At 72.0% G+C, this 54,885-nt stretch carries 57 protein-coding genes (1 of these 57 only partly in view); 32 read left to right on the top strand and 25 right to left on the bottom strand.

The genetic code is table 11. The annotated features are described in order from the left end of the window. Window positions 1–178: Flp family type IVb pilin (locus tag JJI54_RS22500; protein ID WP_203075349.1), on the bottom strand; the 178-nt coding region annotated here is incomplete at its 3' end. A gap of 70 nt (window positions 179–248) precedes the next feature. Further along, complete coding sequence (locus JJI54_RS22505) at window positions 249–431, bottom strand: Flp family type IVb pilin (RefSeq protein ID WP_203075351.1); 183 nt, start codon at window positions 429–431, stop codon at window positions 249–251. A gap of 407 nt (window positions 432–838) precedes the next feature. Here JJI54_RS22505 and JJI54_RS22510 point away from each other — a divergent pair, with 407 nt between their 5' ends. The 5 genes from JJI54_RS22510 to JJI54_RS22530 are packed head-to-tail and all read left to right on the top strand — an operon-like array spanning window position 839 to window position 5,904. After that, window positions 839–2,449 carry an ABC transporter substrate-binding protein gene (locus tag JJI54_RS22510; RefSeq protein ID WP_203075353.1) on the top strand — a complete coding sequence of 537 codons (1,611 nt, stop codon included), beginning with the start codon at window positions 839–841 and terminating at the stop codon, window positions 2,447–2,449. Next, window positions 2,446–3,453, top strand: coding sequence for an ABC transporter permease (locus tag JJI54_RS33010; RefSeq protein WP_203075354.1), 1,008 nt, complete (start codon window positions 2,446–2,448; stop codon window positions 3,451–3,453). The genes JJI54_RS22510 and JJI54_RS33010 overlap by 4 nt, the downstream gene beginning before the upstream one ends. Further along, window positions 3,450–4,343, top strand: coding sequence for a nickel transporter permease (nikC, locus tag JJI54_RS22520; RefSeq protein ID WP_203075356.1), 894 nt, complete (start codon window positions 3,450–3,452; stop codon window positions 4,341–4,343). Before JJI54_RS33010 ends, nikC begins: the two co-directional genes overlap by 4 nt. Next, complete coding sequence (locus JJI54_RS22525; RefSeq protein WP_203075358.1) at window positions 4,340–5,164, top strand: ABC transporter ATP-binding protein; 825 nt, start codon at window positions 4,340–4,342, stop codon at window positions 5,162–5,164. Before nikC ends, JJI54_RS22525 begins: the two co-directional genes overlap by 4 nt. Window positions 5,165–5,169: 5 nt before the next feature. Next, window positions 5,170–5,904 carry an ABC transporter ATP-binding protein gene (locus JJI54_RS22530; RefSeq protein ID WP_203075359.1) on the top strand — a complete coding sequence of 245 codons (735 nt, stop codon included), beginning with the start codon at window positions 5,170–5,172 and terminating at the stop codon, window positions 5,902–5,904. Here the strand turns inward: JJI54_RS22530 and JJI54_RS22535 are convergent. From JJI54_RS22535 to JJI54_RS22585, 11 genes are all read right to left on the bottom strand, one after another. Beyond that, complete coding sequence (locus JJI54_RS22535) at window positions 5,901–6,494, bottom strand: type 1 glutamine amidotransferase domain-containing protein (protein WP_203075361.1); 594 nt, start codon at window positions 6,492–6,494, stop codon at window positions 5,901–5,903. The two genes, JJI54_RS22530 and JJI54_RS22535, sit on opposite strands and share 4 nt — an antisense overlap. A gap of 60 nt (window positions 6,495–6,554) precedes the next feature. Then, entirely contained in the window at window positions 6,555–6,839 is a 285-nt protein-coding gene (locus JJI54_RS22540; RefSeq protein WP_203075363.1) for a hypothetical protein, read from the bottom strand. Continuing rightward, on the bottom strand, window positions 6,839–9,367 hold the full coding sequence (locus JJI54_RS22545; RefSeq protein WP_203075365.1) for a cbb3-type cytochrome c oxidase subunit I: 2,529 nt from the start codon (window positions 9,365–9,367) through the stop codon (window positions 6,839–6,841). The genes JJI54_RS22540 and JJI54_RS22545 overlap by 1 nt, the downstream gene beginning before the upstream one ends. Then, the gene (locus tag JJI54_RS22550; RefSeq protein ID WP_203075367.1) at window positions 9,364–10,287 is read right to left on the bottom strand and encodes a cytochrome c oxidase subunit II; all 924 of its coding nucleotides are present in this window, start codon (window positions 10,285–10,287) and stop codon (window positions 9,364–9,366) included. The genes JJI54_RS22545 and JJI54_RS22550 overlap by 4 nt, the downstream gene beginning before the upstream one ends. Beyond that, on the bottom strand, window positions 10,284–10,622 hold the full coding sequence (locus JJI54_RS22555; protein WP_203075369.1) for a c-type cytochrome: 339 nt from the start codon (window positions 10,620–10,622) through the stop codon (window positions 10,284–10,286). Before JJI54_RS22555 ends, JJI54_RS22550 begins: the two co-directional genes overlap by 4 nt. An 11-nt stretch (window positions 10,623–10,633) precedes the next feature. After that, window positions 10,634–11,332, bottom strand: coding sequence for a c-type cytochrome (locus tag JJI54_RS22560; protein WP_203075371.1), 699 nt, complete (start codon window positions 11,330–11,332; stop codon window positions 10,634–10,636). Next, the gene (locus JJI54_RS22565) at window positions 11,329–12,033 is read right to left on the bottom strand and encodes a c-type cytochrome (RefSeq protein ID WP_203075373.1); all 705 of its coding nucleotides are present in this window, start codon (window positions 12,031–12,033) and stop codon (window positions 11,329–11,331) included. Before JJI54_RS22565 ends, JJI54_RS22560 begins: the two co-directional genes overlap by 4 nt. Further along, window positions 12,030–13,808: a GMC family oxidoreductase gene (locus JJI54_RS22570; protein WP_203075375.1), complete on the bottom strand. Its 1,779-nt coding sequence runs from the start codon at window positions 13,806–13,808 to the stop codon at window positions 12,030–12,032. Before JJI54_RS22570 ends, JJI54_RS22565 begins: the two co-directional genes overlap by 4 nt. Window positions 13,809–13,819: 11 nt before the next feature. After that, window positions 13,820–14,551: a gluconate 2-dehydrogenase subunit 3 family protein gene (locus JJI54_RS22575; protein WP_203075377.1), complete on the bottom strand. Its 732-nt coding sequence runs from the start codon at window positions 14,549–14,551 to the stop codon at window positions 13,820–13,822. A 13-nt stretch (window positions 14,552–14,564) separates the two neighbouring features. Beyond that, window positions 14,565–15,527 carry a cytochrome c oxidase assembly protein gene (locus JJI54_RS22580; RefSeq protein WP_203075378.1) on the bottom strand — a complete coding sequence of 321 codons (963 nt, stop codon included), beginning with the start codon at window positions 15,525–15,527 and terminating at the stop codon, window positions 14,565–14,567. A 105-nt stretch (window positions 15,528–15,632) separates the two neighbouring features. Continuing rightward, window positions 15,633–16,673: an MBL fold metallo-hydrolase gene (locus tag JJI54_RS22585; RefSeq protein WP_203075380.1), complete on the bottom strand. Its 1,041-nt coding sequence runs from the start codon at window positions 16,671–16,673 to the stop codon at window positions 15,633–15,635. A gap of 273 nt (window positions 16,674–16,946) precedes the next feature. On the opposite strand from JJI54_RS22585, the gene JJI54_RS22590 reads away from it, so the two are divergent. From JJI54_RS22590 to JJI54_RS22655, 14 genes are all read left to right on the top strand, one after another. Then, entirely contained in the window at window positions 16,947–17,723 is a 777-nt protein-coding gene (locus tag JJI54_RS22590) for an ABC transporter ATP-binding protein (RefSeq protein ID WP_318987556.1), read from the top strand. After that, window positions 17,716–18,468, top strand: coding sequence for an ABC transporter ATP-binding protein (locus JJI54_RS22595; protein WP_456305610.1), 753 nt, complete (start codon window positions 17,716–17,718; stop codon window positions 18,466–18,468). The genes JJI54_RS22590 and JJI54_RS22595 overlap by 8 nt, the downstream gene beginning before the upstream one ends. Window positions 18,469–18,513: 45 nt before the next feature. After that, window positions 18,514–19,764 (top strand): ABC transporter substrate-binding protein, encoded by a 1,251-nt coding sequence (locus JJI54_RS22600; RefSeq protein WP_203075382.1) that lies wholly within the window; start codon window positions 18,514–18,516, stop codon window positions 19,762–19,764. A 71-nt stretch (window positions 19,765–19,835) separates the two neighbouring features. After that, complete coding sequence (locus tag JJI54_RS22605; RefSeq protein WP_203075383.1) at window positions 19,836–20,720, top strand: branched-chain amino acid ABC transporter permease; 885 nt, start codon at window positions 19,836–19,838, stop codon at window positions 20,718–20,720. A 2-nt stretch (window positions 20,721–20,722) separates the two neighbouring features. Next, window positions 20,723–21,718, top strand: coding sequence for a branched-chain amino acid ABC transporter permease (locus tag JJI54_RS22610; RefSeq protein WP_203075385.1), 996 nt, complete (start codon window positions 20,723–20,725; stop codon window positions 21,716–21,718). Window positions 21,719–21,790: 72 nt separating this feature from the next. After that, window positions 21,791–23,734, top strand: a complete 1,944-nt coding sequence (locus JJI54_RS22615; RefSeq protein ID WP_203075387.1) for a methyl-accepting chemotaxis protein — start codon at window positions 21,791–21,793, stop codon at window positions 23,732–23,734. Window positions 23,735–23,864: 130 nt separating this feature from the next. Beyond that, window positions 23,865–24,587, top strand: a complete 723-nt coding sequence (locus tag JJI54_RS22620; protein WP_203075389.1) for a DUF1028 domain-containing protein — start codon at window positions 23,865–23,867, stop codon at window positions 24,585–24,587. Continuing rightward, on the top strand, window positions 24,587–25,576 hold the full coding sequence (locus JJI54_RS22625) for an ABC transporter ATP-binding protein (RefSeq protein ID WP_203075391.1): 990 nt from the start codon (window positions 24,587–24,589) through the stop codon (window positions 25,574–25,576). Before JJI54_RS22620 ends, JJI54_RS22625 begins: the two co-directional genes overlap by 1 nt. A 114-nt stretch (window positions 25,577–25,690) precedes the next feature. Next, on the top strand, window positions 25,691–26,743 hold the full coding sequence (locus JJI54_RS22630; RefSeq protein WP_318987557.1) for an ABC transporter ATP-binding protein: 1,053 nt from the start codon (window positions 25,691–25,693) through the stop codon (window positions 26,741–26,743). After that, on the top strand, window positions 26,740–28,263 hold the full coding sequence (locus JJI54_RS22635; RefSeq protein WP_226382018.1) for an ABC transporter substrate-binding protein: 1,524 nt from the start codon (window positions 26,740–26,742) through the stop codon (window positions 28,261–28,263). Before JJI54_RS22630 ends, JJI54_RS22635 begins: the two co-directional genes overlap by 4 nt. An 11-nt stretch (window positions 28,264–28,274) precedes the next feature. After that, a complete protein-coding gene (locus JJI54_RS22640; protein ID WP_203075393.1) occupies window positions 28,275–29,777 on the top strand; it encodes an ABC transporter substrate-binding protein in 1,503 nt (500 codons plus the stop codon). A 15-nt stretch (window positions 29,778–29,792) separates the two neighbouring features. Continuing rightward, window positions 29,793–30,740 carry an ABC transporter permease gene (locus tag JJI54_RS22645; RefSeq protein WP_203075394.1) on the top strand — a complete coding sequence of 316 codons (948 nt, stop codon included), beginning with the start codon at window positions 29,793–29,795 and terminating at the stop codon, window positions 30,738–30,740. Next, window positions 30,737–31,624, top strand: coding sequence for an ABC transporter permease (locus JJI54_RS22650; protein ID WP_203075396.1), 888 nt, complete (start codon window positions 30,737–30,739; stop codon window positions 31,622–31,624). Before JJI54_RS22645 ends, JJI54_RS22650 begins: the two co-directional genes overlap by 4 nt. Before the next feature lie 49 nt (window positions 31,625–31,673). Then, window positions 31,674–31,853: a hypothetical protein gene (locus JJI54_RS22655; RefSeq protein WP_203075398.1), complete on the top strand. Its 180-nt coding sequence runs from the start codon at window positions 31,674–31,676 to the stop codon at window positions 31,851–31,853. Between the two features lie 103 nt (window positions 31,854–31,956). On the opposite strand, the gene JJI54_RS32835 is transcribed toward JJI54_RS22655, so the two are convergent. Further along, window positions 31,957–33,870, bottom strand: coding sequence for an ATP-binding protein (locus JJI54_RS32835; RefSeq protein ID WP_203075400.1), 1,914 nt, complete (start codon window positions 33,868–33,870; stop codon window positions 31,957–31,959). 28 nt (window positions 33,871–33,898) lie between these two features. After that, window positions 33,899–34,756: a phosphate/phosphite/phosphonate ABC transporter substrate-binding protein gene (locus JJI54_RS22665; RefSeq protein WP_203075402.1), complete on the bottom strand. Its 858-nt coding sequence runs from the start codon at window positions 34,754–34,756 to the stop codon at window positions 33,899–33,901. 279 nt (window positions 34,757–35,035) lie between these two features. Here JJI54_RS22665 and JJI54_RS22670 point away from each other — a divergent pair, with 279 nt between their 5' ends. The 5 genes from JJI54_RS22670 (at window position 35,036) to JJI54_RS22690 (ending at window position 39,271) form a co-directional block, all read left to right on the top strand. Continuing rightward, window positions 35,036–35,197, top strand: a complete 162-nt coding sequence (locus JJI54_RS22670; RefSeq protein WP_203075404.1) for a hypothetical protein — start codon at window positions 35,036–35,038, stop codon at window positions 35,195–35,197. Next, window positions 35,194–35,964, top strand: coding sequence for a hypothetical protein (locus JJI54_RS22675; RefSeq protein WP_203075406.1), 771 nt, complete (start codon window positions 35,194–35,196; stop codon window positions 35,962–35,964). The genes JJI54_RS22670 and JJI54_RS22675 overlap by 4 nt, the downstream gene beginning before the upstream one ends. Continuing rightward, complete coding sequence (locus JJI54_RS22680) at window positions 35,961–37,040, top strand: toxic anion resistance protein (RefSeq protein ID WP_203075408.1); 1,080 nt, start codon at window positions 35,961–35,963, stop codon at window positions 37,038–37,040. The genes JJI54_RS22675 and JJI54_RS22680 overlap by 4 nt, the downstream gene beginning before the upstream one ends. A gap of 99 nt (window positions 37,041–37,139) precedes the next feature. Continuing rightward, on the top strand, window positions 37,140–38,231 hold the full coding sequence (locus tag JJI54_RS22685; protein WP_203075410.1) for a hypothetical protein: 1,092 nt from the start codon (window positions 37,140–37,142) through the stop codon (window positions 38,229–38,231). A gap of 71 nt (window positions 38,232–38,302) precedes the next feature. Beyond that, a complete protein-coding gene (locus tag JJI54_RS22690; RefSeq protein WP_203075412.1) occupies window positions 38,303–39,271 on the top strand; it encodes a tripartite tricarboxylate transporter substrate-binding protein in 969 nt (322 codons plus the stop codon). On the opposite strand, the gene JJI54_RS22695 is transcribed toward JJI54_RS22690, so the two are convergent. Further along, window positions 39,268–39,954, bottom strand: coding sequence for a YidB family protein (locus JJI54_RS22695; protein WP_203075414.1), 687 nt, complete (start codon window positions 39,952–39,954; stop codon window positions 39,268–39,270). The two genes, JJI54_RS22690 and JJI54_RS22695, sit on opposite strands and share 4 nt — an antisense overlap. Window positions 39,955–40,099: 145 nt before the next feature. Between JJI54_RS22695 and JJI54_RS22700 the strand changes: the two genes are divergently transcribed. Continuing rightward, entirely contained in the window at window positions 40,100–40,585 is a 486-nt protein-coding gene (locus JJI54_RS22700) for a hypothetical protein (RefSeq protein ID WP_203075416.1), read from the top strand. 24 nt (window positions 40,586–40,609) lie between these two features. On the opposite strand, the gene JJI54_RS22705 is transcribed toward JJI54_RS22700, so the two are convergent. Next, window positions 40,610–41,899, bottom strand: coding sequence for an NtaA/DmoA family FMN-dependent monooxygenase (locus tag JJI54_RS22705; protein WP_203075418.1), 1,290 nt, complete (start codon window positions 41,897–41,899; stop codon window positions 40,610–40,612). 182 nt (window positions 41,900–42,081) lie between these two features. Here JJI54_RS22705 and JJI54_RS22710 point away from each other — a divergent pair, with 182 nt between their 5' ends. From JJI54_RS22710 to JJI54_RS22720, 3 genes are all read left to right on the top strand, one after another. Beyond that, a complete protein-coding gene (locus tag JJI54_RS22710) occupies window positions 42,082–43,149 on the top strand; it encodes an alcohol dehydrogenase (protein ID WP_203075420.1) in 1,068 nt (355 codons plus the stop codon). 78 nt (window positions 43,150–43,227) lie between these two features. Further along, window positions 43,228–44,604, top strand: coding sequence for a cytochrome P450 (locus tag JJI54_RS22715; protein ID WP_226382019.1), 1,377 nt, complete (start codon window positions 43,228–43,230; stop codon window positions 44,602–44,604). After that, complete coding sequence (locus JJI54_RS22720; RefSeq protein WP_203075422.1) at window positions 44,597–45,589, top strand: lysophospholipid acyltransferase family protein; 993 nt, start codon at window positions 44,597–44,599, stop codon at window positions 45,587–45,589. Before JJI54_RS22715 ends, JJI54_RS22720 begins: the two co-directional genes overlap by 8 nt. Window positions 45,590–45,599: 10 nt before the next feature. Here the strand turns inward: JJI54_RS22720 and JJI54_RS22725 are convergent, their stop codons facing one another. The 3 genes from JJI54_RS22725 to JJI54_RS22735 all read right to left on the bottom strand — a co-directional run bounded on the left by JJI54_RS22725 (window position 45,600) and on the right by JJI54_RS22735 (window position 47,840). Next, window positions 45,600–46,100: a cupin domain-containing protein gene (locus JJI54_RS22725; RefSeq protein ID WP_203075425.1), complete on the bottom strand. Its 501-nt coding sequence runs from the start codon at window positions 46,098–46,100 to the stop codon at window positions 45,600–45,602. A gap of 63 nt (window positions 46,101–46,163) precedes the next feature. Beyond that, window positions 46,164–47,111 carry a CHAP domain-containing protein gene (locus JJI54_RS22730; protein WP_226382021.1) on the bottom strand — a complete coding sequence of 316 codons (948 nt, stop codon included), beginning with the start codon at window positions 47,109–47,111 and terminating at the stop codon, window positions 46,164–46,166. A gap of 378 nt (window positions 47,112–47,489) precedes the next feature. Beyond that, entirely contained in the window at window positions 47,490–47,840 is a 351-nt protein-coding gene (locus JJI54_RS22735) for a RidA family protein (RefSeq protein ID WP_203075428.1), read from the bottom strand. Window positions 47,841–47,911: 71 nt separating this feature from the next. Here JJI54_RS22735 and JJI54_RS22740 point away from each other — a divergent pair, with 71 nt between their 5' ends. Beyond that, window positions 47,912–48,211, top strand: coding sequence for a hypothetical protein (locus JJI54_RS22740; protein WP_203075431.1), 300 nt, complete (start codon window positions 47,912–47,914; stop codon window positions 48,209–48,211). Here the strand turns inward: JJI54_RS22740 and JJI54_RS22745 are convergent. Continuing rightward, window positions 48,193–48,504 (bottom strand): hypothetical protein, encoded by a 312-nt coding sequence (locus tag JJI54_RS22745; protein ID WP_203075434.1) that lies wholly within the window; start codon window positions 48,502–48,504, stop codon window positions 48,193–48,195. The two genes, JJI54_RS22740 and JJI54_RS22745, sit on opposite strands and share 19 nt — an antisense overlap. A gap of 41 nt (window positions 48,505–48,545) precedes the next feature. Next, window positions 48,546–49,538: a Gfo/Idh/MocA family protein gene (locus JJI54_RS22750; protein WP_226382022.1), complete on the bottom strand. Its 993-nt coding sequence runs from the start codon at window positions 49,536–49,538 to the stop codon at window positions 48,546–48,548. Window positions 49,539–49,606: 68 nt separating this feature from the next. Here JJI54_RS22750 and JJI54_RS22755 point away from each other — a divergent pair, with 68 nt between their 5' ends. Next, window positions 49,607–50,005, top strand: a complete 399-nt coding sequence (locus JJI54_RS22755) for a hypothetical protein (protein WP_203075437.1) — start codon at window positions 49,607–49,609, stop codon at window positions 50,003–50,005. A 15-nt stretch (window positions 50,006–50,020) separates the two neighbouring features. Here the strand turns inward: JJI54_RS22755 and JJI54_RS22760 are convergent, their stop codons facing one another. The 3 genes from JJI54_RS22760 to JJI54_RS22770 are packed head-to-tail and all read right to left on the bottom strand — an operon-like array spanning window position 50,021 to window position 52,272. Then, on the bottom strand, window positions 50,021–51,274 hold the full coding sequence (locus JJI54_RS22760; RefSeq protein ID WP_318987558.1) for an MFS transporter: 1,254 nt from the start codon (window positions 51,272–51,274) through the stop codon (window positions 50,021–50,023). A 12-nt stretch (window positions 51,275–51,286) separates the two neighbouring features. Beyond that, a complete protein-coding gene (locus JJI54_RS22765) occupies window positions 51,287–51,754 on the bottom strand; it encodes a hypothetical protein (protein WP_203075440.1) in 468 nt (155 codons plus the stop codon). Between the two features lie 20 nt (window positions 51,755–51,774). After that, a complete protein-coding gene (locus tag JJI54_RS22770; protein ID WP_203075443.1) occupies window positions 51,775–52,272 on the bottom strand; it encodes a hypothetical protein in 498 nt (165 codons plus the stop codon). A gap of 75 nt (window positions 52,273–52,347) precedes the next feature. Here JJI54_RS22770 and JJI54_RS22775 point away from each other — a divergent pair, with 75 nt between their 5' ends. Both JJI54_RS22775 and JJI54_RS22780 read left to right on the top strand, forming a co-directional pair. Further along, entirely contained in the window at window positions 52,348–53,616 is a 1,269-nt protein-coding gene (locus JJI54_RS22775; protein ID WP_203075446.1) for an amidase, read from the top strand. A gap of 125 nt (window positions 53,617–53,741) precedes the next feature. Then, window positions 53,742–54,885, top strand: the 5' portion of a protein-coding gene (locus JJI54_RS22780) for a calcium-binding protein (RefSeq protein WP_203075449.1). It continues 929 nt past the right edge of the window; only the first 1,144 of its 2,073 coding nucleotides appear in the window; its start codon is at window positions 53,742–53,744; its stop codon lies beyond the right edge, outside the window.

Genomic DNA, 54,885 nt, shown 5'->3' on the forward strand with positions numbered 1-54,885 from the left:
GCGTCAGCTTGGCGACGACGCTGGTGAAGAAGGTGCCGAGGCCGGTGCCCAGCGTGGTGAAGGCGGTGATGACGGCGGCGCCGAGGATGGCGGCGATCAGGCCGTATTCGAGGGCGGTGACGCCCTTCTCATCCTGGCGGAGCGCGGCGACGAGGCGGCGGAAATCGGCGAGGGACATGGCGTGTTTCCTTTCTGGATCGCGGGTTGCGCCCGCCGCGGCGCAACCGCGGCAGGCGGGGCCTGTCAGGTCAGAGCGTCAGCTTGGCGACGACGCTGGTGAAGAAGGTGCCGAGGCCGGTGCCCAGCGTGGTGAAGGCGGTGATGACGGCGGCGCCGAGGATGGCGGCGATCAGGCCGTATTCGAGGGCGGTGACGCCCTTCTCATCCTGGCGGAGGGCGGCGACGAGGCGGCGGAAGTCGGCGAAGGACATGGGATGATCCCTTTCTGGCCTGTCCCACGGCCTTCGCCATGGGGTGGTTGGTTGCGTCACCGCGGCCCGGGCTTGGCTGCGGTGTGTAGCATTATTGAGCCCGTAACGGATTTATGATTTGTGCGCCCATTAGTTGCAAGACTTATTTTTGTCTTAATATTTGGACAAGCCCGAATGTGCATCCTGCGAACATTCGAAAACCCTAGTTCATTCCTCGCCCTACGAAAAACCCCCGCCGTCTCAACCTATGCGGATCATCGGGGCGTACCACCTGCCTCGCGATACCTACTCACGATTGCGTGATGTTAGGAAAAGAGAGAATAGTCCAAAAACACGATTCTTCCGCACAGGCTTCCCGCCAGCGCGAAGGTGCCGCTAGGCTCCCCTCCAGTCCCGGAGGATCCCCCATGCACCCCACCCTGACCCGCCGCGCCCTGCTCGCCGCCGGGACCACCGCCGGGGCCGCCGCGCTCGGCGCCGCCATGCCCGCCCCCGCCGCCGCGCAATCCCCGCCCGGCGTCATCGTCATGGCCAAGCAGATCGACGACATCACGAGCCTCGATCCTGCGGAGGCGTTCGAATATACCGGGACCGAAATCATCGGGAACGTGTACCGGAAGCTGGTGACCACGCCGAACGATGATCCGGCGCGGCTGGTCGGTGACCTGGCGGAAAGCTGGTCCACGACTGATAACAAGGTCTTTACCTTCGTCATCAAAGCGGGCGCGAAATTCGCGTCCGGCGCACCCGTGACGGCGGAGGACGCGGCCTTCTCCCTCCGCCGCGCCGCCATCCTCAACAAGTCGCCCGCCTTCATCATCAACCAGTTCGGCTTCACCAGGGAGAATGCGGACCAGCGCATCCGGGCCACCGATGCCCGCACCCTGGTCCTGGAATGCGCCGCGCCGACCTCGCCGAGCTTCCTCTACTACTGCCTCTCCGCCGCGGTCGGATCGATCGTGGAGAAGGCCGTCGTCATGGCCCGCGCCCAGGGGGATGACCTCGGCAATGGCTGGCTGAAGCAGAACTCCGCCGGCGGCGGCGCCTATGTGCTGCGCCAGTGGCGCGCCAGCGAGAGCGTGATGCTGGAGGCGAATCCGAACGCCGACCCCGCGCCCCGCACCCGGCGCATCATCATCCGCCACATGCTGGACAGCTCCGCCCAGCTGCTCGGCCTGCAGCGCGGCGACATCGACATCGCCCGCAACCTGGTGGCGGACCAGATCAACGGGCTCCGCAGCGACAGCCGCTTCCGCATCATGCCGCAGCGCAAGGCCAGCCTGATGTATCTCAGCCTGTCCCAGCGCCACCCCGGCCTGGCCCGGCCGGAGGTCCGCCAGGCCATCAAGCTGGCCATCGACTATGAGGGCATCCAGCGCAACATCGTCTCCACCACCTATGCCGTCCACCAGGCCTTCCTGCCGGAGGGCCTGCCCGGCGCGCTGACGGAAAAGCCCTTCGGCCAGCGGCAGGAGGAAGCGCGCGCCCTGCTGCGCCAGGCGGGCTTCCCGAACGGGCTGGAGATCGCCTTCGACTATTCCTCCGGCGCGCCCATCTCCGACATCGCCCAGGCCATCCAGGCCCAGCTCGGCGCCATCGGCATCCGGCTGCGCATGGTGGCCGGGGAGATGCGGCAGGTCATCACCAAGACCCGCGCCCGGCAGCATGAGATGGCGATCGTCCGCTGGGGGTCCGACTATTTCGACCCGCACAGCAATGCCGAGGCCTTCAGCATGAACCCGGACAATGGCGACAACGCCCGCAACCGGACGCTGGCCTGGCGCGCGAGCTGGGAGATCCCGGACCTCACCGCCCGCACCGCCGCCGCGGTGACGGATACCGACGGCGCCCGCCGCGTCGCCACCTACCAGGCGCTGCAGCGCGAACACCAGCAGGTCTCCCCCTTCGTCATCCTGCTGCAGGAGATCGAGGTGGCGGTGACGCGCGCCAACGTCGCCGGCCTCGAGCTCGGCCCGATGAGCGACCGCACCAACTTCGCGGGAATCGTGAAGGCGTGAAGCTCAGGGCCCTCGGGGCCACCCTCCTCACCGTGCCGATCACGCTGTTCGGCCTGGTGCTGGTGACCTTCCTGATCGGCCGGGTCGTCCCCATCGACCCGGTGCTGGCCATCGTCGGCGACCGCGCGCCGCAGGAGGTGGTGGAGCGCGCGCGACTCGAACTCGGCCTCGACCGCCCCCTGCCGGAGCAGTTTCTCCGCTTCGTCGGCCAGATCATGCAAGGCGACCTCGGCCGCTCGGTGATGACGGCGAACCCCGTCACGCAGGACATCGCCCGTTTCTTCCCCGCTACCTTCGAACTGGCGACGGTCGCCATCATCCTGGCGGCGCTGGTCGGCGTGCCGCTCGGCGTGCTGGCCGCCGTCCGGCAGGGCGGCTGGCTGGACCAGGCGGTGCGGCTTTTCTGCCTGGCCGGGCACAGCCTGCCGGTCTTCGTGCTCGGCCTGCTCTCCCTGCTGCTCTTCTACGCGAAGCTCGGCTGGGCGCCCGGGCCCGGCCGCCAGGGCATCGCCTATGAGGACATGGTGGAGGTGCGGACCGGCGTGCTGACGCTGGATGCCGCGCTGGCGAATGACTGGGGCGCCTTCTGGGACGCCCTGGCCCACCTGGCGCAGCCCGCGGGGGTGCTGGCCTTCTTCTCGCTGGCCTATATCGCCCGCATGGCGCGCGCCTTCATGCTGGCGGAGCTGTCCTCGGAATACGTCACCACCGCCCGCGCCAAGGGCCTGTCGGAGACGCGCATCATCTGGCGCCACGCCTTCCGCAACATCGCCGTCCCGCTGGTGACGGTGCTGGTCCTGACCTATGCGGGGCTGCTGGAGGGCGCGGTGCTGACCGAGACCATCTTCTCCTGGCCCGGCCTCGGCCAGTACCTCACGGTCTCGCTGCTCAACGCGGACATGAACGCGGTGCTGGGGGCGACGCTGGTGGTGGGGCTGATCTATGTGGGCCTCAACCTCCTCGCGGATCTGCTCTACCGCCTGCTGGACCCGAGGGTGCGATGATCTCCCGCGCCTGGCTGCTCTCCGACGAACCCGCCTCCCGCGCCCAGGCCGCCTGGGGGCGGCGCTACCAGGCCTGGCTGGCGTTCCGGCGCAATCCGCTGGCGGTGGCCGGGCTGGCGGTGGCGCTGGCCATGCTGCTGATGGCGGTCTTCGCGCCGCTGCTCGCCACCCATGATCCCGGCGCGCAGAACCTGGCCAACCGCCTGCAGCCGCCCTCCGCCGCGCATTGGTTCGGCACGGATGAACTGGGCCGCGATGTCTGGTCGCGCATCCTGCATGGCGCGCGCATCACCCTCGGCATGGTCGTCGCCGTGGTGGTGCTGGTGGCCCCGATCGGCCTGCTGGTGGGCTGCGCCGCCGGCTATGCGGGCGGCTGGCTGGACCGCGTGCTGATGCGCGCCACGGATGTCTTCCTGGCCTTCCCGCGCCTGATCCTCGCCCTCGCCTTCGTGGCCGCCATGAAGCCGGGGGTGGAAAGCGCGGTGGCCGCCATCGCGCTGACCGCCTGGCCGCCCTATGCCCGCCTCGCGCGGGCGGAGACGCTGCGCATCCGCGATGCCGATTTCATCGCCGCCGTCCGCATGGCGGGCGCATCGCCCTGGCGCATCGTGCTGCGCCATGTCGCGCCGGTCTGCATTCCCTCGCTCATCGTCCGCGTCACGCTCGACATGTCCTCCATCATCCTGACCGCCGCGGGTCTCGGCTTCCTCGGGCTCGGCGCGCAGCCGCCGCTGCCGGAATGGGGCACGATGATCGCGACGGCGCGGCGCTTCATCCTGGAGCAATGGTGGGTGCCGGTGATCCCGGGCATCGCGATCTTCCTCGCCTCGCTCGCCTTCAACCTGCTGGGCGACGGGCTGCGGGACGTGCTGGACCCGAAGCAGCGATGACGGGTCCGTTGGTCGAGATCCGTGACCTCCGCGTCGATTTCCCGGGCCCGAACGGCTTCGTGCCCGCCGTGCGCGGCGTGTCCCTGACGATGGGGCGGGAGAAGCTCGGCATCGTCGGCGAGTCGGGCTCCGGCAAATCCGTCACCGGCCGCGCGCTGATGCGCCTGCTGCCGCCGCAGGCGCGCGTGGCGGGGTCGCTGCGCTTCGATGGCATCGACATCGCCGCCGCCACGCCCCGCACCATGCGGCAGCTGCGCGGCGCCCGCATCGGCCTGGTGCTGCAGGACCCGAAATTCAGCCTGAACCCCATCATGACCGCCGGCGCGCAGATCGCGGAGGCCTGGGCCACCCACAAGCGTGGGCCGGCGCGGGAGGCGCGGGACGCCGCCATGGCCCTGCTCGAACAGGTGCTGATCCGCGACCCCCGCCGCGTCTTCGGCGCCTATCCGCACGAACTCTCCGGCGGCATGGGCCAGCGCGTGATGATCGCGATGATGCTGGCGCCGGAGCCCGATCTGCTGATCGCCGACGAACCCACCAGCGCGCTGGACGCGACGGTGCAGGCGGAGATCCTGCGCCTGATCGATCGCCTCGTCTCCGATCGCGGCATGGGGCTGATGCTCATCAGCCACGACCTCCCGCTCGTCTCCCGCTTCTGCGACCGCGTCGCCGTCATGTATGCCGGCCGCGTGGTGGAGGAGATCGCCGCGCGGGACCTGCACGCCGCGACGCATCCCTACACGCGCGGCCTGCTGGACTGCATGCCGCGCCTCGACGCACCCCGCGCGCGCCTGCCCGTGTTGGCGCGCGATCCGGCCTAGCGCGCATGATCGAGGTCCAGGACCTGCATGTCCGCTTCGGGGGCGTGCATGCCGTGCGCGGCGTCTCCTTCGCGATCGGGGCGGGCGAGACCTTCGGCCTGGTCGGCGAAAGCGGCTCCGGCAAATCGACGGTGCTGCGCGCGCTGGCCGGGCTGATCCCGGGCTGGACGGGCGCGATGGCCTTGCAGGGCAGGGCGCTCGGCCCCCGGCGGGACCGCACCTTCTTCCGCAGCGTGCAGATGGTCTTCCAGGATCCCTATGGATCGCTGCATCCCCGCCAGACCGTGGACCGGATCCTGGCGGAGCCGCTGGCGATCCATGGCCTGGATGGCGCGGAGGCCCGCATCCGCCGCGCGCTGGAGGAAGTCTCCCTCTCCCCCATCGTCCGCTTCCGCTACCCGCACCAGTTGAGCGGCGGCCAGCGCCAGCGCGTCGCCATCGCCCGCGCGCTGATCGCCGATCCCTCCGTGCTGCTGCTGGACGAACCGACCAGCGCGCTGGATGTGTCGGTGCAGGCGGAGGTGCTGAACTTGCTGGCGGACCTGCGCGCCGCGCGGCAGCTCACCTGCATCCTGGTCAGCCACAACCTCGCGGTGGTGGCGCATCTCTGCGGCCGGCTGGCGGTGATGCAGCAGGGCCAGGTGGTGGAGGCGCTGGACGTCGCCGCCCTGCGGGCCGGCGAGGCCCAGCACCCCCACACGCGTGACCTGGTCGCGCTGTCGCGCGACCTGGAGGTTTAGCCCGCCGCGCGCGACGCGCCCTGGTCGTTCGCGCCGCGGCGCTCATGCCGGCCCTCGCGGAACTCTTCGATCATCTTGCGGCAGAAGGCCGGGATGTCGCCGGGGTTGCGGCTGGTGACGAGGCCCTGGTCGGTGACCACCTCCGAATCCTCCCACTGCGCGCCGGCGTTGCGGAGGTCCGTCTTCAGCGATGGCCAGGACGTCATCCGCCGGCCACGCACACCCTCGGCATCAATCAGCGTCCAGGGGCCGTGGCAGATGGCCGCGATCGGCTTGCCGCTGGTCACGAAATGCCGCGTGAAGGCCACCGCCTTCTCCGTCATGCGCAGCGTGTCCGGGTTCATCACGCCGCCCGGCAGCACCAGCGCGTCGAAGCTGTCGGGCTTCGCCTCCTCCAGCGTCTGGTCCACCGCAACGCTGTCGCCCTTCTCGTCATGCTGGAAGCCCTGGATGGTGCCCGCCTTGATGGAGACGATGGTCACGGCCGCACCCGCTTCCTTCAGCGCGCGCACCGGCTCCGTCAGCTCCACCTGCTCATACCCATCGGTCGCCAGCACCGCGACCTTCCTGCCGCTCAGTTCGTTCGCCATGCTCAAATCCTCCGTCGAATGTCCCGGCGGGAAGCGCACCGCGCACCCCGATGGTTCCATTCAGCAGGGGGGCAGGGCGAGCGCCGGCGCCGCTTCCCACACCACCGCGAGGGCCGAGAGCGCCGCGATGCCGATCGCCATCGTCCCCATGAAGCCGTGGCGATGCCGGCGCGCCGCCAGCGCCACCACCAGCAGCAGCGCCAGCGCCACCAGGCTGGCCCCGATGACGAGCGGCGTGACCAGCCCCGGCCGGTCCGCCGCGCAGGCCACGGCCTGCCCGCCATAGACCAGCAGGAAATGCACGCTCCAGATGACGATGCCGAGGATGGAGGCCGCGACGCCCATCACGCCACCCCCGCGCCGCGCGGGAACAGGTGGCTGAGCGCCAGCCCCGCCAGCGCCTGGCCGACGACGTAGAACCAGAACAGCCTCACGACATCGAAGGTGACGCGCCGCACCGCCCCCACCATCCCCGCCGCGATGCGCGCCACCAGGTACAGCGCCATGACCAGCATGATGCCGAGGTGGAAGAGCTGCCAGAACTGGTTCAGGTAGATCGCCGCCCCGAAGGCATGCGCGGTGGGGCGTACGCCGGCCTCCCACGTCGCCTGCAGGTCGAGCCCCATGCCCGCGCCGAGCAGCCCCAGCGCCACCAGCACCAGCGCCGCCACGCCCCATCGCCCGCCGCGCCTCAGCACGGCATCGGACAGCATCACCACCAGCGCGCTGGCCACCACCAGCGCGGCGCTCAGCAGCGGCGCATCGAGCCCCGGCAGCGCGGTGCCGGCGGGCGGCCAGGCTTCCGCGCCATTCGACAGCCACAGGAAGACATGCGTGAAGGCGACGCAGCCGAAGACCGTGCCATCCACCAGCATCAGCACGACCACGGCCCACCAGCCGAGATTGTCCTTCCCCGTGACATAGACCGGCAGCGTATAGCCGCCGCCGACATCGACGGGTTCATGCACCGGCCCGAGATCCGTGCCGTTCCACAGCCAGTAGAGCACCGCCGCCAGGCCCACCGCGCCGAAGCTCGCGCTGATCACCACCCATTGCACCGTCAGCGCCAGGAAGAAGCCCGCCGTGCCGACCGCCGCGATCACATGCGCCCAGGCGGGGCCTGGCACGATGGCCACGTATTGCGGCGCGGCATCCACCGCGCTGGTCACCAGCGTCTCCCGCCGCCCCGTCATGGTGCCGGGCAGGAAGTGCTGCCCCGCCGCCACCTGCTCCGCCAGGCCCGGCTGGTCCCAGAGCGGATCGCGCGACGTGATGAGGGGAATGCTCCGCGTGTTGTAGTTGCCCTGCGGCAGCCACTCCAGCGATCCCGCCTTGTGCGGGTTGGAATCCGTGCCGCCGGAGGACATGCGGAAGTTCTTCGCGAGATCGGCGATCAGCAGGATGATGCCGATCGCGGAGACGGCGGCGCCGACGGAGGAGAGGATGTTCCACAGCTCCAGCCCCATCCCCTCCGGATAGGTCCAGACGCGCCGCGGCATGCCCATCAGCCCCGCGACATGCATGGGGAAGAAGGTCAGGTTCACGCCGCCGAAGAGCAGCCAGAACACGGATCGCCCGTATCGCAGCCCGCCTCCCGACGCCAACGGCGCCCAGTAGTAGAGGCCCGCCAGCAGCGGAAACACCATGCCGCCGATGAGCACGTAGTGCAGATGCGCCACGATGAAGTAGGTGTCGTGCGCCTGCCAGTCAAAGGGCACCACGGCTACCATCACGCCCGTCAGCCCGCCGAGCACGAAGATGAAGAGGAAGCCGAGCACGAAGAGCATCGGCACCTCCATCCGCGGCCGGCCCGACGCCAAGGTCGCGATCCAGGCGAAGACCTGGATGCCGGTCGGGATGGCCACCGCGAAGGAGGCGGCGCTGAAGAAGGCGAGCGAGAGGGAAGGGATGCCCGTCGCATACATGTGGTGGACCCAGAGCCCGAAGCTCAGGAACCCCGTCGCCACCAGCGCCGTCGCCACCAGCCCGTAGCCGACGAGGCGCGTCCCCGCCATGGCCGGCACGATCATCGAAACGGCGCCCGCCGCGGGCAGGAAGATGATGTAGACCTCCGGGTGGCCGAAGAACCAGAACAGGTGCTGCCACAGCAGCGGATCGCCGCCGCGCGCCGTCAGGAAGAAGGGCCAGTCGAAGGCGCGCTCCAGCTCCAGCAGCACGGTGGCCAGGATCACGGCCGGGAAGGCGAAGACGATCATCACCGCGAAGACCAGCATGGCCCAGGCGAAGATCGGCATGCGCGCCAGCGTCATCCCCGGCGGGCGGTTGCGCAGCACGCCGACGATGATCTCGATGGCGCCGGCGATGGCGCTGATCTCGATGAAGCCGATGCCGAGCAGCCAGAAATCCGCGTTGATCCCGGGCGAGTATTCCTTGTTCGTCAGCGGCGGGTACATGAACCAGCCGCCATCGGGGGCCACGCCCCAGAACAGCGACAGGAAGAAGAAGAAGCCGCCGATGGCATAGGCCCAGAAGGCATAGGCCGAAAGCCGCGGGAAGGGCAGGTCCCGCGCCGCCAGCATGGCCGGCAGCAGATAGACGCCCAGCGCCTCCACCGCCGGCACGGCGAAGAGGAACATCATCGCCGTGCCATGCACGGTGAAGACCTGGTTGTAGGTCCCCGCATCCAGGAAGTCGTTGCCCCCCACCGTCAGCTGCGCGCGCATCAGCAGGGAGAGGATGACGGCGAAGACGCAGAACAGCCCGGCGGTGCCGAGGTAGAGCACCCCGACCCAGTTGTTGTTGACGACGGTGACGAAGCGCCAGCCGCGGGGGCGCTTCCAGACTTCCTCCAGCGCCTCCAGCTCCCCCTCCGGCCGGGGCAGGGGGTTGGGCAGCGCGTGGGGTGGGATCACTTCAGGCTCTCCAGCCAGGCGGACAGCGCGCGAAGTTCCGGGCCATCCAGGGCATTCGCGTAGCTCGGCATGCGGTTGCCGGGCTTGAGGTCCTGCGCGCCCGCGATCCAGCCCGCGATGGTGCCCGCATTCATCGGCAGGATGCCGGCGCCGATGGTCATCCGCCCGCCAAGCGTGGTCAGGTCCGGCCCGATCCGCGCATCCCATTCCGTGCCGCGCACCGCATGGCAGCCGCCGCAGCCGGCGGCGGCGAAGACCGCGCGGCCTGTCTCATGCTCCGGCGGCGTCGCGGCGGGCAGGCGCTGGCGGTCCAGCCAGGCCTGGTGCGCCTCCGGCGTCTCCGCCACCACCATGAAGGCCATCATCGCGTGCTGCGTGCCGCAGAATTCCGTGCATTGCCCGCGCATCGCGCCGGGCCGGTCGGCGCGGATGGTGCGGCGATTCACCAGGCCCGGGATCATGTCGATCTTGCCGTGCAGCGCGGGAATCCAGAGGCTGTGGATCACGTCGCTGGCCGTCACCTCCAGCACCACGTCGCGCCCCGTGGGGATGCGGATCTCGTTGGCCGTGGTGATGCGCGCCTCGGGGTAGCGGACCTCCCACCAGAATTGGTGGCCGATCACCTCGATCCGCAGCGGCGGCGTATCGCCGGGCAGCGGCAGGCCGAGGGCGCGCGCCAGCCCCAGCGTGTGCAGCAGCAGCGCCGTCAGCACCACCACCGGCATGAGGATGCCGCCCGCCACGATGAAGCGGGGATTCCCCAGCGTGCGCCGTGCCCGGGCCGCGCCGAACAGCGCGATCAGGAGAAAACCGAGCACCGCCACGAACAGCACCAGCCCCCCGCCGAACAGCAGCCAGGCCAGTGTCGCCAGCCTCTCCCCATCCGGCCCGGCGGTGTCGAAGACATTCTGGCTGTTCATCGCAGCGTCACCAGGAAGGCGGCGAGGTGCCGCAGCTCCGCCTCGTCCAGCGGCGGCGCGGGCATGGCCGTGCGGGGCGCGATGGCGGCGGGGTCGCGCAGGAAGCGCAGCAGGTTGTCCGGCGTGTTCGGCAGCACGCCCGCGACGTAGCCGCGCCGCCCGAAGCCGTTCAGCGAGGGCCCCGCATGGCCCTGCGGCAGCCCGAAGCCCGGCACCACATGGCAGGCGGTGCAGCCCTGCGCGGCCAGGATGCGCCGGCCCTCCGCCGCATCGCCACCGGCCACGCGCGGCGGCGCGTCCTCGCCACAGGCCATCAGCAGCAGCGCCGCCGCCATCCCGAACCGCCTCACGGCGTGCGCAGCGAGGCGAACCAGAGCGCGACGGCGTCGATCTCCTCCTCGCTCATCCCCTTCGCGATGGCGGGCATCACGGCCAGCGCGCCGGGCCCGCGGGCATCATGCCTCCACAGGCGCAGCTGCAGCGCGGTGTAGCCCGCATACTGCCCGGCCAGGGCCGGCACGCCGGGCGGCCCGCCCTCCCCACGCGCCCCATGGCATTGCGCGCAGGCCACCACGCCGCGATCCGGCGCGCCCACCGCGTGCAGGGAGGCACCCATCTGCGTCACGCGCGCCGGTGGCGCCGGCGCGGCCGGGATGGGCGCGGTCTGCGCCGCGTACCAGGCCGCCACATCCTGCATCTGCCGGTCGGTCAGCCCGCGCGCGATGGGCGTCATCGCCCCGTTCGGCCGCTGCCCCGCCGCGTAATCCTGGAGCGCGCGATAGAGGTACCAGGCCGGCTGCCCGCCAAGGCGCGGGAAGGCGCCGCTGCCATCCCCCGCGCCATCGATGCCGTGGCAGGACACGCAGCTCCAGCCCGCCTCGCGCTCCCCGCCCACGGCCACCGCGCGGCCCGCCGCCGCATCGCCGGCCCAGGGCTGCGCCTGCTGCGGCGCGGGCCAGAGCGGCGCCATGCCGAAGCGTGGCGCCTGCTGCGCGGCCGCGCCGCCCGCGAGCAGCAGCGCCGCGGCGACCAGCCAGCGCCTCATCGCAGCACCCCCGTGCCCGGCGTCGCCGGCGCCTGGCGGACGCTGGCGAAGTAGAGCGAGACGGCATTGATGTCGTCATCCGACAGCCGCTTCGCGATCGCCGCCATGGCCTGGTGGGAGGCACCCTCCGCCGGGGCCTCTCCCTCCCGCCAGGCGCGCAGCCGCGCCGCCAGGTATTCCGCCGGCTGCCCCGCCAGGCGCGGATAGAGCGGCTGGATGCCGATCCCCGCCGGCCCGTGGCAGTTCTGGCAGGCCTGCACGCCGACATCCGCACCACCGGCCGCGGAGAGCACGCCGCCGCGCTGCAACAGCATGACATTGCCAAGCGGGCTTGCCTCCGCGGCCTTTACGGGCTGCGCGGCGTAATAGACGGAAACGTCGCGCCGCTGCTCCGGCGTCATCGCCGCCGCGATCGGGGACATCACCTCGTTCCGCCGCGCCCCGCTGGCATAGCGGTCGAGCTGCAGCAGCAGGTATTCCGCGCTCTGGCCCGCCAGCGCCGGGAACAGCGCCGCCTGCTGCCCCGCGCCATCGAAGCCGTGGCAGGAGAAGCAGGCCCCCTGCTGCCCCTGGCCGCCCGCGCCCGCCGCCACGGCGCGGCCGCTGGCCACCTGCTGCGGCGTGGCGTTGCTGCCCAGCAGCTCCTGCGCCGCCACGCCGCCCGCCAGCGCCAGCGCCAGCAACCCGACCGCGGCCCTCATGCCTGCACCAGCGGGCGCGGGTCGCGCATGTAGTCGTCGCGGATCGCCTTCGCGGCCCAGAGCGTCAGCGCCCCCACCGTGCCGGTCGGGTTGTAGCCGGGGTTGTGCGCGAAGACGGAGGACCCCATGACGAAGACGTTGTGCGCGTCCCAGCATTGCAGGTAGCGGTTCACCGCGCTGTCGCGGGGATTGGTGCCCATGATGGCGCCGCCCGTGTTGTGCGTGGTCTGGTAGGGCACGATGCTGTAGCGCCCGCTCCGCCGGCTGGCCTCCACCGTGCCGTTGCGGGGTGCGGCGATGACGCGCCCGATCTCCAGCGCCTTGTCCGTGACGAAATCCGCCATCAGCCGGTCATTCGCCGGGAAGTCGAAGGTCATGCGCAGCAGCGGATTGCCCAGGCTGTCCTTGTAGGTGGGGTCGAGGTCCAGGTAGTTGCCGCGATGCGGCATGGACGATCCGTGGACGGACAGCGACAGCGTCGAATTGTAGTGCCGCTTCACCGCCTGCTTCCACGCGGCACCCCAGCGCGGCGTGTCGGAGGGCACCGGGTGATGCTCGATCGGCCGCCCGCCGGTGGTATAGGCCGCGATGTAGCCGCCGCCGACGAAGCCGAGCCCGGCGTGGTCGAAATTCTCGCCGTTCCAGTCATTGACCGCGGCACCCAACGCGCCCGCGCCCATGTAGGGGTTGAGGCGCGTGCCCTCATCCATGAAGACCGAGACGCCGGCCATGGTCTGGTAGGTGTAGTTCTTGCCGACGCTGCCTTCGCCCGTCGCGGGATCATAGGGCTGGCCGATGCCGGACAGCAGCAGCAGCCGCGCATTGTGGTAGGCGAAGGCGCAGAGGATGACGAGGCCCGCGGGCTGGAACACCTCCCGCCCCCGCGCATCGATATAGGTCACGCCCGTCGCGCGCTTCGCCTGCGCGTCGTATTCCACCTTCGTCACGGTGCAGAGCGTGCGCAGCTCGAACTCGGGCTTGCCCATCAGCGCGGGGAAGACGCAGACCTGCGGGCTCGCCTTGGCGAAATGCTCGCAGCCGAAGCGTTCGCAGAAGCCGCAGGCGTTGCAGGGCTGCAGCTCGCAGCCATAGGGGTTGCGATAGGCGCGGCTGAGATTGGCCGTCGGCACGGGGAAGGGATGCGCGCCCACCTCCGCCGCCGCGCAGCTGAACAGCGCCGCCGCGTGCGGCTGCGGCATGGGCGGGTTCGGGAATTCGTCGCTGCGCGGCGCCTCGAAGGGGTCGCCGCCCGCCTGGATGGTGCCGCGCAGATTGCCGGCCTTGCCGCCGATGCCGCAGATCTTCTCGAAGCGGTCGTAATGCGGCTCCAGCTCCGCATAGGTGACGCCCCAATCCTGGATCGTCAGCCCATCCTGGATGATGTCGCGGCCGTAGCGCTGTTCCAGATGCGACTTCAGCACGAAGTCGCTTTCCTGGAAGCGCCAGGTCTGCCCGTTCCAATGCACGCCCGCGCCGCCCAGGTGATTGCCCGGCAGGAAGGAGCCGAGCTGCCGCACCGGCAGCGCCACCTCCGCGCCGTAGTTGCGGAAGGTCACCGTCTCCGTCGCCGGGTCCAGCATCAAGCCGTGCCGCACGGCGTAGCGCAGCTCGTCATGCATGGTGGGGGACTGGAAGTCCGGCACGGTCTGGCGCGGATGGCCGCGTTCCAGGCCGACGACGCGGTGGCCCGCATCCGTCAGCTCCTTCGCCAGCAGCGCGCCGGTCCAGCCCATGCCGACAAGGACGACATCAACCTCGGGAAGCCTGGTTGCCATGCTGCGTGCCCTCAGTGATGCGACATCGGCGTGGCGTTGTGCGCGTGCTCCGCGATGGCCTGCGCGATGCCGCGCGGCTGGCGGTCGAAGCGGAGGTTGTGGCGCCCCACCAGCTCCACATACCCCGCGAAGGGCCCGGGAAAGCCCACCAGCTTCCAGCCGATCATGCCGCGGTTGCCGCCATGGATCGGGTCGCTGAAGAAGCCCTCGATGGTGTTGGCCAGCAGCGTCTCGAAGAAGACGGCGGAGGGCACGGCCTCGAACGCCGCCTCGCCGGTCTCGATCTTCCGCAGCGCCTCGTCCTGCAGCCGGTGGTCGAGGTCCTGGAAGGCGCGGCCATAGCCCTGCCGCGTCCAGGCCGCGAAGGCGGGCAGGGCGGCGCGGTACAGCGCGGCCGGCGTGAAGGGCAGCTGGTAGCCCTGTTCCGGCGTGCCTTCCCGGAAGGGCCCCTGGCGGTACAGCCGGCTGCCCGTGCCGTAGCTGCCCGCCAGCTGCCGGTCGATGAATTCCGGCACGCCGGCCGCGATGGCGCCGGGGCTTTCGGGATCCGCCGGGATCAGCCGCTCCACCGCGGCCGAGACCATGGCGGCCTCGTCGCCCGTGAAGAACTCCCAGACATGCGGCGCCGGCGCGGGGGCGTGGGGTGCCGCCGGCTGCGCCTGCGCGGGCGCGACGAGCGGCGTCGCCGCCGCCGTGCCGCCCGCCAGCAGCAGGCCGCGGCGCGAAAGGTCGGGCTGGCTCATCGTGGCAGGTTCCTCACAGGCCGCTCTTGGAGCGGCATTCGGCCAGGGCGGGTTCGCGCAGGCCGGCGCAGACGGGGCCGAGCACGCGCTCCCGCCGGTCCGCGCCCTCGCGCACCGCGGGGGAGGGCGTGCGCGGGCCGCTGGCGCCGGTCGTGACCTCGTTGGTGGTCAGCACGCCGACGCTGACCGGGGCGCGGGAGGAGGCGCCCGGCGTCGCCGTCGTGTCGTCATTGCCCTGCGCCAGCGCCAGGCCCGGCGCCATCAGCAGCGCGAGGGCGAGCGTCGCGGGCTTCAGCAGCCGCGCCATGCCGGCGGCCAGCACCACGCCCAGCAGCAGCCCGCCCGGCACCCACATCAGCAACCCGCCGAGCTGCTGGTCCTCCAGCGCCGTCAGCCCCCAGGGCAGCGTCACCCCATCCGCATGCGCGGCGTAGAGCGCGCGGGGCGCGAAAGTCAGCAGCGCGCCCAGCACGCCCATCTGGATGGCGGTGACCAGCCCCGCCAGCGCCGCGCCCTCCGGCCGCCCGCGCAGCAGCGCGGCCCAGAGCCAGGTGGCGCTGCCGAGCAGCGTGGCATGCATGGCCCAATAGGCGATGCCATCGGGCGCGAAGGTGGCGGCATAGGCGATGGGCGCGTGCCAGAACCACAGCGCGGCGGCGAAGGCGAAGGCCGGCAGCGCGGTGCCGATCGGCCCGCCGCGCGCGAAGGCCGTGGCCAGCAGCGGCGCCGCCACCAGCGCCACCAGCAGGTGCTGGCCCGACCGCGCGGCGAAGAGCGCGACGGACAGGTTGCAGAGCGGCGAGACCAGCGCCGCCGCCAGCACCGCCCAGCCCAGCAGCGGCAGCGCCGCGCGCCGGGGCGAAGCGGCCAGCGTGCCGAGCGCCCCCGCCGCCAGCAGCGTGATCAGCACGGGGTCGAGGTTCCAGCCGGCCGCGCCGGGCAGCGGCGCCGTGCCGCAATAGGGTATGCCCGCCATGCCTCGCCCCTTGTCGCCTCAGGGGGGCAACGGGGGCGACGCGGCATGGTTGCGACGGTTTCGGCGCGGCGCGATCACGCCGCGTTCAGTGGTGAAGAGTCTTGTTCAGCCCGGTGGACCGTAGAGCGCCATGCCATCCGCGCCGCGCATCCTCACCAGCCGCCCGCGCGCCACCAGCCAGTTGAGATGCGCGAGCCCCTCGCCGATGACGAAGAGCATCTGGTCCATGTCGTAGTCCCGCTGGAACATGAGGCGGGAGGCCTCATAGGCCGTGCGCGGCGTGGCGCAGATCGCCTCCAGCAGCGCCAGGCGTTCCGCGTGATGCGCGGCCAGAACCCGGATGCGGTCATGCAGCCCGAGGAAGGGATCGCCATGCGATGGCAGCACCAGCGTATCCGCGGGCAGCGCCAGCAGGTGATGGTTGCTGTCCAGGAAATCGGCCAGCGGATCGGCCTCCGGCTCCGGCGGGAAGACGCCGACATAGGGGGAGATGCGCGGCAGCACCTGGTCCGCCGCGATCAGCACGCCGCCGGCGGGATCATGCAGCAGCATCATCTCCGGCGCATGCCCGCCGCCGCGATGCAGCGTCCAGTCCCCATCGCCCACGCGCAGCGCCTGGCCGGCGGCGATGCGGCGGTGATGCAGCGGCAAGGGCACCACATCCGGCCGGTAGAAGGGCCGCCGCGCCAGCAGGTGGCGCAGGTAGTCGGCCGGCGCGCCCGCGGCCTCCCCCAGCGCCGCCTGCTCGGCCAGCAGCGTCGCCGGCGCCTCCAGCAGCAGCAGGCGCGCCTGCAGGTATTCGGTGCGGGCCATCAGCAGGGGCGCGCCGAAGCGTTCGCACACCCAGCCCGCCAGGCCCACATGGTCGGCGTGGAAATGCGTGATGAGCACGCGGGTGACGGGCAGGCCCCCCAGCGCCGTGGCGAAGACGGAATCCCAGGCCAGCCGCGTGCCCGGACGGTCGATCCCCGCATCCACCAGCAGCCATCCCGCGCCATCGCGCAGCAGCCAGCAGTTCACATGCCAGGGCGGGCCATCCAGCGGCATGCGCACCCACAGCAGGCCGGGCCGGATCGCCGCCACCTGCCCGGGGCCGGGGGGCGCGGGCAAGGGGGTCGCGTGGTCGTCGCTGCGGGGATCGGTCATGGGTCGCCGATGCCTAACGCCCCGCGGCGGCGGCGGCCATCCCGCCCGCGCCGGCGCGCGGGCGCGGCGCCGCCTTCAACACCGCCCGGTAGCCCCATGCCTTCCCACTGTTTCAGCCACATGCGCCCTTGCGTCCCGCGCCGCGCCCCTCCATGAATGCAGGCAGCGCACGGCGGGCATGCGCCGGGGGCATCCCGATCGGGGAACCGATCGACGCCTCCCGGGGCCTCACGACCTCGTCCGGCGCACAGGGGCAATGGGAGGCGTTCGAGGGTGTCCGACACGATCCTCGAGACCGAGGGAATGACGAAGGAGTTCCGCGGCTTCGTCGCGGTCAGCGACGTGCGCCTGCAGGTGAAGCGGGGCACGATCCACGGACTCATCGGCCCCAACGGCGCGGGCAAGACCACCTGCTTCAACCTGCTGACGAAGTTCCTGCCGGTGACGCGCGGGAAGATCAGCTATGAGGGGCGGGACATCACCAACCTGAAGCCGGCGGATATCGCGCGCCTCGGCCTGGTGCGCTCCTTCCAGATCTCGGCGGTCTTCCCCCACCTGACGGTGCTGGAGAATGTGCGCCTCGCGCTGCAGCGCGCGCGGGGCAATTCCTTCGATTTCTGGCGGCCCGAATCCCTGCTGAAGCGCTACGACAACCGCGCGCTGGAACTGCTGGAGGATGTCGGCCTGACCGCCTATGCCCGCCACAATGCGGGCGAGCTGCCCTATGGCCGCAAGCGCGCGCTGGAGATCGCGACCACGCTCGCGCTCGAGCCCACCATGATGCTGCTCGATGAACCGACCGCCGGCATGACGCATGACGACGTGGACCGCATCGTGGCGCTGGTGAAGCGCGTGGCCGCCGGGCGCACCGTGCTGCTGGTGGAGCACAACCTGAAGGTCGTCGAGGGTCTCTGCGACACCATCACCGTGCTGGCGCGCGGCAGCGTGCTGGCGCAGGGCGACTACGCGACGGTGTCGCGCAACCCGGAAGTCCAGGCCGCCTATCTCGGCACCGATCCCGGCATCGCGGGGGGCACCGCCCATGGCTGAGGCCACCACCATCGACCGCCCCGCCGCCAATGGCGGCCCCTCTGGCACCGCCATGCTGGAGGTGCGCAACCTCGAGGCCTGGTACGGCGAAAGCCATGTCCTGCACGGCATGTCGATCGACATCCGGCAGGGGGAGGTCGTGACGCTGCTCGGCCGCAACGGCGCGGGCAAGACCTCCACGCTGCGCGCCATCATGGGCCTCACCGGCCGCCGCGCGGGCTCCATCAGGTTCGAGGGGCAGGAGACGATCGGCCTGCGCCCCGACCTCATCGCCCGCGCCGGCATCGCCTATTGCCCGGAGGAGCGCGGCATCTTCGCCTCCCTCGACGTGACGGAGAACCTGATGCTGCCGCCGGTGATCGCGCCGGGCGGGCTGAGCATCGAGGAGATCTACACCCTCTTCCCCAACCTCAAGGAACGCGCGCGCAGCCAGGGCACCAAGCTCTCGGGTGGCGAACAGCAGATGCTCGCCATCGCGCGCATCCTGCGCACCGGCGCGCGGCTGCTGCTGCTGGACGAGCCCTCGGAGGGCCTGGCCCCCGTCATCGTCCAGCAGATCGGCGCCATGATCCGCAACATCAAGCAGCGCGGCTTCACCGTGCTGCTGGTGGAACAGAACTTCCGTTTCGCGCAGACCGTCGCGGACCGGCACTATGTCGTCGAACACGGGCGCGTCGTGGACGAGGTCGCGAACCATGAGCTGACCGCCAGCCTCGACCGCCTGCACGAATACCTGGGCGTTTGAACCCCGGGCCGCCGGACCATCAGGACACCAACGGAGGAAGCAGCAATGAGCCTTGACCGTCGTTCCATCATCAAGGGCGCCGTGGGCGCCGCCACCCTGCCGGCGCTGGGTGGCCTGCCCTATCGCAGCGCCCGCGCGCAGGCGGCCAACACCATCCGCATCGGCGTGCTGAACGACCAGTCCGCCCTGTATCGCGACATCTCCGGCCCGGGCTCCACCCATGCCGTGCAGATGGCGGTGCGCGAATCCGGCATCACGCAGCGCGGCATCAACGTGGAAGTCGTGCAGGCGGACCACCAGAACCGCCCCGATGTCGGCTCCACCGTCGCCCGCCAGTGGTACGACCAGAACGGCGTCGACGTGATCGTCGATGTGCCGACCTCCTCCGTGGCGCTGGCCGTCAGCACCATCACGCGGGAGAAGAACAAGCTCTTCATCAACTCCGGTGCCGCCACCTCGGACCTCACGGGCCCGGCCTGCTCCCCCAACACCATCCACTGGACCTACGACACCTACATGCTCGGCAAGGGCACGGGTGGCGCCATGGTGGCCGCGGGCGGCCGCACCTGGTTCTTCATCACGGCGGACTACGCCTTCGGCCATGCGCTGGAGCGTGACACGACCGCCTTCGTCAACGCCGCCGGCGGCCGCGTGCTGGGCGGCGTGCGCACGCCCTTCCCGGGCACCACGGACTTCTCCTCCTTCCTCCAGCAGGCGCAGCGCTCCCGCGCCAACGTCATCGGCCTGGCCAATGCGGGCGGCGATACGATCAACTCCATCAAGCAGGCGGCGGAATTCCGCATCACCCGCGGCGGCACCAAGCTCGCGGGCCTGCTGGTCTTCGTGACCGACGTGCATTCGCTCGGCCTCGAAGTGGCGCAGGGCCTGGTGGTGACGGAAAGCTTCTACTGGGACCTGAACGACCGCACCCGCGCCTTCACCCAGCGCCTCGGCCAGATGCCGGGCAACCTCCGCCCCTCCATGGTGCAGGCCGGCTGCTATTCCGGCGTGCTGCACTACCTGAAGGCGGTGGCGGACATGGGCGTCGCGGCCGCCAAGGCCAGCGGCGCGGAAGCCGCCAACCGCATGAAGGCGATGCCCACCAGCGACGACGCCTTCGGCGAGGGCACGATCCGCGCCGATGGCCGCAAGATCCACCCGGCCTACCTGTTCGAGGTGAAGACCCCGGCCGAGAGCCGCGGCGCCTGGGACTACTACAAGCTGATCTCGACGATCCCGGCGAACGAGGCCTTCCGCCCGCTGACGGAAGCCGCCTGCCCGCTGGTCCGTTCCTGATCCTGCCCGCCCCGGGGGCCGCAACCCCCGGGGCTTCCTGACCGACCACGAAGCGGGGCGCGCGCCGAGGCATGGAAGACCTGCTGTTCGAGATCCAACTGGCCATGCCGCAGGTCATCCTCGGCGTGATCAACGGCGCCTTCTACGCGCTGCTGTCGCTTGGCCTTGCCGTCATCTTCGGCATGCTCAACGTCATCAACTTCGCGCATGGCGCGCAGTTCACGCTCGGCGCCTTCGTCGCCTGGATGCTGCTGTCCTGGCTCGGCATCGGCTACTGGCCGGCGCTGATCATCGCGCCGCTCATCGTGGGCGCCATCGGCGTCGCGATGGAACGGGCGATGATCTCCCGATTGTATCGCATCGACCATCTCTACGGCCTGCTGCTGACCTTCGGCTGCGCGCTCGTCATCGAAGGGGTGCTGCGCAACAATTTCGGCTCCTCCGGCCAGCGCTACGCGCCGCCGCGGGAATTCGGCGCGCTCGACCTCGAACTCGGCGACTTCTTCCTGCCGGGCTATCGCGTCTGGGTGCTGATCGCCGCCACCACCGTCTGCCTGGCCACCTGGCTGGTCATCGAGAAGACCAAGGTCGGCAGCTACCTGCGCGCCGCCACGGAACGCCCGCAGCTGGTCCAGGCCTTCGGCATCAACGTCCCCCTGATGATGACGCTGACCTATGGCGCGGGCGTCGCGCTGGCCGCCTTCGCGGGCGTGCTGGCCGCGCCGATCTATTCGGTCAGCCCCGCCATGGGCGCCAACTTCATCATCACCGTCTTCGCCGTCGTCGTCATCGGCGGCATGGGCTCCATCGCGGGCTCCATCGTCACGGGCTTCATGCTCGGCCTCATCCAGGGCATCACGGAGGTGTTCTGGCCCGAGGCCTCGCAGACCGTCGTCTTCGTCATCATGGCCGTGGTGCTGCTGACGCGCCCCGCCGGCCTGTTCGGGAGGGCCTGACCATGGCCGAGGGCAGCATCGCCACCGCGTCCCCCGGCGCGCCCCCTGCCGTGGACCAGGAAGTCTTCTTCGGCTTCACCCGCCCGCAGGCGGCGGCCTTCCTGGCGCTGGTCGTCATCGTCCTGGCCAGCCCCTTCGTGGTCTATCCCTTCTTCCTGATGAAGCTGCTCTGCTTCGCGCTCTTCGCCTGCGCCTTCAACCTGCTGATCGGCTATGTCGGGCTGCTGAGCTTCGGCCACGCCGCCTATTTCGGCATGGGCGCCTATGTCAGCGGCTATGCCGCCAAGGCCTGGGGCGTCACGCCGGAAGTGGCCATCCTGCTGGGCGGCGCCACCGGCGCGCTGCTCGGCATTCCCTTCGGCTGGCTCGCCATCCGCCGCACCGGCATCTACTTCGCCATGATCACGCTGGCCCTGGCGCAGATGGTCTATTTCTTCTGCGTCCAGGCCCCCTTCACCGGCGGCGAGGACGGCATCCAGGCCATCCCGCGCGGCCACCTCTTCGGCATCTTCGACCTGAACAGCGACTTCGCCATGTACTGGGTGGTGGCCGGCGTCTTCCTCGGCGGCTTCCTCCTCATCCACCGCGTCGTCCATTCGCCCTTCGGCCAGGTGCTGAAGGCGATCCGGGACAATGAACCGCGCGCCATCTCGCTGGGCTACCGCACGGATGACTACAAGCTGATGGCCTTCGTGCTCTCCGCCGGCATCGCCGGCCTGGCCGGCGCGGTGAAGGCGCTGGCCATGAAGATCGCGACCTTGACCGATGTCCTCTGGACGATGTCGGGAGAGGTCGTGCTGATGTCCCTCGTCGGCGGCCTCGGCACCATCTTCGGCCCGGTCGCGGGCGCGGCCGTCATCGTCACCATGCAGACCTACCTGGCGGAATTCGGCGCCTGGGTGCTGGTGATCCAGGGCGTCATCTTCATCGCCGCCGTGCTGGCCTTTCGCCGCGGCCTGGTGGGGGAGATCGGCAACCTCCTCAAGGTCAAGCTGTAGGTCCCGTCACTTTACAGTGATGGTTAAGGGTTTCGGCATGATCGTGCATCCCGCTTCACTGGGGTGCACGTCATGTCGCGACTGTTCCGGGGTCTCGCCGCGCGGATCCAGATCGTCCTGGTCCTGCTGTCGCTCTGCGGCGTCGGCGGCGGCTTCACCGCCCTCTACATCGTCAACGACTACAACGACGATGTGGAGGAGATGGCCGTCGCGCTCGCCCGCGCGCGCCTGACCGCGCAGCTGGACGGCCAGGTCTTCGCCGCGGTGATGGAAAGCCGCGGCCTCTACCTCAGCAAGGACATGGCGGAGGTCAACCGCTTCGCCGCCGGCCTGCGCCGCCACCTCGCCAACCTCGACCGCCACCTGCGGGAGCTGGAGGCGAAGACCCCGCCCGGCGATCCCACCGTCACGCCCGTCGCCGCCTCGCTCCGCGAATTCATGCGCTTCCGGGAGGAGATGGTGAGGGTCGCGCTGGTGGAAGGCGCGGCCGGGGCCGATCGCCTCGGCAACAACGAAGCCAACCGCACCGCCGTGAACCGCGCGCTGGATGCCGCGACCCAGCGCTTCATGGCGGAAGCGGATGCGCTGACGGCGGGCATCAAGGCGCATGGCAGCACGCTCGGCCTGACGGCGCTGCTCGTCATCGGCGGGCTCTCCGCCCTGGCCGGCATCCTCGCCACCCTGCTGCTGCGCCGCCAGGTCATCCGCCCGCTCTCCCGCCTCACCGGCGCGATGGGGGAGATCGCGGAAGGCCGGCTCGACATCGCCGTGCCGGAAGCCGCGCGGCGCGACGAGATCGGCGCCATGGCCGCGGCGCTGGAGGTGCTGAAGCGCCGCAGCCAGGACGCCGTCCGCCTGCGCGCGGAACAGGACGCCATGCGCGAAGCCGCCCATGCCGCGGAAACCCGCTCCCTCCGCGCCATGGCGGACCGGGTGGAGGCCGAGGCCCGCACGGCGGCGGAGGCGATGAGCCACCAGGTCACGCTGGTTGCCGCGGATGCGGAAGCGATGAGCACCCGCGCCGCCGTCGCCGCCACCGCCACCGCGGAACTCGGCGCCGCCGCCCGCGCCGTGCTGCAGGATGCCGAGAACGGCGCCGCCGCGACCGGGCAGATGACCGCCAGCATCCGCAGCATCGCCGGCCAGGTGGAAGCCGCCGCCGCCGCCACCGGCCGCGCGGTGCGGGAGACGGAGGAAGGCACGAAGGCCATCGCCGGCCTGCAGCAGGCGGTGGCGCGCATCGGCGACGTGGCGCGGCTGATCGGCGACATCGCCGGCCAGACCAACCTCCTCGCCCTCAACGCCACCATCGAGGCCGCCCGCGCCGGAGAGGCCGGCAAGGGCTTCGCCGTGGTGGCGTCGGAGGTGAAGTCGCTCGCGACCCAGACCGCCCGCAGCACGGAGGAGATCGCCCGCCACATCCAGGATGTCGGCGCCGCGACGGAAGCCGCGGTCGGCGCCGTGCGGGCCACGCTCGGCACCATCGCGGAGCTGGACGGCATCGCGGGCAGCATCGCCGCCGCCATGACGCAGCAGCAGGCCGCCACCACCGGCATCGCCCGCACCGTCTCCGCCACCGCCGATGCCGCGCGGGACATGGCCGGGCGCATCGCCTCGATCGGGGAGGCGAGCCGGGAGCTCGGCGACCGCGCCGCCACGGTGAACGGCGCCGCGGCCAGCGTGGCGGATGGCATGGGCGCGCTGCGCCGCGCACTGGTGGAAGCGGTGCGCGGATCGGGCGATGCGGTGGACCGGCGCGACGCGCCACGCTTCGCCACCGGCCTGCCGGCCGTGCTGCGCGCCGCCGGCCGCGTGCATGCCGTGCGGGTGGACAACGTCGCCACCGGCGGCGCCGCGCTGCGGGGCGCGCCGCCGCTGCCCGCGGGCATGGCGGTGGAGCTGGACATGCCCGCCATCGGCCGCGCCATGCCCGCCCGCGTGCTGGGGGCGGAGGACGGGGTGCTGCGCCTGGCCTTCGCCACCCCGCTGGAGGATGCCGGAAGCCTCGCCGCCTGACCGCGGGCGTTGGTGGATGCCGACGCCTGGGGCAGCTTGTCCGGTCCTTGGGCAGATTCCTGCCCCGTGACGCGCCAAGGTCCTGGGATACAGGCTTGCGTCCCCGCAAGTCTGTGTCACATGACCGGGCATGACCTGGTCCATCCTTGCGCGAGACGCGGCGACGGGCGAACTCGGCGTCGCCGTGGCCAGCCGCTTCCTGGCCGTGGGGGCGCTCTGTCCCCGGGTGGAAGGCGGCGTCGGCGCCGCCGCCACCCAGGCACTGGTGAACCCCTGGATCGCGCCCCGCGCCCTGGCCGGCTTCAAGGCGGGGCAGGGGGCGGAGCAGGCGCTGGCCTCCCTGATCGAGGCCGATGCCGGCCGCGCCACCCGCCAGGCCCATCTGCTCTCCGCCGATGGCCGCAGCGCGCAACACACCGGCGCCGATTGCATCGGCTGGTGCGGCCATGTCGCGGCGCCCGATGTCTCCGTCGCCGGCAACATGCTGGCCGGCCCGCAGGTGATCGCGGCGACGCGCGACGCCTTCCTGGGCAGCGCGGGCCTGCCCCTGGCCGAGCGCCTGATGCTGGCCATGGAAGCCGGGGAGGCAGCGGGCGGCGACAAGCGCGGCCGGCAATCCGTCGCGCTGCAGGTCGCCTCCGATGGCCCGATCCCGGACCTCGACCTGCGCGTCGATGACCATGCGGATCCGCTGGCGGAGCTTCGCCGGATCTACCGCGTCTGGCACGGCTATACGCGCCATTTCCGGCGCTTCCTGCCCAGCGTAGACCAGTGGGGCGCCGACCACCCCGGCGTCTTCGACCGCGCCGTGATCCAGGCCGCCATCGCGGCCGCGCAGGCGGAGCAGGAATAGTGGCCGACCCCGTCCTCGAACTCCGCGACGTCACCGTCAGCTTCCCGACCGATCGTGGGCTGCTGCGCCCGGTCGATGGCGTCAGCTTCGCCGTGGCGCCCGGCCGCACCACCGCCGTGGTCGGCGAAAGCGGCTGCGGCAAATCCGTCACCGCGCTCGCCATCATGGGCCTGCTGCCCGGCGGCGGCCGCATCGGCGGCTCCATCCGCCTGGCGGGGCGGGAGGTCTCGACCCTGACGCCGGAGGAATGGCGCGGCAAGCGCGGCGGCGAGATGGCGATGGTGTTCCAGGAGCCGATGACGAGCCTGAACCCCGCCTTCACCGCCGGCGAACAGGTGGCGGAGGCGCTGCGCATCCACCAGAAGCTGGACCCCAAGGCCGCCTTCGACCGCGCGGTGGAGATGCTGGCCCGCGTCCGCATCCCCGATGCCGCGCGCCGCGCCCGCCAGTATCCGCACCAGCTTTCCGGCGGCATGCGCCAGCGCGTGATGATCGCCATGGCGCTGGCCTGCAAGCCGCGGCTGCTCATCGCCGATGAGCCCACCACCGCGCTCGACGTCACGGTGCAGGCGCAGATCCTCGCTTTGATCGACGAGCTGAAGCGGGAGACGGGAACGGCTGTCGTGCTCATCACCCATGACCTCGGCGTGGTCGCGGACCATGCGGATGATGTCGTGGTGATGTATGCCGGCCGCGTCGCCGAACGCGCGCCGGCGGAGCAGCTCTTCGCCGCCCCCCAGCACCCCTACACCATCGGCCTGCTCGGCGCCGCGCCGAAGCTGGAAGGCGGCGCCGCCCGCCTGGCCAGCATCGAGGGCACGGTCCCGGACCTGCTGCATCCCCCGCCCGGCTGCCGCTTCGCCGCCCGCTGCCCCTTCGCGCTGGAGAAGTGCCGGCAGGAGGCACCGCCCATCGCCGCCGTGCTGCCGGGGCATGAGGTCGCCTGCTGGCGCGCCCCGCTCGACACGCTGCTGGAGAACGCCGCGTGAGCGCGGCGATGCTGGAGAACGCCGCGTGACCGCGGCGATATTGGCGAAACGCCGCGTGAGCGCGGCGATATTGGCGAAACGCCGCGTGAGCGCGGCGATGCTGGAGAACGCCGCGTGACCGCGCCGATGCTCGAACTCCGCGACGTCGCCCGCGCCTTCCCGGTGCGGGACGCGCTCGGCCGCTCCAGGGGCGCGGTGCGCGCCGTGGATGGCGTCTCGCTCAGCGTGCCGCGCGGCAGCGTGCTCGCCATCGTGGGCGAGTCGGGCTGCGGAAAGTCCACCCTCGGCCGCCTGGCCCTGCGGCTGATCGAGCCCGACTCAGGAAACATCCTGTTCGAGGGCGAGGACCTTCGCGGCCTTTCCGCCGCCGCGCTGCGCGCCCGGCGCCGCGACATGCAGCTGATCTTCCAGGACCCCTTCGCCAGCCTCGATCCGCGCATGACGGTGGAGCAGGCGGTGGCGGAGCCGCTCCGCCTGCACGGCATCGTCCCGCGCGCGAAGGAGCGTGACCGGGTGGCGGAACTGCTCTCCCGCGTCGGGCTCCGGCCCGAACTCGCGCGGCGCTGGCCGCATGAATTCTCCGGCGGCCAGCGCCAGCGCATCGCCATCGCGCGCGCGCTCGCCTCCGGCCCCAAGCTGATCGTCGGTGACGAACCCGTCTCCGCGCTCGACGTCTCCGTGCAGGCGCAGGTCATCAACCTGCTGCAGGACCTCATCCGCGAACTCGGCCTGACCTTCGTGCTGATCAGCCACGACCTCGGCGTGGTGCGCCACATCGCGGATCGTGTCGCCGTCATGTATCTCGGCCGCATCGTGGAGGAAGGGCCCGCCGCCGAGGTATTCTCGAATCCGAAGCACCCCTACACCCGCGCGCTGCTGGCCGCCGTGCCGGGCCAGGGGCACAGCAGGGGCGCCGCCGCGCTGCTGGAAGGCGATGCGCCGAGCCCGATCAACCCGCCCTCCGGCTGCCGCTTCCGCACGCGCTGCCCGCATGCCGAGGCGATCTGCGCGGCGGAAATCCCGCCCCTGGCGGATCACGGACACCGCGCCGCCTGCCACCTGCAGGCGCAACTGCCCTCCGCCATCGCGCGCCATGAACGCGATGCCGGGGGCGAACGCCTGAAGCGCCTGCAAGCCTTCTTCAGCGACCAGAAAACGGGAGAATGACGGCAATGATCCGCAAGACCCTCGCCATGGGCTTCCTCGCCCTGGCCGCGCTGTCCGCCGCGCCGGCGGCGCAGGCGCAGAACATCCGCATCGGCCTGCGGGAAGACCCCGACATCCTCGACCCGACGCTGGCCCGCACCTTCGTCGGCCGCATCGTCTTCGCCGGCCTCTGCGACAAGCTCTTCGACATCAACGACAAGCTGGAAATCGTCCCCCAGCTCGCCACCGGCTACCGGTGGGAGGATCCGCTCAGCCTGCTGATCACCATCCGCCAGGGCGTGAAGTTCCACGATGGCGATCCGATGACGGCGGAGTCCGTCGTCTATTCGCTGAACCGCCACCTGACGATGCAGGGCAGCTTCCGCCGCGGCGAGATCAATTCCATGACGGGGGCGGAGGTCGTGGACCCGCAGACCGTCCGCATCCGCCTGCGCGAGCCCTTCGCGCCCTTCGTCTCCCAGCTCACCGACCGCGCCGGCATGATCGTGAGCCCCCGCGCGGCGGAGGCCGCCGGCCGCAACTTCGGCAACCGCCCCGTCTGCGCCGGCCCCATGCGCTTCGTGGAACGCGTGGCGCAGGACCGCATCGTGCTGGAGCGTTTCCCGGACTACTGGGACGCCGGCCGCATCCACCTCAACCGCGTGACCTACCTGCCCATCCCGGACAACACGGTCCGCCTCGCCAACCTGCAATCCGGCTCGCTGGAGCTGGTGCAGACGATCGAGCCCGATGACCTCCGCCAGGTGAACCGCAACCCGCGGCTCCGCGTCAGCGTGTCCGACGAACTCGGCTACCAGGGCATCACCATCAACATCGGCAACGGCGCCCGCGCGCAGACGCCGATGGGCCAGAACCCGCGGGTGCGGGAGGCCTTCGAACTCGCCATCGACCGCGCCGCCATCAACCAGGTGGTCTATGAGGGCCAGTACACGCCGACCGCCCAGGCCGTGCCCCCCTCCAACCCCTTCCACGCCCGCTCCATCCAGCCGGAGGCCCGCAACGTCGCCCGCGCCCGCCAGCTGCTGGCGGAGGCCGGCATCCGCACGCCCGTGCCGGTGGAGATGACGGTCCCGAACAACCCCGATCTCCGCCAGGTGGCGGAGGTGATCCAGGCCATGGTGCGCGAGGCCGGCTTCGAACTCCGCATCAACGCGATGGAGTTCGCCTCCTCCCTCCAGGCCGCGACGCGGGGCGACTTCGAGACCTATCTCCTCGCCTGGTCCGGCCGCGCCGACCCCGATGGCAATACCTGGACCTTCATCCACACCCAGGGCCCGCAGAATGACGGCAAGTATTCCAACCCCGAGGTGGATCGCCTGCTGAACGAGGCGCGGGTGGAGACCGACACGGCGAAGCGCCTCGCCCTCTATGAACGCATGTGGCAGATCAGCCTGCGGCAGGACCGCCACCGCATCTATCTCTGGCACCGCAAGAACATCGTCGGCCACTCCACGCGCCTGACGGGCTTCGTGCCGGTGCCGGACGGGCTGATCCGCCTGCAGGGCCTGCGCTTCAACTGAGGAGACGGCCGATGCGCGGCGTCCTCGCCTTCCTCGCGATGCTGGCGGCGGCGCAGGCCGCCGTCGCGCAGCCGCTGCGCATCGGCCTGAAGGACGATCCCGATATCCTGGACCCGACGCTGGCGCGCACCTTCGCCAGCCGCACGGTCTTCATCGGGCTCTGCGACAAGCTCTTCGACGTGAACGACAGGCTGGAACTCGTCCCCCAGCTCGCCACCGGCTGGTCCTGGCAGGACCAACGCACGCTCCGCATCACGCTCCGCCCCGGCGTCACCTTCCATGACGGCAGGCCGATGGATGCGGAGGCCGTTCGCCAGTCGCTCCATCGCCACCTGACCATGCAGGGCAGCTTCCGCCGCGGCGAACTCACCAACCTCCAGGCGATCGAGGTGGTGGATGCGCAGACCGTGCTGCTCCGCCTCGACGCCCCCTCCGGCGCCTTCCTCTCGCAGCTCTCCGACCGCGCCGGCATGATCCTGAGCCCCGCGGCCATCGAGGCCTCGGGCCGCGATTTCGGCCGCGCCCCGGTCTGCGCCGGCCCCTTCCGCTTCGTGGAGCGGATCGCGCAGGACCGCATCGTCCTCGACCGTTTCCCGGGCTACTGGGACGCCGGCCGCATCCACATCCCGCGCGTGACCTTCCAGGCCATCCCGGACAACACCGCGCGCCGCGCGAACCTCCAGGCCGGCGCGCTGGATGTGGCGATGCAGATCGAGCCGGACGACGTCCCCGCGCTCCGCCGCAATGCGCGCCTCCGCATCGCCCAGGCCGAGGAACTCGGCTACCAGGTCATCACCTTCAACCTCGGCAACGGCCCGCGTTCCCGCACGCCGCTCGGCCAGGATGCGCGGGTGAGGGCGGCCTTCGAGGCCGCGATCGACCGCCAGGCCATCAACCAGGTGGTCTATGGCGGGCAATACACGCCGACGGTCCAGGCCGTGCCGCCCGCCTCCGCCTACCACCTCCGCAGCATCGGCCCTGTGCCGGGGCGCGACCTCGACCGCGCCCGCGCCCTGCTGCGCGAAGCCGGCGCCACCACGCCCATCCCCGTCGCGCTGACCGTGCCGAACAGCCCCGACCTCCGCCAGGTCGGGGAGATGATCCAGGCCATGGTGCGCGACGCCGGCTTCGACCTGCGCCTGAATGCGATGGAATACGCCTCCGGCCTCGCCGCCTCGAACCGCGGCGACTTCGAGGCGTCCCTGACGGCCTGGTCCGGCCGCCCCGACCCCGATGGCAACATCTACCACGGCGCCCATAGCCGCGGCGCCACCAACGAGGGCAAGTACGCCGACCCCGAGGTGGACCGCCTGCTGGACGAAGCGCGGGCGGAGACCGACCCGCCGAAGCGCCTCGCGCTCTACGACGCCGCCTGGCGCATCGCCATCGGGCGCGACCGCAGCCGCATGTATCTCTGGCACCGCATGAACATCACCGCCTATGCCGCGCGCCTGCGCGGGTTGCAGGCGCATCCCGACGGCCTGGTCCGCTTCCAGGATGTCCGCCTTGACTGAAAGGAACGCCTGACGATGTGGGCCTGGCTCCTGCGACGCCTCGGGCAGATCATCCCGACGCTCATCATCCTCTCCTTCATGATCTTCGGCCTGCAGCAGCTGATGCCCGGCGACCCCGCGCTGATCCTGGCGGGCGAGGAGCGCGGCGACCCGCTGGTGCTGCAGCAGATCCGGGAGGAGCTGAAGCTCGATCGCCCGATCATCGAGCAGTACCTCTACTGGGTCGGCAATGTGGTGCAGGGGGATTTCGGCTTCTCCTGGCGCATCCGCATGCCGGTGACGGACCTCATCCTCCAGAAGCTGCCGGTGACGATCCAGCTCGCCACCATGTCCTTCCTCATCGCCATCGTCATCGGCGTGCCGCTCGGCATCCTCTCCGCCGTGAAGCGCGACACCGCCACGGACTGGGCGGCCAACGGCATCGCGCTGTTCGGCATCTCCACGCCGAATTTCTGGCTCGGCATCATGATGATCCTGCTGTTCAGCGTGGAGCTGGGCTGGCTGCCGCCCTCGGGCTACGTGCCGTTGTGGGAGGACCCGATCCAGTCGCTGGCCACCACCATCATGCCCGCCTTCGTGCTCGGCACCGGCGTCGCCAGCGTGCTGATGCGCCACACCCGCGCCGCGATGCTGACGGCACTGAGCCAGGACTACATCCGCACCGCCCGCGCCAAGGGCGTGGCGGAAAAGACCGTCGTGCGCCGCCACGCGCTGCGCAACGCGCTGATCCCGGTCGTCACCCTCGGCACCATCGAATTCGGCCGGCTGCTGGCGGGTGCCGTGCTGACGGAGCAGATCTTCACCATCCCGGGCTTCGGCAAGCTGGTCGTCGATGCCGTCTTCAACCGGGACTATCCGGTGGTGCAGGGTGTGGTGCTGGCCACCGCGCTGATCTTCGTCCTCCTCTCCCTCATCGCCGACATCCTCTACATGGCGATCAACCCGCGCCTGAGGCAGGCATGAGCACCACCACCGCCACCGGCGCGCCGGCGCTGGAGAAGGGCCAGTCCCCCGCCCGCCGCGCCATCCGCCGCTTCTTCCGCCACAAGCTCGCGGTGGCGGGCCTCATCGTCGTGGTCGCCTTCGTGCTGATCGCGGCGCTCGCCCCCTGGATCGCGCCCTATGACCCCATCGCGACCAGCTGGTCCCGCATCCGCAAGCCGCCCTCCGAACTCCACTGGTTCGGCACGGATGAGAATGGGCGGGACGTGCTGTCGCGCATGATCTGGGGCGCGCGCGCCTCCCTCATGGCCGGCGTCATCTCCGTGCTCGGCGCGGTGCTGATCGGCGTGCCCATCGGCCTGCTGGCGGGCCTCGCGGGCGGCTGGGTGGATGCGACGATCTCCCGCATCGCGGACGCCATGCTCTCCGTCCCCTTCCTGATCCTGGCGATCGCGCTGGCCGCCTTCCTCGGCCCGGCGCTGGAGAATGCGATGATCGCCATCGCCATCACCGCCAGCCCCGTCTTCGTCCGCCTGGCGCGCGGTATGGCGCTGGATGCGAAGAGCACGGATTGGGTGGAGGCCGCGCGCTCGCTCGGCAACCCGCCCTGGCGCACCGCCTTCGTCCATGTCCTGCCCAACATCATCCCGCCGCTGCTGGTGCAGGCGACGCTCGCGATCGCGGAGGCGATCATCGCGGAAGCCTCCCTCAGCTTCCTCGGCCTCGGCCAGCAGCCACCCGCGCCCTCCTGGGGCTCCATGCTGAACAGCGCCCAGCGCTTCCTGGATGGCGCGCCCTGGCTCGCCATCGCGCCGGGGGCCGCCATCTTCATCGTCGTCCTCGCCTTCAACCTGGTCGGCGACGGGCTGCGGGATGCCTTGGATCCGCGCGCGGATCGGCGCTGAACGGCCCGGCCTCCCCCGCGTTGCCGCCATCCCCAGGGGAGGATGGCGCATGGCTTCGCAGGACGGCGACAAACCCGCGACGAACCCCGGCGACGTCGCGCCCCCCGGCACCCCCGGCACCGGGGAGGATCTCTGCCCCGCCTGCCAGGGGAAGGGCACCATCGGGGCCGCGCGCTGCGAATCCTGCGGCGGCACCGGCAAGGTCGTGGCCGGGATCGGCGGCGGCTGACGCCTCGGCCGAGCCGCGCGGCGCAATCCGCCTCCAGCCGCCGCCAGCCCGCCGGGATGCGCGTGCCGGCCCGCGCCGCCATCCGGCAGCACGCGGCCGGATGTCAGGGCGCCGGCGCCGTCACCGCCGCCTGGATCGCGGGGTACAGGTCCCGCAGCCGCATCGGCTTGGCCAGCAGCCCCGCCAGCCCCGCCGCGCCGCACCGCTCGCGCAGCGCCGCATCCGGCGCCGCCGCCGTGCCGATGATGGGCAGCTTCTCCCGCCGCTGCCCCATCCCCCGCAGCCGCGATGCCGTCTCCCAGGCCTCCGGCGCATCCAGGTCCAGCATCACCACGTCGAAATCCTGATCCGCCAGCGCCGCCGCCGCGCCCTCTCCATCCGCGACGGTGGTCACGGCGTGGTCCAGCTGGCGCAACAGCGCGGCGGCCGCGGTGCGGTGGCTCGGCAGCGTCTCCACCACCAGCACGCGCCGTCCCGGCACCACCTCCAGCCGCGGGGTCGCCGGCACGCCGAGCGGCAGTTCGAACCAGAAGGTGCTGCCCTGGCCGGGCCGGCTGTCGAAGCCGATCCGCCCGCCCATCAGCTCCACCAGCTGGCGGGAGATGGCGAGCCCGAGGCCCGATCCGCCATAGCGCCGGGTCGTGGACATCTCCGCCTGGGCGAAGCGCTCGAACAGCATCGGCCAGGCCTCGCGCGGGATGCCGATGCCGGTATCGGCCACCTCCACCCGCAGCTGCCCGCCGCTGCCCAGCGCCTGCCAGCGGGCGCGGATGCGGATCTCCCCGCTTTCCGTGAACTTCACCGCATTGCCCGCCAGGTTCACCAGCACCTGCGCCACCCGCATGCGGTCCGCCAGCACCAGCCGCGGCAGGTCGGGCGCCATCTCCACCGACCAGCCCAGCCCCTTGCGCACCGCCGTCGCCGCCAGCGCCGTCAGCGGCTGGGACAGCATCGGCACCGTCTCCACCACCGCGGGCTCGATCGTCACGCGCCCCGATTCCAGGCGGGAGATGTCGAGGATGTCGTTGATGATGCCGAGCAGCAGGTTCCCGCTGTCCAGGATCACCTGCACCGATTCCCGGTCCGCCTCCTCCAGCTCGGAGGTCGCGAGGATCTGCGCCATGCCGAGGATGCCGTTCAGCGGCGTGCGCACCTCGTGGCTCATATTGGCCAGGAACTCGCTCTTCGCCCGGGTCGCGACCTCCGCCTGTTCCTTGGCGTTGCGCAGCAGCACCTCGCGCAGCCGCGCCTCCTCCAGCAGCGCGCGCTGCCGCGCCTCGCTGGCCGACAGCGCCTCCAGCCTCTCCCGCATCGCCTTCGCCATGGCGATGAAGGTGCTGCCCAGCCGCGCGATCTCGTCCCCGCCCGGCTCCCCCCCCGTGGCGCGGAAGGCGCGGGGGTCGAGCGGCGTGTCGTAATCCCCCGCCCGGATCGCCGCCGCCGCCGCTTCCAGCCGCCGCAGCGGCCGGAACAGCCAGCGCGACCCCAGCTCCACCAGCGGCACCAGCAGCGCCACGCACAGCACCGCGGCCACCACGCCGCCGGTCACCAGCGCGGCGTGCGCGGCCTCGATCGGCGCCAGGGACATGCCGAAATGCACCGTGCCCAGCCGCTGCCCGGCCATGGCGACGGGCGCCTCATACACCATGCGCGTATCGCCATCGGGCATGGGCAGCGGGGTGGCCTGGTGGCGGGGCATGCCATCCCGCGCCACGTCCCAGCCCGCCGCGGCCACCGGCTGCCCGCCGGCATCCAGCAGCATCAGGTGGGCGAAGCTGCCGGCATTGACGGATTCCGTCAGGATGGCCTGCACCGTGGCGAAGTCGCGTTCCGCCAGCGGCGCCGCCAGCGCCGCCTGCAGGATCGGCCGCGCCGCCACCGCGCGGCTCTCGAACTGCGCCTCCAGCACCTTCAGCACCAGGCGGTCCTGGATCATGGTCAGCGCCGAGGCCAGCGCCACCAGCGCGCAGGCGGCCAGCGCGAACAGCTTCAGGCGGAACGGCAGTTTCCGCAGCATGCCGGGCGCCGCCTGGACAGCGCCGCGGTCAGGCGCCGCGCAGGAGGCTGCGCGTCTCCTCCACCACGTCATCCACCTCCGCCAGGTCGGGCGGCGCCACGGGGCGGATGCCGCGGAAGCCGGTCAGCTCGAAGAACTGGCGCCCGGCCTCGCTGCCGGGGAAGCGGCCGACGCAGGTGGCGATGCGCCGCGCCTCCTCCGGGGCCATGCCCGCGCCCAGCAGCACCAGGAAGCCGGGCACGGTGGCGAATTGCTGCCAGACCACCAGCGTGTCCCGCACCGCGGGGCCGATGGCGTTGAACTCGCCCCGGCTCATCACCGCCAGCGGCGTGGCCGGGCCGGTGAGGAGCTGGGCCAGGCTGTCCTCGTTGCGCGCATGCACGGCCGTCGCGTCCTGGCCGATCCGCACCCCGGCCGCGCGCGCCCAATGGACGAATTTCAGCGCCACCAGCGATTGCGGGTTGGTCATCGCCACCTGCCGCCCGCGGATGGCCGCGATGTCGCTGACCGGGCGGTCCCGGTGCGTCACCAGCAGCCCGGGGATCCGCGGCTCATAGATCGCGAAGGGTTGCAGCCCGGCATCCAGCTGCGCCACGCGCCCCAGATTGGCGGCCGTCACCACCAGGCCATAGGCGCCGGCCACGGTGCGTTCATGGAAGGGGGCCAGGCCCGGCGCCGTCACCACTTCCACCGGCCGGCCCAGATCGGCCTCCAGGAAGGCGCGGAAGGGCTGGTACTGCGCCAGCAGCACGCGCGGGCTGACATTCGGCATGACGCCGAATTGCAGCGGCGCCGCCTGCGCCCGGATGGCGGGGGCCGGCAGCGTGGCGGCGAGGACCAGCGCGGCCCCGGTCGCCCGTCTCGTCAGCAGATGGGTCACCACCATGCGCCTCCTTCCGCCGGGCCGCGCCGCCCTTGCCCGCGGCGGCGCGTGGCCCGGAAGCCATTGAATCGAACGCGCCCCCGGACGAGTCCCCCCGGTTGCAGGCGGCGCCAGCACGCCACGCCGGGCGCCGGCGCGGTCATCATTCTGCCACGAGATCGGCCCCGGCGCAGCCATTCTCATGGCGTTTCCTTTCCGAGCCGGCAACAGCCTGCCCCACCCCGCGCCCGCCGGCCCGCGGGCCTTGATGCCGGCCCGGGGAGGGCCGATCTTCCCGCCGACATGCGCCATGACGATCGCCGTACCCCGGAAGCCCGCGCCGCCCGCCTCGCGCGGCCGCGCATCCTGCTGCCTTCCATCCCCTGGCCGGTGCGCCGCGTGGCCGGGATGTGGCTGATGGGCCTGACGCTCTGGATGGCCTGCATCCTGGCCCTGTTCCGATGAACGGCCCGGGCCCCGGCTGGCGCCACCCCGATGCCTGGCGGGATGCCAGGGCGAAGCTGGAGGAAGGGGCGGGCCGCTTCCGCGCCGGCACGCGCGGCCTGCTGCTGCCGCTCTTCACCTGGCCGCTGCTGCCCGATGCGGTGATCGAGATCGCGCGCGGCAACACGCGGGGCGTGGTGGCCGCGGCCCTCGGCCTCGGCCTGCCGCTGCTCGCGCTGCGCACGCTGCGGCGGGGCAGGGCAGGGGATACCCGCCGCGCCGCCGTGCTGATGGCCGTGGCCACCGGCCTCGTCGCCGGCCTCGGCGCGCAGATGGGCGCGCCGCTCGCCGTGCTGCTGGCCGCCGGCGCCTGGGCCGGCACCCGCCTGATGTATGATGGCGCGGTGCCGGAGGTGGAGGCCCCCCCGCCGCCCGCCGCCCCCGGCCCGCTGGACGAAGCCCGCGCCCGCCTGTCCCGCATCGCCGCCGCGCCCGCGCTCACCGGCGTCACCGGCGCCATGGCCGCGGTGCTGGATGACCTCGATGCCCGGCCGGACCGCCTGCCGCTGGCCCGCCGCTTCCTCGCGGTCCATCTCGATGGCCTGGAACGCATCGCGGACCGGCTGCATGCGGGGGCGGAGCCGCCGCCCGGCATGCCGAAGCTGCTCGAGGACCTGCAATCCGCCGCCGAGGAACTCCGCGCCCGCCTGCGCGCCGAGGAGAGTGCCGCCCTCGACATCCAGGTGAAGGTGCTGGCCGAGAGGCTGCGCCAGGAAGGATACGCATGAGCACGTCCCAGCCGACGACGACCACCCCCGGCACCCCCGTCCCGGCCATCGAGGAACTGGCCCGCCAGATCGACCTCTCCGACCCCGGCTCCATCCTGCGCTTCGGCCAGCAGACCCAGACCCGCGCCCAGGCCGCGGCGGATGCCATGCTGGAAGGGGCCAGGAACCAGGAGACGGGGGAGGCCGGGCGCACCCTCTCCTCCCTGCTCGCCACGCTGCGCGGCTTCGACGTGACGAAGCTGGATGAACGTCCTGGCTTCTTCGCCCGGGTCTTCACCAAGGCGGGCGCCGAGGTTACCGGCATCATCCAGAAATACGAGACGGTGAAGGGCCAGATCGAGGGTATCGGCGACAAGCTCGACACTCATCGCACGCGGCTGCTGGAAGACGTGGAGCGGCTGGAGCGCCTGTATCAGGCGACGCTCGAATGGTTCCACGCGCTGGGCGACCACGTCCAGGCCGGCGAATCCGTTCTCGCCCGCACCGACCGGGAAGCGATCCCGGCGATGGAGGCTGCCGTCGCCGCCAACCCCGGCGACGACCTGGCGCCGCAGCGGCTGCGCGACCTGCGCGGCGCGCGGGATGAGCTGGACCGCCGCGTCCATGATTTGCGCCTGACGCGCCAGGTGGCGATGCAGGCGCTGCCTTCCATCCGGCTGATCCAGGAGAACGACAAGGCGCTGGCCAGCAAGATCCACTCCGTGTTGGCCAACACCGTGCCGCTCTGGCGCCAGCAGCTCGCCCAGGCGCTGGCCATCCACCGGATGCGCGAAGCCGGCTCCGCCGTGAAGCAGGCGACCGACCTGACCAACCAGCTGCTGACCGCGAATGCGGAGACGCTGCGCCGCGGCAACATGGAAGCGCGGACGGAGCTGGAACGCGGCATCTTCGACCTCGCCGCCGTGCAGAAGGCCAATGCCGCCCTGGTCTCCACCATCGAGGACAGCCTCCGCATCGCCGACGAGGCCCGCGGCCAGCGCGCCCGCGCGGCGGAGGAACTGGCGAAGCTGGAAGGCGACATCCGCCGCGCCCTGGTCCAGGCCAAGGCCGGCGCGCCTGTGACACGGCCGGTGTAGCGCCGGGGCGCGGGGCGAAACACGCGAAACCAAACCGCGCTGGTTCGCCCGCCCCCAGGCCCTAGCCTTGCCTCCGGTCCCTGATGCCGGAGCCGCCGCATGCCTGCCCCCGCCGCCAAGGCGCGTTTCGAATCCCGCCACTTCACGGGGCATCCGGCGGCGACGCAGTCGAAGCTGGATGCCTGCCTGGCCAGCGACCCCGCCCATCTCGTGCCCAACAGCCGCGGCCCGGCGGTGGAGGTGGTGCAATCCGCCCTGGCCAAGGTCGCCGCGCAGATCGACCCCCGCATCCCCGTCATCCGCGACCCCGCCGGGGAGTTCAAGGGCAGCACGCGGGATGCGGTGCTGGCCTACAAGACGCTGCGCGACATCCGCATCCCGCCCCGCCAGGTGGACGACATCGTCGGCCGCCGCACCATCTCCCTGCTGGATACGGAGATGCTGGCGCTGGAAGGCAAGGGCGTCACCCCGCCCGCCCCGGCGCCGCCTTCCACGGTCAAGGACGTGGTGGTGCAGATCCTGGGCTTCGGCGGGCGCAACTCCTCCCACCAGGGGGAACAGCAGGGCGGCAACCTGCTGCGGCAGGACATCATGTCCGATGCCTACCGCGCCAAGAAGAACCGCAGCCTGGAGACGATCGTCTTCACCGGCGGCCAATCCCCCAACCCCGTCGCCCGCATCGCCAGCATGGTGCGCGGCGCCATCATGGGCAGCGGCTCCGCCGTCGGCCTGGTCTGCCTGACCGGGGAGAGTGCCGGCGGCAAGAACGTGGTGGAGCTGGCGAACCTGCTGGCCAATTTCCCGCCCGTCATCCCGCTCGCCTATGTCGGGCTGTCCGACGCCGCCTTCTTCGACGCCGATGCGATCTTCCCGCCGAACGCCGATGGCTCGAACCTGGAGATCCGCGCCCCCTTCTTCGCCGCCGGGGAGACGGTGAACATCTTCCAATCCGCGGGGAACGGGACGGAGATCAGCTTCCGCCTGGCGCGGCGCATCTGGTCCGGCCGCATGCCGAACAAGGAGGTGCACGGCAAGGTCCGGAACTTCCGGCAGAACCGCGACCTGACGGCGGAGGGCCTGGCCGTCGCGCGCGGCGACCGCACGGATTTCGAAAGCCTGCACGCCAGCGCGGCCTCGCTGGCGAATGAGGTGCACAAGGCCCGCATCCGCGCGCTGCTCGCCACCGCCTGAACCTTCCCGGTTGCGCCGCCGCCCCGTCCCGGGCCAGATGGCGGGCAAGAAGACCAGGGAGGATTTCCGTCATGCCGCGTTCCACGCGCCGTGCGCTGCTGGCCGCCGCCGGCGCCACGCTGGCCCTGCCGGCGCTCGCGCAATCCTGGCCCTCGGGCCCCATCCGCATCGTCGTGCCCTTCCCGCCGGGGGGATCGACCGATGCGCTCTCCCGCCTGCTGCAGCCGCATCTCCAGGCCGCACTCGGCCAGCCCATCGTGGTGGAGAACCGGGCCGGGGCCTCCGGCGCGCTCGGCACCGCGCTCGTCGCCCGCAGCCAGCCCGATGGCAACAACTGGGTGCTGGTCTTCGACACCCATGCGGTGAACCCGGCGCTGATCCCGACCATGGGCTTCGACACGGAAAAGGACCTGACGCCGCTGCTGCTGTTCGGCACCGCGCCCATGGTGCTGACCGCGCACCGCACCCGCCCCTGGCGCAGCTTCGCCGCCATGGCGGAAGCCGCGAAGGCCCGGCCGGACACGCTGACCTACGGCACCATCGGCAACGGGTCGCTCGCCCACCTGACCATGGCGCTGGTCGGCCGGGCGGCGGGGCTGCAACTCGTCCATGTGCCCTATCGCGGCGGCGGCCCGCTGGCCGTGGCGGCCGTGGCCGGGGAGGTGGACATGCCCATCGCGACCCGCCCCGCCATCGGCGTGCATATCGACAGCGGCGCCCTGCTGCCGCTCGCCCAGACCGGCGCCACGCGCTCCCCCTCCATGCCCGATATCCCGACCCTGGTGGAATCCGGCGTCCCCGGCATCGATGCCCGCGCCTTCTGGGGCTTCCTCGGCCCCGCCGGCCTGCCGGCCGCGATCCGGGGCCGGATGGAAGCCGCGCTGCGCGGCGCGCTCGCCATCCCGGAGGTCCGCGCCCGCGTCCTCGCCCTCGGCATCGACCTCGACCCGCAGGGCGAGGCCGTCTTCGGCCCCTTCCTCTCCGCCCAGATCGCCACCTGGGGCCGCGTGGTGCGGGAGAACGGGATCCGCCCGGACTAGGTCCGGCGCCCCAGGCCGAAGGGGCGCAGCAGCTCATCCGGCTCCGCCTCCGGCAGCTCCTCGTCCCGCTCCGGCAGGCGCCCCCGCGGCGTCAGCCGGTCCACCATGCCCGGCAGGCCCCGGCTGAGCTGGGACAGGATCTCGTCCTGCCCCTCGCCGGTCGCGGCCGAGAGCTGGTCCAGCGCCTGGGGCGGGATGGCGCGGCGCAGCTCCTCCGGCGAGACATCGCCATTCGGCCCGTCCTGCACCCAGCTATCCACGCGGTCGCCGAGCCCCGCGCCGCGCAGCTGGTCCGCCAGGCTGGTCAGCCCCCGCGCGCCGCCCTGGCCGCGCATGAGGTAGGCAAGCAGCGCCAGCAGCGCCATGCCCTTCATGCCGCCGAGCCCGCTCGCCAGCCCGCCCAGCCCGCCGCCGGAGGGCATGGGGGAGGATGCGCCACCCCGCCCGCCGCCCAGCAGCCCGCCCAGGATGCTGCCGAGCCCGCCGCCCATCTGGCCGCCGTCCCGGCCCATCGGGCCGTCCCGCATCATGCCGCCGTCACGCCCCGCCTCCTCCGCCGGCAGCCGCGGCCGGCCGAGCGGGGAGGGCGCCTCGCCGCCCGGCTGGTTCATCGGGCCCGGCATCGCGCGCCCGCCGCCATCGCCCAGCACCCCCGCCAGGATGCGGGACAGGATATCGCTCATGGTCGTCTACTCCCTGTTGGCGGGCACAACGCCCCCCGCCGCGCGGGGTTCGGCGCCGCCTGTGCGCGGGCAAACGCCCGATTCAGCTTTTGCGGGCATCCTCTCCCCGCCCGCCGGCCGCGGCGGCGGGGGCAGGAGGCTCGGCGTGAAAGGGATCGTGCTGCTCGCCATCGCGATGGCGCTGGCCAGCGCCGCGCCGGCGGTGGCGCAGACCTACCGCCAGCAGCTGGTCGGCCGCGCCGGCCACGCCGCCATCATCCGCGTGTTCGAGAACGGGGTCTTCCAGCGCTGCGCCGCCACCAACGGCCAGGCGGGCGCGCTGCTGCGCATCGCCTTCACCCGCGACCGCGCCTTCTCGCTCAGCGTCCCGGCCTCCGCCAGCGCGCAGGCGCCCCATGTGCTGACCCTGGTGCTGGCCGCCGGCGGCAGGCGGGACCTGGCCGGCGCCGCCAGCAATGACCGCGCCTGGGCCGAGATCGATGCCCGCACGGTGGAGGCGCTGGTCGCCTCCAGTGGGCCGCTCGTCATCCAGTACGGGCGGCACCGCTACAGCTGGGACACCGGCGCGCCGATGCGCGACATCCTGCTGGCGCTGCAGGCCTGCACCAACCGCGCGCTCGGCCAGCGCTGAAGGGCCGCCGCGCGCGCCCGCCGGTCAGAAGGCCAGCAGGTTCTCCCGGAAGGTCGCGTGCTCGTAGCGCCGGCGGGTCAGGCCACGGCGCTGCAATTCGGGCACCAGCCCGTCGCAGATCTCCGCGATGTAGCGGCGGGTGAAATCGGCATGGACGATCAGGAAGCCGTCGCCGCCGGCCTCCCGCATCGCCTCCGCCATCATCCCCGCCACCATGTCCACCGTGCCGGTGAAGCGGATGCCGAGTTCCGCCCGCCCCGCCACCTGCCGCGGCGTCAGCCCCGCGAAGCGGTCCACCACCGATTGGTGCCCGTTGCTCACCAGCCGGGGCAGAGGCTCGTCCAGCGGAAACCGGGAGAAATCGATCCCGCTGAGGCGGGAGGCGGAGGCCAGGTGCTGGTCCACATGCAGCGCCACATCGGCCTCCAGGATGCGCCGGCGATGCTCCGCCGCCTCCAGGCTGTGGTCCACCAGCGGGTCGATCAGGAACAGCACCTTGATGCCATCGGAGTCGCGCCCCATCGCCACCGCATCGGCGCGGATGCGATCCCGCGTCGCGCGCATGGAGGCGACATCCTTCGCCGAGGTGATGATCGTGTCCGACCATCGCGCCGCGAATTGCCGCCCGCGCGGCGACCCGCCCGCCTGGCACAGCACCGGCCGCACCTGCGGCGATCGCGGCGCGCTGAGCGGCCCGCGCACCTGGTGGAAGCGCCCCTTGTAGTGCAGGGGATGGACCTTGCCGCCATCCGCGAACAGCGGCGCGTCGCGGTCCATCACCACCGCATCCGGCGCCCAGCTCTCCCAGAGCCGCGTGACGATCTCCACGAATTCATCGGCGCGGTCGTAGCGCTCGTCATGCTCGAACTGCCGGTCCATGCCGTAGTTCTGCGCGCCGCCATCATTGCTGCCCGTCACCATGTTCCAGCCGACGCGGCCCTCGGTGACGTGGTCCAGCGTGTTCACCAGCCGCGCCAGCAGGAAGGGCGGGTATTCGGTGGTGGACATCGTCGTCACCAGCCCGATCCGCTTCGTCGCCATGGCCATGTAGGGAACGAGCACAGCGGGATCGAGCTTCGGCGTCGCCATCGCGTATTTCAGGTAGTCGTCATGGCTTCCCTTGTGCGTGTAGGGGACGTTGGAGCTGTCCTCCATCATCACGTAGTCGAAGCCCGCGCGCTCCATCGAGACGGCGAGATCGACGAAGAGGTCCGGCATCATCCAGCGGGACTGGTCGCCGCCCCATTCATACCGCCAGGCCTTGGGGCCATAGCCGCGGGAGAGGAACCAGGCGAGGTGGAAGGGGCGGTCCATGCGGCAGCCTTTCGCGAATGACGCGACCGGCGATTCCCTGGCCCCTCGCGGCGCTTCTTGCCCGCGCGCCGCCGCCCGCATGGGGCCAAGCCCTTGCCCCGCCTGTCAAGCGCGCCCCCGCCGCCTTGACCCCGCCGCGCCCCGGTGCTGGCGTGGCCGCGAAGCGTGAGGAGGGAATGCGCATGCGGGCCTGGGCCGTGGTCGAGACGGGAAAGCCGTTGCAGGAGATCGAGCTGCCGACGCCGGTGCCGACCGGCAGGCAGGTGCTGCTGGAAGTCACCCATGCCGGCGTCTGCCATTCCGACCTGCATATCTGGGAAGGCGAATACGACCTCGGCAGCCGGGGCAAGATGAAGCTCTCCGACCGCGGCGTGAAGCTGCCGCTCGCCATGGGGCATGAAACCGTGGGCCGCGTCGTCTCCTGGGGCCCTGAAGCCGAAGGGCAGGGGCTCGAGGTCGGCCAGACCCGCATCGTCTTCCCCTGGGTCGGCTGCGGCACCTGCGCCCGCTGCCGGGCGGAGGAAGACAACATGTGCGCGAATGGCCGCTCCCTCGGCGTCTTCCAGAATGGCGGCTACGCCACGCATATCCTGGTGCCGGAACCCCGCCACCTCGTCGATCCCGGCACGCTCGACCATGCGCTGGCCGCGACCTATGCCTGTTCCGGCATCACCGTCTATTCCGCCATCAACAAGCTGATGCCGATGGACCCCGACGATCCCATCGTCCTGGTCGGCGCGGGCGGGCTCGGCCTGCAGGCCATCGCGGTGCTGAAGGCGCTCGGCCATCGCCGCATCGTCTCCGTCGATGTCAGCGCGGAGAAGCTGGAAGCCGCGAAGGCCGCCGGCGCCACGGACACGGTCGATGCGCGGGGCGACGACGTCACCGCGCGGCTGATGGCCACCTGCGGCGGCCCCGTGATGGCGGTGGTGGACCTGGTGAATGGCAGCGCCACCGCGCGCTTCGCCTTCGATGCGCTGGGCAAGGGCGGCAAGCTGGTGCAGGTCGGCCTCTTCGGCGGCGAACTCTCCCTGCCCCTGCCGCTGATGGCCATGAAGGCCGTGACCGTGCAGGGCAGCTATGTCGGCAATCCCAAGGAACTGCGCGCCCTGGTGAAGATCGCGCAGGGCGGCGCGCTGCCGCCCATCCCCATCACGCGCGAACCGCTGGCCCATGCCGACAGCGCGCTGATGCGCCTGCGCGCCGGGCAGGTCACGGGCCGCATCGTGCTGACGGCGCAGGCCGTCTGACCGCCCGCATCGCCGGCGGGCCATGATTCCGGCCCGCCGGCGATACCGCGCGCCGCCGCCGCGCGGTAGATTGGCGCGATGAGCCACAGCGCCGCCCCCTACACGCCGCCCTTCCCGCCGCGGCCGGAGCGTTCGGAACGGGGCCTCAAGCTGCTGGCGCAGGCGCGCCGGGACTGGCTGGCGATCTGGCCCGCCAGCGCCTTCCGGCGGGAGACCATCTTCACCCGCTTCCTGTTCCGCGACGTCGTCATCTGCAACTCGCCGGAGACGGTGCACCAGGCCTTCGTCGAGCAGCATGAGGTCTTCCAGCGCAAATCGCCCCAGCACCGCCAGGCGCTGAAGCCGCTTCTGGGCGACGGGCTCTTCGTCTCCGACGGGAAGCTGTGGCGGGAAAGGCGGCGCGTCGTCGCGCCCGTCACCCATGCCTCCCGCCTGCCGGACCTGGCGCCGGTGATGACGGAAGCTGCCGCCAGCCGCGCCGCCGCCTGGGCCGCCCTGCCGCCCGGCACGGTGATCGACGCGCTGGCGGAAATGGGCCACCTGACGGCGGAGATCATCTGCCGCACCATCTTCGGCCGTGGCCTCGGCGCCGATGCCGCCGCCACCGTCGTCTCCGCCTTCGCCGAATACCAGCGGGAGATCGGGCAGACCGACCTCGCCTCCTTCCTCGGCCTGCCGGAATGGCTGCCGCGCCCGGTCAACCGCCGCGCCCGCGCCGCGGCGCGGCGCATCCACGGCGTGGTGGACGGGCTGATCGAGACCATCCTGGCCGGCGGCAGCGGGGAGGCCTCGCTCATCCGCTCCATGGCGGAGGCCCGGGTGCCGGGCACCGACCGGCCGATGGACCGGCGCGCCTTCCGGAACGAGGCGATCGTCCTGTTCATGGCGGGGCACGAAACCACCGCCAATGTCCTCGCCTGGGCGCTGTTCATCCTGAGCCAGGACCGCGCCAGCGCCGCGCGGCTGGAGGCGGAGCTGGCCGCCACGCTCGGCGGCCGCCCCGCCCAGGTCACGGACCTGCCCGGCCTGCCCTTCGCCCGCGCGGTGGTGGAGGAGACGATGCGCCTCTACCCCCCCGTGCCCCTGCTGTCCCGCCAGGCCATCGGGCCCGGGCGGATCGCGGGGCGGGATGTGCGCAAGGGCGCGGTGGTGCTGGTGGCGCCCTGGCTGCTGCATCGCAACACCAAGGTCTGGGACCAGCCCGATGCCTTCATCCCCGACCGCTTCATGCCGGACGCGCCGCGCCCGCCGCGCCACGGCTACATCCCCTTCAGCACCGGCCCCCGCGTCTGCACCGGCCAGCAGCTCGGCCTGGTGGAGGCGATCATCTGCCTCGCCACGCTGTGGCAGGCCGCGCGGCTCGACCTGGTGGAGGGCACGCGCGTGATGCCGGTGGCGCGCCTCACCCTCCGCCCCGGGGATGGGCTGCCGATGCGGGTGCTGCCCCGTGTTTAGCAGCGCCTTCCATTCCATCGAGGAACTCTACGACCCGCCCCGCCTCGCCTGGTCGGAACGCCGGGCGCTGTGGCGCTACTATGTGCGGGATACCGGCATCGGCATCGCCCAGCACGTCATCCCCCACGCCCTGCTGCGCCTGCTGCCGACCGATGCGGCATCCGCCATCGGCGCCCGCCTCGGCCCCCGCACCGGCCGGCGCTGGGTGGAAGCCACCGCCCGCGCCCGAGCCGTCTTCCGCCACCTGAGGCCGGAGGCCGGGGAGGCGGAGCTGGATGCGATGATGCAGGCCCATTGGCGCAACCTCGGCCGCAGCATGGCCGAATTCTCCGCCCTGGAGCGCCTCTGGGGGGAGGGCAGGGTGACGGTGGAGGGCCTGCACCATGTGACGGACGCCTTCGCCGCCGGCCGCTCCGTCCTGATCGCCGGCACCCATGTCGGCTATTGGGAGATGCTGCCCATCGCGCTCAGCATGCTGCGGATCCCGAGCCAGGGGATCTACATGCGCCTCGCCAACCGGTTCCGCATGCGGGTGGCCAATGCGGCGCGCACCCGGGCCTATGCGCAGGGCATGCCGCTGCGCCGCCACCGCCCGACCTCCGCCGCGCTGGTGGCGGCGCGGCGGGCGCTGTCCAGGCCGGGCACGGCCTTCCTCTACTACGTGGACGAATACTGGCAGGGGCGGGTCCACGCGCCCCTGCTGGGCCGCCCGCCCCAGCCCATCGGCAACATCGCCAAGGCCGTCCGCCTGGCCATGGCGACCGGCGCGGCGGTGGTGCCGGCCGCGGCGCTGCGGGATGGCGACGCCGCCCGCTTCCGCATGGTGTTCCTGCCGCCGGTCCCCATGGCGGCGGCGCCGGACGCGGCGGCGCAGGACGCCACCGCCATGGCGAACCAGCTCGCCCTCGACGCGGCCATCGAGGCGGTGCTGCGCCAGGCGCCGGAGCAATGGCTCTGCGCCCACGCCTTCCGCTTCGACCGGTGACGGCGCGGCCTCAACCCGCCGGATAGGCCGCGCCCGTCACGGGATCGCAGGGCGGGTCGGGCGTGGCAGGGATGGCATGGGCGGCCTTCGCGGCCTCCCCGGGCCGTCCGGTGAACTGCTCCGGCGGATCGCCCGGCGGATAGGCCCCCACCACCAGCAGCCGGGCGGAGGCGCCGAGGTTGCGGTGCCCCGTGCCCGCCGGCAGCACCACCACATCCCCCGCCTGCAGGTCGATCGTCACGCCGGGGTCGCCGCCCAGCCGCACCCGCACGCCGCCCTCCACGATGGCCAGCGCCTCATGCGCGTTGGGGTGGTAGTGGTGGAAGTCGTAGATGCCGTTCCGCCAGGCCGGCGGCCAGCCATGGCGGGCGAACAGCGCCTCCGCCGCCGCCGGGTCGCCGGGCGGCACCGCGCCGCGGTGCAGCAGCACCGGCAGCCGGGGATTGTTGGGGATGGCGCCGCCGCTCCCCTCGGGCAGCAGCAGCCGCTCCGCCCCGCCGCGTTCATGCATCGCTCCCTCCTCCGCCGCGCCCTGCACGCCACAGCATGCCAGCGCGCCGAAGGTTGCGCGACGCTACTCCGCGAAAAGCTGGGAGGTCAGGCGCATGTGCTGCGCCACATGGGGGGAGGGCGCGCCCTCCGCCACTTCCTGGTAGGCGCGGGCGCGGGCTTCCATCATCCGGTCGGCGCCATGGGCCGGGCGGTTGTAGATGAAGCCATGCGTCGAATAGGTGCGGCCGAAGGCATCGTCGTTGTGCCCGACCTGCACGCGCACCGCCGTCCAGTCATTGCGGTCGGAGGCATCGATCACCACCACGCCGCGCATCACCGCGCCGCGGCGGATGCCGGGGCCGCCCCAATTGGCGTGGTCGATATGGATGGTGCGGGAATTCACCACCCGGCTGACCACCGCCACATGCCCCCGCGCCATCCCGCCGGAGGCGGTGAAGGCCAGGATGGAGCCGCGTTCCGGCGTGTTGCCGCGGGCATAGGTGCCGGCGGCGTTGTGCCACCACATGCGGGCATCGCCGCTGATGTTCATCCCCGTCGCCATGCGGGCGAAGGGCACGCAGGACAGGCCGCCGCTGATGGAGACCGGCAGGATCGGCGTGCCGCCCTGGCTGATGGCGGGGTGCGCGACGGCCGGGCGGATGACGCCGACCGAGGCCAGCTGCACCGGCGCGGCCGGCGCCGGCGCCGCGGCGGCCGGCATCTCGTTCAGCACGCGCACGCGGGGCGCGGGGGCGGGCGGCGGGGGCGGCGGCAGGGCGGCCACCTGCGTGCCGCGCTGCGGCGCGGCGGCCACGGCCTGGCGCGGCGCCGGCTGCGCCGGCTTGGCGGCGGCGACGCGGCTGGCGGGCTGGGCGGCGGGCGGGCGGGGCGGGGTCACGGCCACCTGGCCGGGGCGGGCCTGCTTCTGGGCGGTGCGCGGGTTGCGCTCCGCCGCCTGGACCGTGTCCGCGCAGAAAGCCGCTGTCCCGAACAGGACGCAGAATACAGCCAGCGTGCCGGTCGCCCGCATGAGTGATCCCCCGATTGCCTGCCCTCCGGGCACCGATTGGCGCTCCGTGTGCAAGGCGGTACCCGGCGTGCGGGGGCGGGGACAACCCGGTCCGTTGTTACGTCGCGAAATCCGGCGTGATTCGCTGATCGAGCGTCCGTGAACTCCGTGCGAAACGGAGTATCGTCCTAGGACGAAACCTGACGAAACACGACGACACAGTGTTGCGGCATTTTTGCCACGGTTCCGGAGCCTTCGCGTCGCCGGTCCTGACTCCACAACATGACTGTCATGCCACGTTGGAATATGCCCCCGGCGCCGGGGTATTTCGGACCGGATACGGAAAGGGCGGCGGCAGGTTCCCCCGCCGCCGCCCCTCGAAGCCTCCGGCCCGCTGCCTCAGCGGCAGGCCGTGACCATGATCTCCACGAGGTGGCGCGGATCGGCCATGTTGGCCTCCACGCAGGCGCGCACCGGGCGGCCGGCATCGCCCAGCCACTCGATCCACACCTTGTTCATGGCGTCGCGGTCGCGGATGTCCTTCAGCCAGATCTGCGCCTGCAGCAGGCGGGTATTGTCCGTGCCGTTCGCCTCCAGCGCCGCGTCGATCTTGGCCAGCACCTGGCGGGTCTGGCCCGTCACGTCCTGGGACAGGTCATCGGCGGTCGTGCCGGCGAGATAGACGAAATTATGGTACTCCACCGAGGAGGACAGGATGGGGTTGCTGCCCTGGCGGGTGATCTTGGACATCGCGCATTGCTCCTCGAGCGGTTTGGCGCGCGTTTCCTAGGCGTGCCATGAGAGCGCCGCAAGACGGGCGCGTGGCCGCGATCAGGGTGATGCCGGACTATGCGTGCTGGCCGCTCTGGGACGATGCAGGGCAGGGCGGCAACATCGACCCCGCGACGCTGCCCATCCCGCAAGCCCTGGTCGCGGCGCTGGCCGCCTGGGCCGCCTGGTTCGAGGCCGGCTTCGATTGGGCCGACCCGGCGGCCTCTCCGCCCATGCCCGATCCCGATGCCTTCGAGGCCGAGGGAAGGCGCCTCGCCGCCTGGCTGGCCCGCGAACTCGGCCCGGCCTGGCGCGTGCGCTACTGGCGGGATCAGCCCGGGGCGGGCTGACCCTCCCCATGGTCCAGCGCGCCCGCCACGCCGCAGCCGCAGAAGGGGCAGCGCGCCAGGCTGGCGAGCTGCGGCGCGATCGGCGCCGGCAGGGGCCGGCCCTCCAGCGCCCGCTCCAGCTCCGCCCGCAGCGCCTCATGCACCTGCTGCTCCGCGCAGGCGCCGCTGCCGTATTCCGCGGCGATGGCGGCGCTCGGCGCCTCCAGCCGGAAGGCGAGGGCGGGCGTGGCCAGCCCGGCGCCCAGGACAGGGGCGGGCAGGCAGGCGAGGAAGCGGCGGCGCGGCGTGCTCATGCGCGGATCATACCGCAAGCGCGGGCCGCGCCGCCACGGTTTCAACCGACCACGGCGTAGGTGCTGCCCGAGGTCGCGGCCCCGATCATCGCCTCGAATACCGCGACGCCATGGATCGCGTCCTCGACGGGCAGCGGATAGGCCGGGCCGCCGGCGACGGCGGCTGCGAATGCTTGAAGTTCAGTGGCTTCGATATCGGTCTTCGGAAACTGCTTCACCCAGCCCTCGCCCTCACGCGGCGTCCAGGTGAGGCTCTCATGCCCCTGCAGGCTCAGGATCCCCTCCGTCCCGAACAGCGCCACCCGCCAGAAGCTGGGGGAGAGCGAGAGCGTCGCGAAGCCGACCGTCGCGCCGCGTTCCAGCAGCCCCAGCATCGCCGTGGTGTCGTCGATCGTCTGGCTGACCTGCGCGTGGCTGCGCACCGTCACCTCCCTGAACCGCCCGGCCAGGTTGATGATGGCGTCGATCATGTGGATGCCCATGCCGCCCATGCCGCCGAGCGGGCTTTCCGCCCGGTCCGCCCGCCACATGCCCGGCACATAGGCCCGCGCCCCCGGCCCGCTGAACTGCCCCTCGACATGCAGCAGCGTCCCCAGCGCACCCTCCGCCAGCATGGACTTCATCAGCTGGATCGCCGGCAGGAAGCGCCGGTTATGGCCGAGCGCCATCACCACCCCCGCCTCCCGGCACGCCGCGACGGCGGCGGCGGCGGAGGCGCGGTCCAGCGTGAAGGGCTTCTCCACGAAGACATGCTTGCCCGCCCGCGCCGCGGCGATCACCTGCTCCGCATGCTGGCCATGCGGGGTCGCCAGCACCACCGCCTTCACGGCGGGGTCCGCCAGCACGGCGGCGTAGTCCGGCAGCATCCGGATGCCCTTCTCCGCCGCCCAGGCCTCCGCCTTGGCCGGCGTGCGGGTGCAGCCGGAGACGAAGCGGATCCCCGCATCGTTCCTGCCCTGCACGCTGTTGGCCAGCACCTGGCCCCAGCGCCCCATGCCCACGATGGCGGCGTCCAGCATCGTCGTTACGGTCATTGACAGTTCTCGCGTTCTCGTGATTTCGTTCCGGAAAAGAATGTTGTTTCAGATCCGGAGGCCGCTTCATGACCGATCGCATCTACGAGGCAATCGAGAAGGTCGCAACCGCACCCGATATCCCAGTCTGCGACAAGGTCAGGCTGATCGACGAATTGCGGAAGGGCATGCCCGTCATCAACGACCGCTGGACGGTGCGCTACATTATCTGGGGCCTCATCTTTATCGCGGCCGTTCCAATTTTATTCTTCTCGGTCGCTGCCGTGCGAGGGACATCAATCTCGATGCCCGAGCCTATCGTAGCGATCATGTCAGCAGCGGTTGGTGCCCTTGCCACGTACCTCACACCCCTACGGCGGGCGGAGGAAGGTGGCCGCTCCGCAACGGTCCAGCCTGCGCCGCCGCCCGCCGCGCCGAACGCCGCGCCGCCGCCCGCCGCCCCGCCCGCAAATGGTGGAGCCGTATAGCCAGGCAACTACCAGTCAGCGATCCCTGGCCGAGGCGGTCTGGCCTTCCAGCGCCGCCTCGATCGTCTTCAGCTTGGTTAGCCCCCAGGCGAAGACGCCCAGGAACAGAGCCGCCGCCGCCAGCGTCGGCAGCCGCAGCCCGAACAATTCACCAAGCCCGCCGAGCAGCAGCGCCCCCAGCGCCGGGAAGGCCCGGGTGATCAGCCCCCAGAGGCTCAGCATCCGCCCGCGATAGGCCGGGTCCGCCGCGCTCTGCAGCAGCGTCTGCACGCTGATCCCGTGCATGGAGGCGACCGCCCCGATCAGCGCCCCGCACAGCATCCCCAGCGGAAACCACCCCGTCGCCACGAACCCCACCGTCGCGACCGCCTGGGCCAGCGCCGCGAAGATCGCGATCCGCGTCGTCCCCTCCAGCCGCCCGCGCGACGCCACCCAGAGGCCCGCGCAGAGCGCCCCCACCCCGAAGCAGGCGGTCAGCATCGCCAGGCTCTCCGCCCCCCGCCCGAACAGCCGTTCCACGAAGGGGGGCAGGATCTCCTGCACGCCGCGCATCAGCAGCGCGCCCATGGCGGCATAGAGCAGCAGCGGCCCCAGCCCCGGATGCCGCCAGGCATAGCCGATGCCGCCCGTCACCTCCCGCCACAGGCTGGCGGAGGCCGGGTGCCCGCGCCTCTCCCGCGCATCCACGCGCAGCAGCGCGATGGACAGGATGGCGAAGCTGTAGCCGATGGCATTCCCCGCGATGGCCGGCACCACCCCCCAGGCCGCGATCACCGGCCCGGCGATGGCCGGCCCGGTGAAGCGGGCCACGGCGAAGCACAGCGAATTGGCGGCCACCGCCGCCGGCAGGTCCGCCCGCGCCACGATCCCCGGCATCAGCGTCTGCCGCGCCGGCTGGGCGAAGCTGGCGGCGACGCCGCCCAGCACCTCCAGCGCCAGCAGGATGCCGATGGTCATGTGCCCGCTGGCCGTGATGCCCGCCACCGCCGCCGCCTGGGCCGCGATCGCCACCTGCGTCCAGATCGCCAGCTGCACCCGGTCCACCCGGTCCGCGATCGCGCCCGCCAGGGGGCTGATCAGCACCGCCGGCGCCAGGTCGCAGAAGGCCACCATGCCGACCCAGAAGGCATTGCCCGTCAGTTCCCAGGCGAGCCAGGAGACGGCGATCCGCTGCATCCACAGGCCCGTCCAGGCCACCATGGAGCCGGAGAAGAACAGCCGCGAGTCGCGGGTGGAAAGGGCTCGGCCGAGGGCGCCGAGCGACGCCACCTTCCTGCCCCGTCAGCGCCCCCCGACGCCCGGCGGCGGCAGCGCCCGCCCGCTGGCCGGCAGCGCCAGGCCGCCGCCCGTGCCGGTCGTGGTGGTGGTGGTCGTCGTCGCCGCCTGGCCCGGCCCGCGCACCGGGTCGGGGCTCGCCCGCAGGCATTCCGCGATCAGCCGGTCGCGGTCGATCTGCGCCGCGCCGCGGTCATTCTCCACCCGCGTGAGGGGCGCGACGCCCATGGTGCCGCGGCCCGATTCCGTCTCGTCGCTCCGCATCAGCTGCCCGCGCTCGCGGTACTGCACCACGCGAGTCGCCTGCTCCCGGCACGCATCGTAGCGCGCATCGCGCTCGCCCCGCGGCACCGGCGCCGGCGCGGTGATGGGCGTGACCGGCGGCAGGGAGGTTCCGCAAGCCGCCAGCGCCAGGATCGGCGCGGCCAGCATCAGGCGGGGGGAGGGACGGCGCCAGGGGAGGCAGGGGGGCATGGATCACTCTCTCAGTCGGATCACGCAGGCATGCGCGCGGGCAGCGCGTGCGACAATAGCCCGCGAAGCGCCGCCGCGTCGAACCTTGCCCCGGCATCGAGCGGCATGGACGCCGCGGCGCGCAGCAGCGCGGGGTGCAGCTCCACCCCCTCCGCCGTCACGCTGAACAGGCCGGCCAGCCAGGCGGCCCGGCCCATCACCTCCACCAGCGCCAGCAGCCGGAGGCAGAGCGAAAGCCCCCCGAGCGTCGCCAGATCGGCCCGGTGGTCCACCGCCTCCGCCCAGCTCCGCGCATCCCGGTCCGCGATGGCGAGTCGGGTGGCACCCCCATCGGCGCGGCGGAACAGCAATTCCCGCGGCGGGCCCCAGCCGCCCGCGCTGGCCCTGGCCCGCGCCGCGTCCCAGGCGCCCAGCAGCGCGGCCGGCGTCACGGCGGGCAGCGCTTCCGGCGGCATGGCGATGGCGTAGCTCAGCGCGCCATCGGCGCCGCCGGCCACCCTGATCAGCGGGTCTGGCATCGCTTCCAGAGTGGCCCCGCCCCCCAGCCTTCGCCACCCCTTCGCAAGCGGGGCTGACCGTGGCGTGATGCGCGCATGACCGATCCCAGCCGCCTGACCGCCACCGAGGCCGCCCGCGCCATCGCCGCGGGCCGCCTCTCCCCCGCCGCGCTCATGGAAGCCTGCCTGGCCCGGGCGGCGGAGCGGGAGGGCACGACCCGCGCCTTCGCCTGGCTCGACGCTGGCGCCGCCCGCCGCGCCGCGGCCGCCGCGCGGCCGGGCGCGCTCCATGGCATCCCCTTCGGCGTGAAGGATGTGCTGGACACGGCGGACCTGCCGACCGGCTATGGCAGCCCGATCTGGACCGGCCACCGCCCGCGGGGCGACAGCGCGGCGGTCGCCGCGGCGCGGGCGGCCGGCGGCGTCATCATGGGCAAGACCGTCACCACGGAATTCGCCACCCGCAATCCCGGCGCCACCACCAACCCGCACAACGCTGCCCATACGCCGGGCGGCTCCTCCTCCGGCTCTGCCGCCGCGGTGGCGGATTTCATGCTGCCCATCGCCTTCGGCACCCAGACCGCGGGCAGCATCGTCCGCCCGGCCGCCTATTGCGGCGTGGTCGGCTACAAGCCCTCCTTCGGCACGCTGCATCGCGGCGGCATGAAGGTCTGCTCCGAAAGCCTCGACACCATCGGCATCATGGCCCGCAGCGTCGCCGATTGCGCGCTGGCCATGGGCGCCATGACCGGCCGCGACCTCGGCGACCCCGATGCCAGGCCGGCCCGCGCGCCCCGCCTCGGCCTGACCCTCGGCCACGATGCCTCCTCCGCCACGCCGGAGACGCTGGCCCTGCTGGACCGCGCGGCGGAAGCCGCCCGGCGCGCGGGGGCGGAGGTGGTGCCCTTCGCCCTGCCGCCGGAGCTGCCGCGCGCGGCCGCGCTGCATGGCCACATGATGAACATGGAGACGCGCCAGGCGCTGGCCTGGGAATACGCGCAGGCCCGCCCGCAGCTTTCCGCCGTGCTGCTGGACCGGCTCGACTGGTCCGGCACCCAGCCGCCCGCGATGCTGGAGGAGGCGCGCGCCGCCGCCGCCGCCGCCCGCGCCGCCTTCGCGAGTGCCACCCAGGGCCTCGATGCCATCCTGACGCCCTCCGCCCCCGGCGAGGCGCCGGAGGGGCTGAGCTACACCGGCGACGCCACCTTCAACCTGCTCTGGACCCTGCTCTGGGGCCCGAACGTCACGGTGCCCGTCGCGACCGGCCCGAAGGGCCTGCCGATGGGCGTGCAGCTGGCGGGCCGGATCGGGGAGGATGCGGGCGTGCTGGCCGTGGCGCGCTGGGTGCAGGCGGCGATGGGGTAGGGGGGGGGCGCACGCCGCCTCCCGCCCTCCCGCCCCGCGGCCCCGCATCAACCAGCGCTAGCGTCGAAACGACCTGATATCGTTAAAATGCAAACCCAGGTTGCATTCCAGCGGTAGGGGTCGTCATGACGGTGCTGATCGGAACAAGCAGGCGCGATACCCTCATCGGCAGCGGGGACGCCGATACGATCGATGGCGGCGGCGGCCCCGATCTGCTCATCGGCCTCGGCGGCGCGGATGTGCTGCGGGGCGGCAGTGGGGACGACACCTTCCGCATCACCACCGCCACCGACCTGGCGCTGGGGGAGGTGATCGCCGGCGCGTCCGGCTGGGACGTGATCGATATCGCCGCGATGGAGGTCGCCGACCTCACGCTCGCGACCATCTCCGGCATCGACGAGCTCGTCTCCGCCGCCGCGGTCACGCGGGTCGGCATCGCCCAGCTTGATGCGCTGCGGGAGATCACGCTGACCGCCACCCTGCCCGGCGTGATCGAGATCGTCGGCGGCGGCTCGGCCAATCTCAGCGACCTCGGCTACCTCCAGGCCCGTTTCCGCACCGCGGCGGAGGGCAACAGCCTGAATTTCGCCCTGGTCGGCTTCGCCATCTCGGTCGAGGGCCAGGGCGGCGCGGATCGCGTCGTCGCGGGCACCGTGTCCAGCACCATCGATGGCGGCGGCGGGAATGACACCCTGATCGGCAGCCGCGGGGCGGATTCGCTGGTCGGCGGCGCGGGGAACGACAAGCTCCACGGCTCCTCCAGCGCGACCCGGCACGATGGCCACGACACCCTGGATGGCGGCACGGGCGACGATACGATGTATGGCGGCGCCGGCAACGACCTGTATCGCATCGACAGCACCGCCGACCGGTACGTGGAGGCGGAGGCCGGCGGGACCGACACGGTGGAGAGCAGCGTCTCCCACGTCCTGCGGGCGGAGGTCGAGGTGCTGACGCTGGTCGGCCTGGCGGCCATCGACGGCAGCGGCAATGCGCTCGACAACATCATCACCGGCAACGAGGCCGCCAACCGCATCAATGGCAGGGACGGCGCCGATACGCTTGCCGGCGGCGGCGGCCAGGATACGCTGTCCGGCGGCGCCGGCAATGACCTGCTCTGGGCGAGCGAGGGCATCGACCATCTGCTGGGCGGCGATGGTGACGACGTCATCGACGCCCTCGGCCATGCGGTCGGTCGCGTCGATGCCGGGGCGGGTGATGACACGGTCACGCTCCGCGCCGCCGTCCCCGCTGGCGTCGTCATCCGGG

The sequence above is a fragment of the Falsiroseomonas ponticola genome (assembly GCF_016805305.1).
Classification (GTDB): Bacteria; Pseudomonadota; Alphaproteobacteria; order Acetobacterales; family Acetobacteraceae; genus Falsiroseomonas; species Falsiroseomonas ponticola.

Excerpts from the sequence above, each read along its gene's own strand:
- JJI54_RS22680 (WP_203075408.1), top strand. The coding sequence starts at position 35,961 with ATGAGCACGTCCCAGCCGACGACGACCACCCCCGGCACCCCCGTCCCG.
- JJI54_RS22705 (WP_203075418.1), bottom strand. The coding sequence starts at position 41,899 with ATGGACCGCCCCTTCCACCTCGCCTGGTTCCTCTCCCGCGGCTATGGC.
- JJI54_RS22655 (WP_203075398.1), top strand. The coding sequence starts at position 31,674 with ATGGCTTCGCAGGACGGCGACAAACCCGCGACGAACCCCGGCGACGTC.
- JJI54_RS22555 (WP_203075369.1), bottom strand. The coding sequence starts at position 10,622 with ATGGCGGCGGCGCTGCTGCTGATGGCCTGTGGCGAGGACGCGCCGCCG.
- JJI54_RS22635 (WP_226382018.1), top strand. The coding sequence starts at position 26,740 with ATGACGGCAATGATCCGCAAGACCCTCGCCATGGGCTTCCTCGCCCTG.
- JJI54_RS22530 (WP_203075359.1), top strand. The coding sequence starts at position 5,170 with ATGATCGAGGTCCAGGACCTGCATGTCCGCTTCGGGGGCGTGCATGCC.
- JJI54_RS22605 (WP_203075383.1), top strand. The coding sequence starts at position 19,836 with ATGGAAGACCTGCTGTTCGAGATCCAACTGGCCATGCCGCAGGTCATC.
- JJI54_RS22735 (WP_203075428.1), bottom strand. The coding sequence starts at position 47,840 with ATGTCCAAGATCACCCGCCAGGGCAGCAACCCCATCCTGTCCTCCTCG.
- JJI54_RS22765 (WP_203075440.1), bottom strand. The coding sequence starts at position 51,754 with ATGCCCCCCTGCCTCCCCTGGCGCCGTCCCTCCCCCCGCCTGATGCTG.
- nikC (WP_203075356.1), top strand. The coding sequence starts at position 3,450 with ATGATCTCCCGCGCCTGGCTGCTCTCCGACGAACCCGCCTCCCGCGCC.
- JJI54_RS22650 (WP_203075396.1), top strand. The coding sequence starts at position 30,737 with ATGAGCACCACCACCGCCACCGGCGCGCCGGCGCTGGAGAAGGGCCAG.
- JJI54_RS22750 (WP_226382022.1), bottom strand. The coding sequence starts at position 49,538 with ATGACCGTAACGACGATGCTGGACGCCGCCATCGTGGGCATGGGGCGC.
- JJI54_RS22640 (WP_203075393.1), top strand. The coding sequence starts at position 28,275 with ATGCGCGGCGTCCTCGCCTTCCTCGCGATGCTGGCGGCGGCGCAGGCC.
- JJI54_RS22600 (WP_203075382.1), top strand. The coding sequence starts at position 18,514 with ATGAGCCTTGACCGTCGTTCCATCATCAAGGGCGCCGTGGGCGCCGCC.
- JJI54_RS22725 (WP_203075425.1), bottom strand. The coding sequence starts at position 46,100 with ATGCATGAACGCGGCGGGGCGGAGCGGCTGCTGCTGCCCGAGGGGAGC.
- JJI54_RS22755 (WP_203075437.1), top strand. The coding sequence starts at position 49,607 with ATGACCGATCGCATCTACGAGGCAATCGAGAAGGTCGCAACCGCACCC.
- JJI54_RS22670 (WP_203075404.1), top strand. The coding sequence starts at position 35,036 with ATGCGCCATGACGATCGCCGTACCCCGGAAGCCCGCGCCGCCCGCCTC.
- JJI54_RS22715 (WP_226382019.1), top strand. The coding sequence starts at position 43,228 with ATGAGCCACAGCGCCGCCCCCTACACGCCGCCCTTCCCGCCGCGGCCG.
- JJI54_RS22610 (WP_203075385.1), top strand. The coding sequence starts at position 20,723 with ATGGCCGAGGGCAGCATCGCCACCGCGTCCCCCGGCGCGCCCCCTGCC.
- JJI54_RS22570 (WP_203075375.1), bottom strand. The coding sequence starts at position 13,808 with ATGGCAACCAGGCTTCCCGAGGTTGATGTCGTCCTTGTCGGCATGGGC.
- JJI54_RS22695 (WP_203075414.1), bottom strand. The coding sequence starts at position 39,954 with ATGAGCGATATCCTGTCCCGCATCCTGGCGGGGGTGCTGGGCGATGGC.
- JJI54_RS22620 (WP_203075389.1), top strand. The coding sequence starts at position 23,865 with ATGACCTGGTCCATCCTTGCGCGAGACGCGGCGACGGGCGAACTCGGC.
- JJI54_RS22730 (WP_226382021.1), bottom strand. The coding sequence starts at position 47,111 with ATGCGGGCGACCGGCACGCTGGCTGTATTCTGCGTCCTGTTCGGGACA.
- JJI54_RS22645 (WP_203075394.1), top strand. The coding sequence starts at position 29,793 with ATGTGGGCCTGGCTCCTGCGACGCCTCGGGCAGATCATCCCGACGCTC.
- JJI54_RS22510 (WP_203075353.1), top strand. The coding sequence starts at position 839 with ATGCACCCCACCCTGACCCGCCGCGCCCTGCTCGCCGCCGGGACCACC.
- JJI54_RS22675 (WP_203075406.1), top strand. The coding sequence starts at position 35,194 with ATGAACGGCCCGGGCCCCGGCTGGCGCCACCCCGATGCCTGGCGGGAT.
- JJI54_RS32835 (WP_203075400.1), bottom strand. The coding sequence starts at position 33,870 with ATGCTGCGGAAACTGCCGTTCCGCCTGAAGCTGTTCGCGCTGGCCGCC.
- JJI54_RS22575 (WP_203075377.1), bottom strand. The coding sequence starts at position 14,551 with ATGAGCCAGCCCGACCTTTCGCGCCGCGGCCTGCTGCTGGCGGGCGGC.
- JJI54_RS22745 (WP_203075434.1), bottom strand. The coding sequence starts at position 48,504 with ATGAGCACGCCGCGCCGCCGCTTCCTCGCCTGCCTGCCCGCCCCTGTC.
- JJI54_RS22560 (WP_203075371.1), bottom strand. The coding sequence starts at position 11,332 with ATGAGGCGCTGGCTGGTCGCCGCGGCGCTGCTGCTCGCGGGCGGCGCG.
- JJI54_RS22690 (WP_203075412.1), top strand. The coding sequence starts at position 38,303 with ATGCCGCGTTCCACGCGCCGTGCGCTGCTGGCCGCCGCCGGCGCCACG.
- JJI54_RS22585 (WP_203075380.1), bottom strand. The coding sequence starts at position 16,673 with ATGACCGATCCCCGCAGCGACGACCACGCGACCCCCTTGCCCGCGCCC.
- JJI54_RS22505 (WP_203075351.1), bottom strand. The coding sequence starts at position 431 with ATGTCCTTCGCCGACTTCCGCCGCCTCGTCGCCGCCCTCCGCCAGGAT.
- JJI54_RS22595 (WP_456305610.1), top strand. The coding sequence starts at position 17,716 with ATGGCTGAGGCCACCACCATCGACCGCCCCGCCGCCAATGGCGGCCCC.
- JJI54_RS22710 (WP_203075420.1), top strand. The coding sequence starts at position 42,082 with ATGCGGGCCTGGGCCGTGGTCGAGACGGGAAAGCCGTTGCAGGAGATC.
- JJI54_RS22535 (WP_203075361.1), bottom strand. The coding sequence starts at position 6,494 with ATGGCGAACGAACTGAGCGGCAGGAAGGTCGCGGTGCTGGCGACCGAT.
- JJI54_RS22540 (WP_203075363.1), bottom strand. The coding sequence starts at position 6,839 with ATGGGCGTCGCGGCCTCCATCCTCGGCATCGTCATCTGGAGCGTGCAT.
- JJI54_RS22525 (WP_203075358.1), top strand. The coding sequence starts at position 4,340 with ATGACGGGTCCGTTGGTCGAGATCCGTGACCTCCGCGTCGATTTCCCG.
- JJI54_RS22580 (WP_203075378.1), bottom strand. The coding sequence starts at position 15,527 with ATGGCGGGCATACCCTATTGCGGCACGGCGCCGCTGCCCGGCGCGGCC.
- JJI54_RS22550 (WP_203075367.1), bottom strand. The coding sequence starts at position 10,287 with ATGAACAGCCAGAATGTCTTCGACACCGCCGGGCCGGATGGGGAGAGG.
- JJI54_RS22770 (WP_203075443.1), bottom strand. The coding sequence starts at position 52,272 with ATGCCAGACCCGCTGATCAGGGTGGCCGGCGGCGCCGATGGCGCGCTG.
- JJI54_RS22615 (WP_203075387.1), top strand. The coding sequence starts at position 21,791 with ATGTCGCGACTGTTCCGGGGTCTCGCCGCGCGGATCCAGATCGTCCTG.
- JJI54_RS22565 (WP_203075373.1), bottom strand. The coding sequence starts at position 12,033 with ATGAGGGCCGCGGTCGGGTTGCTGGCGCTGGCGCTGGCGGGCGGCGTG.
- JJI54_RS22775 (WP_203075446.1), top strand. The coding sequence starts at position 52,348 with ATGACCGATCCCAGCCGCCTGACCGCCACCGAGGCCGCCCGCGCCATC.
- JJI54_RS22665 (WP_203075402.1), bottom strand. The coding sequence starts at position 34,756 with ATGGTGGTGACCCATCTGCTGACGAGACGGGCGACCGGGGCCGCGCTG.
- JJI54_RS22685 (WP_203075410.1), top strand. The coding sequence starts at position 37,140 with ATGCCTGCCCCCGCCGCCAAGGCGCGTTTCGAATCCCGCCACTTCACG.